The organism is Pseudomonas fuscovaginae SE-1, from assembly GCF_000364705.1.
GTDB lineage: Bacteria > Pseudomonadota > Gammaproteobacteria > Pseudomonadales > Pseudomonadaceae > Aquipseudomonas > Aquipseudomonas fuscovaginae_A.
The window spans coordinates 1-56,335 of the sequence record NZ_AQOH01000047.1; the positions used below are offsets into that span (position 1 = coordinate 1).

Sequence of the window (56,335 nt, forward strand, 5' to 3'; positions counted from 1 at the left end):
GCCAGCGAAGAGCCATCCCGCGACAGCTTCGACCCCATGGCGGGTGCAGCTTCGCAACAAGCGCCGGCGCGTTCGGAGCAACGCACGGTCCAGGTCGAGGGTGCGCTCAAGCACACCAGCTACCTGAACCGAACCTTCACCTTCGAGAATTTCGTCGAGGGCAAGTCCAACCAGCTGGCCCGCGCTGCGGCCTGGCAGGTGGCCGACAACCCCAAGCATGGTTACAACCCATTGTTCCTCTATGGCGGCGTCGGCCTGGGTAAGACCCACTTGATGCACGCTGTGGGTAACCATCTGCTGAAGAAGAACCCGAATGCCAAGGTGGTCTACCTGCATTCGGAGCGTTTTGTCGCGGACATGGTCAAGGCGCTGCAGTTGAACGCCATCAACGAGTTCAAGCGCTTCTACCGTTCGGTGGATGCCCTGCTGATCGACGACATTCAATTCTTCGCCCGCAAGGAACGTTCCCAGGAAGAGTTTTTCCACACCTTCAACGCCCTGCTCGAAGGCGGCCAACAGGTGATTCTCACCAGTGACCGCTATCCGAAGGAAATCGAAGGCCTGGAAGAACGCCTGAAGTCGCGTTTCGGCTGGGGCCTGACGGTTGCAGTCGAGCCGCCCGAGCTGGAAACCCGCGTGGCGATCCTTATGAAGAAGGCCGACCAGGCCAAGGTCGAATTGCCTCATGACGCGGCGTTCTTCATCGCCCAGCGTATCCGTTCCAACGTTCGTGAACTGGAAGGCGCGCTGAAACGGGTAATCGCCCACTCGCACTTCATGGGGCGCGAGATCACCATCGAACTGATCCGCGAATCGCTGAAGGACCTGCTGGCTCTACAGGACAAGCTGGTGTCTGTGGATAACATCCAGCGGACCGTGGCCGAGTACTACAAGATCAAGATCTCCGATCTGCTGTCCAAGCGCCGTTCTCGCTCGGTCGCTCGTCCACGGCAGGTCGCCATGGCCCTGTCCAAGGAACTGACCAACCACAGCCTGCCGGAAATCGGCGACGTGTTTGGCGGGCGCGACCACACCACGGTCTTGCATGCATGCCGCAAGATCAATGAACTAAAGGAATCCGACGCGGACATCCGCGAGGACTACAAGAACCTGCTGCGTACACTGACCACTTGAGAATTGCAGCGCAGCTTATTAAGGCAAGGGACTAGACCATGCATTTCACCATTCAACGCGAAGCCCTGTTGAAACCCCTGCAACTGGTCGCGGGCGTCGTCGAACGCCGTCAGACCTTGCCGGTGCTCTCCAATGTGCTGCTGGTCGTCGAAGGCCAGCAACTGTCGCTGACCGGTACCGACCTCGAAGTCGAACTGGTTGGCCGCGTCCAGCTCGAAGAGCCTGCCGAACCCGGTGAGATCACCGTGCCGGCGCGCAAGCTGATGGACATCTGCAAGAGCCTGCCGAACGATGTGCTGATCGACATCAAGGTCGACGAGCAGAAACTGGTGGTCAAGGCTGGCCGTAGCCGTTTCACCCTGTCGACACTGCCGGCCAACGACTTCCCGACTGTGGAAGAGGGCCCGGGTTCGCTGACCTGCAGCCTGGAACAAAGCAAGCTGCGCCGCCTGATCGAGCGCACCAGCTTCGCCATGGCCCAGCAGGACGTACGTTACTACCTCAACGGCATGCTGCTGGAAGTCTCCGCTGGCGTGATCCGCGCCGTTGCCACCGATGGCCACCGTCTGGCGATGTGCTCGATGCAGGCCGACATCGGCCAGCCGGATCGCCACCAGGTGATCGTGCCACGTAAAGGCATCCTGGAACTGGCCCGTCTGCTGACCGAGCCGGAAGGCAATGTCGCCATCGTGCTTGGCCAGCACCACATCCGTGCTACCACGGGTGAATTCACCTTCACCTCCAAGCTGGTTGACGGCAAGTTCCCCGACTACGAGCGCGTGCTGCCGAAAGGTGGTGACAAGCTGGTGCTGGGCGACCGCCAGGCCCTGCGCGAAGCCTTCAGCCGTACCGCTATCCTGTCCAACGAGAAGTACCGCGGCATTCGTCTGCAACTGGCCAGCGGCCAGTTGAAGATCCAGGCCAACAACCCCGAGCAGGAAGAAGCGGAAGAAGAAGTGGGCGTCGACTATAACGGCGGCTCCCTGGAAATCGGCTTCAACGTCAGCTACCTGTTGGACGTACTGGGCGTGATGACCACCGAGCAGGTGCGCCTGATCCTGTCCGACTCCAACAGCAGTGCGCTGTTGCAGGAATCGGACAACGATGACTCGGCCTATGTCGTTATGCCGATGCGCCTGTGATCGTGCCTTACCTTCATATGTTCAGCACACGCTAGATGTCCCTCAGTCGTGTTTCGGTCACCGCGGTGCGCAACCTGCACCCGGTGACCTTCTCCCCCTCCCCGCGTATCAACATCCTCTACGGCGCCAACGGCAGTGGCAAAACCAGCGTGCTGGAAGCTATCCATCTGCTGGGGTTGGCCCGATCGTTCCGCAGCACCCGCCTGCTGCCGGTGATCCAGTACGAACAACTGGCCTGCACCGTGTTCGGTCAGGTCGAGCTGGCGGAGGGTGGACACAGTGCGCTGGGGATATCCCGTGATCGCCAGGGGGAGTTCCAGATTCGCATCGACGGGCAGAACGCCAGGAGTGCTGCCCAGTTGGCGGAAATCCTGCCGCTGCAGTTGATCAACCCCGACAGTTTCCGGCTGTTGGAAGGTGCGCCGAAGATTCGCCGCCAGTTCCTCGATTGGGGGGTGTTCCACGTGGAACCCCGCTTCATGGCAACCTGGCAACGTCTGCAGAAGGCCCTGCGGCAGCGGAACTCATGGCTGCGGCATGGTACACTTGACGCCGCTTCGCAAGCGGCCTGGGACCGGGAACTGTGCCTGGCCAGTGCCGAAATCGATGAATACCGCCGCGCCTATATCAAAGCCTTGAAACCGGTCTTTGAGCAGACCTTGAGCGAACTGGTCGAACTCGAGGGGCTGACGCTGAGCTATTACCGTGGCTGGGACAAGGAAAAAGAGCTGAGCGCCGTGCTCGCCTCCTCCCTGCAGCGGGACCAGCAAATGGGTCATACCCAGGCCGGGCCACAGCGAGCTGACTTGCGCCTTCGATTGGGGGCACACAACGCCGCGGACATTCTGTCGCGGGGGCAGCAGAAACTGGTGGTCTGCGCGCTGCGCATTGCCCAGGGGCATCTGGTGAGCCAGGCCCGGCGTGGACAGTGTATTTATCTGGTGGATGACCTGCCGTCCGAATTGGACGACCAGCATCGCCGCGCACTATGTCGTTTGCTTGAAGAATTACGCTGCCAGGTGTTCATCACCTGTGTAGACCACGAATTACTGAGGGAAGGCTGGCGGACGGAAACGCCAGTTGCGCTGTTCCACGTGGAACAGGGCTGTATCACCCAGACCCACGACCATCGGGAGTGAAGGCATGAGCGAAGAAAATACGTACGACTCGAACAGCATCAAGGTGCTGAAAGGTTTGGATGCCGTACGCAAACGTCCCGGTATGTACATTGGCGACACCGATGATGGCAGCGGTCTGCACCACATGGTGTTCGAGGTGCTCGACAACTCTATCGACGAAGCGCTGGCTGGCTACTGCGACGATATCTGCGTCACTATCCATCCGGACGAGTCGATCTCCGTTCGCGACAACGGCCGCGGTATTCCGGTCGATGTGCACAAGGAAGAAGGCGTCTCCGCAGCCGAGGTCATCATGACCGTGCTGCACGCCGGCGGTAAGTTCGACGACAACTCCTACAAGGTATCCGGCGGCCTGCACGGCGTGGGTGTGTCGGTGGTGAACGCCTTGTCCGAAGAGCTGGTACTGACCGTTCGTCGTAGCGGCAAGATCTGGGAACAGACCTATGTCCATGGCGTACCCCAGGCACCGATGGCGATCGTGGGCGACAGCGAGACCACCGGTACCCAGATCCACTTCAAGGCTTCCGCCGAAACCTTCAAGAACATCCACTTCAGCTGGGACATCCTGGCCAAGCGGATTCGTGAACTGTCCTTCCTCAACTCCGGCGTCGGCATCCTGCTGCGTGACGAGCGCACCGGCAAGGAAGAGATGTTCAAGTACGAGGGTGGCCTGCGTGCCTTCGTTGAATACCTGAACACCAACAAGACCACGGTCAACCAGGTGTTCCACTTCAACATCCAGCGTGAAGACGGCATCGGCGTGGAAATCGCCCTGCAGTGGAACGACAGCTTCAACGAAAACCTGCTGTGCTTCACCAACAACATTCCCCAGCGCGACGGCGGTACCCACCTGGTGGGCTTCCGTTCCGCACTGACCCGCAACCTGAACAACTACATCGAGCAGGAAGGTCTGGCGAAGAAGCACAAGGTCGCCACCACCGGTGACGATGCCCGTGAAGGCCTGACCGCGATCATTTCGGTGAAGGTGCCAGATCCGAAGTTCAGCTCCCAGACCAAGGACAAGCTGGTGTCGTCCGAGGTCAAGGGCGCGGTCGAACAGGAAATGGGCAAGTACTTCTCCGACTTCCTGCTGGAGAACCCCAACGAAGCCAAGCTGGTGGTCGGCAAGATGATCGACGCCGCCCGTGCCCGTGAAGCGGCGCGCAAGGCCCGTGAGATGACCCGTCGCAAGGGGGCTCTGGATATCGCCGGCCTGCCGGGGAAACTGGCTGACTGCCAGGAGAAGGACCCTGCCCTTTCCGAACTGTATCTGGTCGAGGGTGACTCCGCAGGCGGTTCCGCCAAGCAGGGGCGCAACCGTCGTACCCAGGCGATCCTGCCGCTCAAGGGCAAGATCCTCAACGTCGAGAAGGCCCGTTTCGACAAGATGATCTCGTCCCAGGAAGTGGGCACGCTGATCACTGCGCTCGGCTGTGGCATCGGCCGCGAAGAGTACAACATCGAGAAGCTGCGTTATCACAACATCATCATCATGACCGATGCTGACGTCGACGGTTCGCACATCCGTACCCTGCTGCTGACCTTCTTCTTCCGTCAGTTGCCGGAGCTGATCGAGCGCGGCTACATCTACATTGCCCAGCCACCGCTGTACAAGGTGAAGAAAGGCAAGCAGGAGCAGTACATCAAGGACGACGACGCCATGGAAGAATACATGACGCAGTCGGCCCTCGAAGACGCCAGCCTACATCTGAATGAAGACGCACCGGGCGTTTCCGGCGAGGCGCTGGAGCGCCTGGTCAACGACTTCCGCATGGTGATGAAGACCCTCAAGCGCCTGTCGCGACTCTATCCACAGGAGTTGACCGAGCACTTCATCTACCTGCCGGCGGTCAGCCTCGAGCAACTGGCTGATCATTCGGCGATGCAGGAATGGCTGGCCAAGTACGACGCCCGCCTGCGCCTGAGCGAGAAGTCCGGCCTGGTCTACAAGACCAGCCTGCGCGAAGACCGTGAGCGTAACGTCTGGCTGCCGGAGGTCGAGCTGATCTCCCATGGCCTGTCGAGCTACGTCACTTTCAACCGCGACTTCTTCGGCAGCAACGACTACAAGACCGTGGTCACCCTGGGGGCTCAGTTGAGCTCGTTGCTCGACGAAGGTGCCTACATCCAGCGTGGTGAACGCAAGAAGGCCGTGAGTGAGTTCAAGGAAGCCCTGGACTGGTTGATGGCCGAAAGCACCAAGCGCCACACCATCCAGCGCTACAAAGGTCTGGGTGAGATGAACCCGGATCAACTGTGGGAAACCACCATGGATCCGACCGTTCGCCGCATGCTGAAAGTGACGATCGAAGACGCCATCGCCGCGGACCAGATCTTCAACACGCTGATGGGCGATGCGGTCGAACCTCGCCGCGACTTCATCGAGAGCAACGCCCTGTCGGTGGCCAACCTGGACTTCTGAGTCCTGGTGGTCCGCTGCTCAAGATAAGCCCGCGCAAGCGGGCTTTCTTATTTGTCTCACTCGATCCAAACCACCGCGATTCAGGGCATTGCAGTATAGCGTTATGCAGTAGGCTTCCTGAGCAAGGCGAACAACTCGGATTGCAGCCTCACATCGAGCTTCTGGTAAATATTTCGCTTATGTACTTTTACGGTGTCGGCCGATATGCACAGCCTACCTGCAATCTCTTTATTTGAAAATCCGATACGGATGTAACGTAAAACCTCATTCTCTCTAGATGTTAGCCTGTCCGTTATTTCCGGGAATTCGTCTGGCCAATACGTTGGGGTAGAAAAGTTAAGATTGGTATCAATGCCCAATTTCACTCGCTGATGTATTAGAGCATTCATCCAGGGTTGAATTATTTCAAGAACTACTATCTGTTCTGTTCCATACTTCATGCGGCTCCCGAAAGAAATACAGAGCGTTTGATCGTTACTCAGCTTGATGTTGTACTGTACTTCATCGGTCGATATATATTGGGAGAAGTACTGAGTATAATATTCCGTTTGATGGAAATGCTCCGGTGCAATATCCTGGAGATGAAAGAAGCCACTTTGAGGGTCTTCCCTGTTGGCAATATAGAAAGGATCTAATCTAAAAAGTCCTTTTATATAAAGCTGGTGGAAGGCATCCAGTTCCTCTGTGTCTGCTTTCTCTGGCAAACTCACGATCTGGGCCCCATTGTGGCTGAAGACGAGAACCGCCCAATTGTCGATGTTGATGTACTCACGCATGGTTTTCACCAGCGATTCCCAGAAATCGGGTCGATCGAGGTGCATGATGAGCTTGGCGATGGTGCGATGCCACGACAGGCTTTGCGGGGAGGCGGTCATTTTCTACCCCTGCTGGGGTAGGTAGACGGCATAGGCTAACCCGAATCGGGTATGTGCCATGGAACTAAAAGCTGTATATTTTCTATCCTTTAGAAGATTCCACACGTTGAATTCCTTTCTGGCAGGGACTGCTTCCATGAAAACACACAGGATGTTAACAAGCTTGCTCGCCCCTCTGCTAGCCGGCGTTTTAACGTCGGCTCAGGCGGAAACGCAGACGCTCAATCTATATAATTGGTTTGGCTTGCTTGCCCCCGAGACACCTGCGGATTTTAAGAAGGCCACGGGCGTTTCTCTCCATATAGATTCGTTCGACAGCGGCGAAGTCATGCAAGGCAAATTGCTGGCAGGGCGTACAGGCTATGATGTCGTGGTTGCAACTTCCAACCTTCTGCCTGCCCTGATCAAGGCCGGTGTATTGGAACCACTCGACAGGAGTAAGCTGAAAAATTATTCGCATATCGATCCTGAGCTCCTGTCGAAGCTCGCGGCAAATGATCCAGGTAACAAGTTCGCCATTCCTTATCTGTGGGGGACCACTGGATTGGGTTATGACGTCGATAAAGTCAAAGCGGCCTTGGGTGAGTCTGCTCCCGTTGACAGTTGGGACCTGGTCTTCAAGGAAGAAAATATCAAGAAATTGAAAAGCTGCGGCGTCGCGATGCTGGACTCTCCGAGCGAGATAGTGTCGATTGCCTTGCACTATCTTGGGCTCCCCTACAACAGTCAGAATCCTGAGGACTACAAAAAAGCGGAGGCCCTGCTTCGCAAGATTCAGCCTTATGTAGCGTATTTTGATTCATCCAAGGTCGACGCTGATCTGGCGAATGGAAACATATGCGTGGTAGTTGCTTGGGCAAACACTGCCCTGGCGGCCAAGGACGTAAACGAAAAGACCCATTCCGGCAGACGGATCGCCTACAGTCTCCCGCGCGAGGGCGCTCTGGTTTGGTCTGAGAATTTTGTCCTGTTGAAAGATGCACCGCACCCCCACCAGGGTTTGAGCTTTATCGATTACATGATGGAGCCTGAGGTGATCGCCAAAACCTCGAATTACAGCTTATACCCTAATGGCAACAAAGATTCGCTTCCATTCATCGACACAAAGCTTAAAAACGACAGCTTTGTATATCCGACCACTCAGGAAATGGCCCGACTTTTCCCGCTTGAGCCTCTTCCGCTGAAATACGAAAGGATCCGTACACGAGTTTGGGTGTCTGTCAAAAGTGGCGTCTAGCCGGCACTCAGGAAACCTTCGGCCAAACGAATTCTTATTCCAACGGGGCTCCATTCCGTTTTTCTGCATCGCCGACTTCGCGAGTGGCCGAATGGATTGGAGCCAGCTCAATCGCTGCACCTGATCGAGCAAGACATCTCCAGTGTCATGCAGGACCTTGTCCTTCGGAAGTTGCTGCGCGCCACGGGCACGGAGAGAGGATCGAAGCCAAGTAAGGATGCAATCATGCGTAAAAGTGATTTCAGCGCCGATGAATTGGATACCTACGTCAACATCATGGCTGTCATCGGAGACATGTCACCAGGCCGCGTGCGGGCTATGTACATGGTTTCCAGCGGTATTGTGCGCGAGTTGATTGCCATGGCCATCAAGGACTCAATTTCCGCTGGCAACAGGGAACTGAAACTTGAGTTTCCCCTGGTAGATTGATCAATAGGCGGCGTTTCAGCCGCTCCGGGGAAGCAGGTCACTCATGGCTGATTCCATGAGGTGGAGAGCCTCAATCCGCCAGCAACACTTCCTGCTCTTTCGCACAGAGCTCCAGCAGAAAATCCCACACCACCCGCAACCGCACCGACTTGTGCAACTCGCGACGGGTACTGATCCAGTAGCTGCGCTGGATCGTCTCCTGCGGCAGCACCCGAACCAGCTCTGGATCATCCTTGGCCATGTAGTTGGGCAGCACCGCGATTCCCAATCCGGCCCGGGCGGCAATCTGCTGGGCGACCACGCTGGTGCTGCGCAGGGTCACGTTCGGCGAGCGGCAGAAGTCGTCGAGGAACAGCAGCTCCTGGCTGAACAGCAGGTCGTCCACATAGCCGATCCACTGATGTTCCGAAAGATCCTCACGGGTCGCCAGGCGCGGAGCCTTGGCCAGGTAGGCCGGGCTGGCGTAGAGCGCCAGTCGGTAATCGGTGAGCTTGCGAGTGATCAGCATGTCGGCGTGAGGACGGTCGAGGTGGATGCTGATCTCGGCCTCGCGGTTGAGGATGCTGACGAAGCGCGGTACCGCCACCAGCTCCACCTCCAGCCCCGGATAGCGTTCGAACAAGCCCCCCAGGCGTGAAGTGAGGAACATGATGCCGATGCCTTCGGTGACCCCCAGGCGGATCTTGCCCAGTGGTGCGATGGCCTGGGTGATCTCTTCCTGCGCCAGCAGCGCGACGTTCTCCATGGCCTCGGCGTGCTTGAGCAGCGCCTGGCCGGCCGGCGTCAACTCGTAACCCTGGGCATGCTGGATGAAGAGTGCGGTACCAAGGCTCTGCTCGATGGTCTCGATATGCCGGGCGACGGTGCTATGGGTGGTGTTCAGGCGCTTGGCCGCAGTCAGCAGGCGCCCGCTGCGTTGCAGCTCGAGAAAGAACCGCAGATCGTTCCAGTCGAACATGGAGCTTCCTTGTGCCTCGTGGGCTCACCTGCCCTGTTTGAAAACGCACAGCACGTGCGCAAAAACGAAGGTTTTCATCGCGAAAGTAATCAATAACATGGGCTTATACAAGAACAATAAAGGCGAGGTCCTCGATGGCATCTGCCCATTTACCCTATGACTATGTGATCGTTGGCGCCGGGCCGGCCGGTTGCGTACTGGCCAATCGGCTGTCCGCCGACCCGAGCAACAACGTGCTGCTGCTCGAAGCCGGTGGTCGCGACAACTACCCGTGGATCCACATTCCCGTCGGCTACCTGTTCTGCATTGGCAATCCGCGCACCGACTGGTGCTTCAAGACTGAATCGCAACCCGGTCTGCAAGGCCGCAGCCTGAGTTATCCACGGGGCAAGGTGCTTGGTGGCTGCTCCTCCATCAACGGCATGATCTACATGCGTGGCCAGGCCGGCGACTATGACCGCTGGGCCGAGCAGGGCAATCCGGGCTGGGCCTGGAAAGACCTGTTACCGCTGTTCAAGCGCAGCGAAAATCACTTCGGCGGTAGCGGAGAATTCCACGGTGATGCGGGTGAGTGGCGGGTGGAACAGCAGCGCTATTCCTGGCCGATTCTCGATGCCTTCCGTGAGGCGGCTGCAGAAAATGACATCGCCAGCGTCGATGATTTCAACACTGGGGATAACCAGGGCTGTGGATACTTCCAGGTCAACCAGCGATCCGGCGTGCGCTGGAATTCGGCCAAGGCATTCCTGCGCCCCGTGCTCAAGCGCCCTAACCTGACCATCCTCACCGGTGTGCAGGTCGATCGAGTCAACCTGGCCAACGGACGGGCTACGGCGGTGCAGGCGCACTGGCAAGGCGAAGAGCATCTGTTTTCGGCTCGTCGGGAAATCATTCTGTGCGCCGGCTCGGTCGGCTCACCGGGCATTCTGCAACGCTCGGGGATCGGCCCGCGCCCGTTGCTGGAGAGCCTGGGCATCGGCGTGCGCCACGAACTGCCCGGTGTGGGGGGCAACCTGCAGGATCACCTGCAACTGCGACTGATCTACAAACTCAGCAACGCCCGCACCCTGAACCAGATGGCCAACAGCCTATGGGGCAAGGCTGGCATGGGCCTGCGCTATCTTTATGATCGCAGTGGCCCGTTGGCGATGGCCCCGAGCCAGTTGGGGGCATTCGTGAAATCGAATCCCGAACAGACCTCGGCGAACCTGCAGTACCACGTGCAGCCGCTGTCGCTGGAGCGTTTCGGCGAGCCGCTGCATCGTTTCCCGGCGTTCACTGCTTCGGTGTGCAACCTGCGGCCGCAGAGCCGTGGACGGATCGATATCCGTTCGGCCGACCCGGGAACCGCGCCGCTGATCGACCCCAATTATCTCAGCGACCCCGAGGACCTGAAGGTGGCCGCCGAGGCCATCCGCCTGACCCGGCGTATCGTCGCCTCCCCTGCCCTGCGCCGCTTTGCCCCCGAGGAATACCTGCCCGGTCCGTCGCTGCAAAGCGAGGAGCAGTTGCACGAAGCGGCGGCGAAGATCGGTACCACCATCTTTCACCCGGTGGGTACCTGCCGCATGGGCAACGGTGTGCAGGACGTCGTTGATGCCCGCCTGCGGGTACACGGCGTACCGGGCCTGCGGGTGGCCGATGCCTCGATCATGCCGCAGATCACTTCGGGCAATACCTGTTCGCCCACGGTGATGATTGCCGAGAAGGCGGCGCAGATGATCCTGGCGGACGTCCGGACACCCACAGCGGAGTTATCCACAGCCCTGTAGGAGCCGCCTTGGTGGCGATGACGTCCGAATGAGCGATCAGGGCTTGTCGGGCGGATGGCAGTGTCCACACCGATGAAGGGGGCACAAGGAAGATCAGTAACAAGGCAAGACACGGATCCCGGTGACAGTCAGCCGGAATCCACAGTGGAACAACAACAATAATCACTGTGGCCCACGAGGCCGAGGACATCACTCATGTCGGACTACATCCAGCAACAGTCAGCGTCAGCCTCCGCCAGCAGCGGCAAGGAAGAGCGCAAGATCATTTTCGCGTCATCCCTCGGGACGGTTTTCGAGTGGTATGACTTTTTTCTCTATGGCGCCCTGGCGGCCGTCATCAGCAAGCAGTTCTTCGCCGGGGTCAACGACACCACCGCGTTCATCTTCGCCCTGATGGCCTTCGCCGCCGGCTTCCTGGTGCGACCGTTCGGCGCGCTGGTGTTCGGTCGGCTGGGGGACATGATCGGCCGCAAGTACACCTTTCTCATGACCATCATCCTCATGGGCCTGTCGACCTTCGCCGTCGGCCTGCTGCCGACCTACGCCAGCATCGGCATCGCCGCGCCGATCATCCTGGTGTTGTTGCGCATGCTCCAGGGTCTGGCGCTGGGTGGCGAGTACGGTGGCGCCGCGACCTACGTGGCCGAGCACGCGCCGCCCGGCAAGCGCGGTTTCCACACGGGCTGGATCCAGTCCACGGCGACCCTCGGCCTGCTGTTGTCGCTGCTGGTGGTCCTGGCCAGCCGCTACATCAGCGGCGACCAGTTCGAAACCTGGGGCTGGCGCTTGCCGTTCCTGTTGTCGATCGTGCTGCTGGGAATCTCCACCTGGATCCGCATGAGCATGCACGAGTCGCCGGCCTTCGTGAAAATGAAGGCCCAGGGCAAGGCCAGTCGTTCGCCGATCCGTGAGTCCTTCGGCTCCTGGGAGAACCTGAAGATCGTCTTCACCGCCCTCTTCAGCATCAACGCCGGGCAGGCGGTGACCTTCTATACCGCACAGTTCTACGTGCTGTTCTTCATGACCCAGATGCTGAAGATGGACCCGGGCCAGGCCAACACCTTGCTGATCATCAGCGTGGTGATCGGTGCGCCGTTCTTCGTGCTGTTCGGCTGGCTCTCGGACAAGGTCGGGCGCAAGCCGATTCTGATGATCGGCCTGCTGCTGGCGACCGTCTGCTATTTCCCGCTGTTCAAGGCCCTGAGCCATTACGCCAACCCACAGATCGATGCCGCCAGCCGGCAGGCGCCGATCGTGGTGACGGCGGACCCGGCAGGCTGCACCTTCCAGTTCGACCCCGTGGGCAAGGCGCGTTTCGACAGCCCCTGCGACAAGGTCAAGACCTTCCTGGTCAAGCAGGGCCTGCCCTACAGCTCCCAGTCCGCCGCTTCGGGCACCGAAGTGACCGTCATGGTGGGCGAGCAGAAAATCAGCGGCTTTGACGAAGCGGCCATGCGCGCGGCAATCACCCAGGCCGGTTATCCGGCCAAGGCCGAGGCGGCGGCGGTGAACGAGCCGATGGTGGTGTTCCTGATCGTCCTGCTGATCCTGATCGCGACGATGACCTACGGTCCGCTGGCGGCGGTCATGGTCGAATTGTTCCCGACCCGGATCCGCTACACCTCCATGTCCCTGCCCTACCACATCGGCAACGGCTGGTTCGGTGGCTTCCTGCCCACCGTGTCGTTTGCGCTGGTGGTCTACACCGGGGATATCTTCTACGGCCTTTGGTACCCGGTGCTGATCACCGGCATCAGCCTGGTGGTCGGGCTGTTCTGCCTGAAAGAAACCCGGGATGTGGACATCGACAAGGTCTGACATGAAAACCTGCATCTTCATGCTCGTTATTCTGAGTGGCTTAGTATCAAGCCTCGATCAGGTCGGTGCCGCTACCCTGCGTTGCGGCAAGGTCCTGATCAGTGAGGGAGATAGCTCAATCGAGGTGTTGAACCTGTCAGCCGCCAGGTCGTCGATTAGCGGCAAAACAAGCTCTTGGGAAATACGGCAGTGACCACCTGGCTGGTGTACTTCGCAGAACCGTGGGAGCCGGCGGTCCGGCGTCCCGGTTCATCCGCGAAGAACGATAACGCCGTCATTCAGGAAAACCGCGCCGTTTTGTTCGCGGATAAATCCGGCTCCCACGTATACGGCGTATGCCGTACTTTCTGAGAGCCTGTTCATGGGCTAAAGACAGTTGGCTCCCACAGGATCGGTGCATGGCACAAATCCGTGGGCCTCTGGAGGGTATCAGCGGTGGATTTTTTATCGCCCGAAAAACTTATGCACGATTTTCATCAGAAAGTCATACAAAGAAATAAGTAGATAAATCATCTACTTACGTAAATTTCCAGTAAAAAATCCAAATCTTGTACACAAGTTATCCACAGTTCGGTCAAGCAGCACTGGGGGTCTGTTCCGTCGTTGCCGGAGGCAGCGAACCCATCTCTCGCTGGGCGTTTTCATTCCAGGCCTGGGCCCTTTCGTTGAGGTCGGCAATGGCTCGTGGGCCGGTGCCTTCAGCGAACATCGGAGCGCCAATCACCACGGTGATGATGCCGGGCTTTTTCGCCCAACCGGTCTTCGGCCAGTACTTGCCGGCGTTGTGGGCGATCGGCAGTACCGGCAGACCGGCATTTACTGCCAGGGCCGTGCCGCCACGGGAAAACTTGCCGACAGTGCCATAGGGCACGCGGGTGCCCTCCGGGAAGATCAGTACCCAGGTATTGTCCTTGAGCAGCTCATCGCCCTTCTTCGCCACGTGCTTGAGCGCTTCCTTCGGATTGTCCCGGTCGATGGCGATCGGCCGCAGCATGGCCATGGCCCAGCCGAAGAACGGCACGTAGAGCAATTCACGCTTGAGCACCTGGCTCAGTGGCGAGAAGTAGGCCGACAGGAAGAACGTTTCCCAAGTGCTCTGGTGGTTCGACAGAATCACGCAGGGCCGTTCGGGAACGTTGTGCGCACCTTTCACCTCGACCCGGATATTCAAAAATACCTGGGTCAGCCACAGCGCGCAGCGGCACCAGTACACGTTGATGAAGCGATAGCGCGCCTTGAACGGCAGGAACGGCGCGACGAAAAAGCTCAGGGTGCACCACAGCAGCGAACTGGTGCCCAGCAGCAGGTAAAAGAAAAAGGTTCTGATGGCCTGCAGGATCGACATAGCGACATTTACCGTTGCGGGCATTGCCCGCCTGTTAATAAGTGAACCCCTGAACAATCCTTGATCAGGAAGTCAGAAAGGCGCTAGTTGTGGATAAGTTCGGCAGCGACGGCCGCCAGATCGTCAAAGATCAGGGTGCCTACCGGAAGGGTTTTGCCCAGGGTCTTCTCGCCCTTGCCGGTCTTTACCAGAACGGGTTGGCAATCGACGGCGCTGGCGGCTTCCAGGTCACCCAGGCTGTCGCCGACAAACCATAGCCTAGACAGTTCAACGCCGTAATGCGTGGCGATGGTCCTGAGCATGCCCGGCTTGGGCTTGCGGCAATCGCAGCCCTCGTCCGGCCCATGGGGGCAATACACCACCAGCCCGAGCTCGCCACCTTGTTGCGCCACCAGCGCGCGCAGGCGCTCGTGCATGGACTCCAGGGTCGCGAGGTCGTAGTAGCCACGAGCGATGCCGGACTGGTTGGTGGCCACGGCCACCGTCCAGCCCGCCCTGCTCAACTGCGCGATGGCTTCGATCGATCCGGGGATCGGAATCCACTCCTCCAACGACTTGATGTAGGCGTCGGAGTCCTGGTTGATCACGCCATCGCGATCGAGTATCAGCAGCTTCAAGTCGCGTCCTCAGCCCAGCAGCGAAATGTCGGCGACACCCAGGAACAGGCCACGCAGGCGTGCCAGCAGCGCGTAGCGGTTGGCCCGCACGTTGGCGTCCTCGGCATTGACCATCACCGCTTCGAAGAACGCGTCGACCGGCTCGCGCAGCGCGGCCAGGCGTGCCAGCGTCTCGTTGTACTGACGGGCGGCGGCCATAGGCTGGACCGCCTGGTCCGCCTGCTGGATCGCCGAGTACAGCGAGAACTCGTTGGCGTTGTCGAAGTACTTCGCCTCGACCGTGGCGGCGATACCGCCCTCGGCCTTGCTCAGCAGGTTCGAGACGCGCTTGTTCACCGCGGCCAGGGCGGCGGCTTCCGGCAACTGGCGGAACTTCTGCACCGCCTGTACACGCTGGTCGAAGTCCAGGGCCGAGCCCGGCTTCAGGGCCCGCACCGACAGGTAGGTGGCGACGTCCACGCCTTCGTCTTCATAACGGGCCCGCAGGCGGTCGAAGATGAACTCCAGAACCTGCTCGGCGAGGCCGGCGGCCTTGACCTTGGCACCGAACGCGCTGACCGCGAAGGCGACGGTCTCGATCAGGTCGAGGTCGAGCTTCTTGTCGATCAGGATGCGCAGCACGCCCAGGGCGGCACGACGCAGCGCATAGGGGTCCTTGCTGCCGGTGGGCAGCATGCCGATGCCGAAGATGCCGACCAGGGTGTCGAGCTTGTCGGCGATCGCCACCGCGGCACCGGTCAGGGTGCTCGGCAGTTCGGCGGCGCCGGCGCCACGCGGCATGTACTGCTCGTTCAGCGCCAGGGCAACGTCTTCCGGCTCGCCATCATTGAGGGCGTAGTAGTAGCCGGCGATACCTTGCATCTCCGGGAACTCGCCGACCATCTCGGTCGCCAGGTCGCACTTGGACAGGATGCCGGCACGGGCCGCGCGCTGGGCGTCGCCGCCGATGCGTGGCGCGATGAACGCGGCCAGCTTCGACACGCGCTCGGCCTTGTCGTAGACGCTGCCCAGCTTCTCCTGGAACACCACGTTCTGCAGGCGCTGGTTGAAGTCGGCCAGTGGCTGCTTCTTGTCCTGCTTGAAGAAGAACTCGGCGTCGGTCAGGCGTGGGCGCACGACCTTCTCGTTACCGGCGATGATCTGCCTGGGATCCTTGCTCTCGATGTTGGCCACGGTGATGAAGCGCGGCAGCAGCTTGCCATCGACGTCCAGCAGGCAGAAATACTTCTGGTTGTCCTGCATGGTGGTGATCAGGGCTTCCTGTGGCACGTCGAGGAAACGTTCCTCGAACGAGCACACCAGCGGCACTGGCCATTCGACCAGCGCGGTCACTTCGTCGAGCAGGTCCGCCGGCATGATCGCGGTGCCTTCCTGCATCGTCGCCAGCTCGGTGGTGCGCTTGCTGATCAGCTCGCGACGCTCGTTGGCGTCGGCCAGCACGTAGGCGGCACGCAGGTCGTCGAGGTAGCTGGCCGGCGAACCGATGCGGACGTTTTCCGGGTGGTGGAAACGGTGGCCACGGGATTCGCGACCGGCCTTCTGGGCGAGGATGGTGCAGTCGATGACCTGGTCACCGAACAGCATCACCAGCCACTGGGTCGGACGCACGAATTCTTCCTTGCGTGCGGCCCAGCGCATGCGCTTGGGAATCGGCAGGTCGTTCAGCGAGTCTTCGACGATGGTCGGCAGCAGGCTGGCGGTCGGCTTGCCCGGAATGTTCTGGCTGTAGCGCAGTTTCGGACCGCTCTGGTCGATTTCGCTCAGTTCGACACCGCACTTCTTGGCGAAGCCCAGCGCGGCCTGGGTCGGGTTGCCCTCGGCATCGAAGGCGGCCTGGCGTGGCGGGCCGTCGAGGTTGATGCTGCGGTCCGGCTGTTGGGTCTGCAGTTGCTTGAGCACCACCGCCAGGCGGCGTGGCGCGGCGTAGACCTGCTTGGCTTCGAAGCTCAGGCCGGCGGCCTGCAGGCCTTTCTCGATACCGGCGAGGAAGGCCTCGGCCAGGGTATTGAGGGCCTTGGGTGGCAGTTCTTCAGTGCCCAGTTCTACCAGAAAATCTTGCGCACTCATTGTGCCGCCTCCAACTTAGCCAACACTTCATCACGCAGGTCCGGGGTTGCCATCGGGAAGCCCAGCTTGGCACGTGCCATCAGGTAGGCTTGGGCGACGGAACGCGCCAGGGTGCGCACACGCAGGATGTACTGCTGGCGCGCGGTCACCGAGATGGCCCGGCGTGCGTCCAGCAGGTTGAAGGTGTGCGAGGCCTTGAGGACCATTTCATAGCTCGGCAACGGCAGCGGCTCATCCAGCTCGATCAGGCGCTTGGCTTCGCTTTCATAGAAATCGAACAGCTCGAACAGCTTCTCGACGTTGGCGTGTTCGAAGTTGTAGGTCGACTGCTCCACTTCGTTCTGGTGGAACACGTCGCCGTAGGTCACCTTGCCGAACGGGCCGTCGGCCCAGACCAGGTCGTAGACCGAATCCACGCCCTGCAGGTACATCGCCAGGCGCTCGAGGCCGTAGGTGATTTCGCCGGTGACCGGGTAGCACTCGATGCCACCGGCCTGCTGGAAGTAGGTGAACTGGGTGACTTCCATGCCGTTGAGCCAGACTTCCCAGCCCAGGCCCCAGGCGCCGAGGGTCGGCGATTCCCAGTTGTCCTCGACGAAACGGATGTCGTGCACCAGCGGGTCGAGGCCGACGGCCTTGAGCGAGCCCAGGTACAGCTCCTGGAAGTTGTCCGGGTTCGGCTTGAGCACGACCTGGAACTGGTAGTAGTGCTGCAGGCGGTTCGGGTTCTCGCCGTAGCGGCCGTCGGTCGGACGGCGGCTTGGCTGCACGTAGGCGGCGTTCCAGGTTTCCGGGCCGATGGCACGCAGGAACGTGGCGGTATGGAAAGTCCCGGCGCCTACTTCCATATCGTAGGGCTGAAGTACCACACAACCTTGCTCGGCCCAGTATTGCTGGAGGGCGAGAATCAAGTCTTGGAAGGTACGCACGGCTGGCGTAGGCTGGCTCACGAAATTCACCTGTTACTTGGGCTGCGATTCAAAAGGCGGGAGTATACCCGATTCGGTCGCGCCTCCGCCTCCCTGGAGCCTTATGCCACGCTGCTTTTGGTGCAACGATGATCCCCTGTACAAGGACTATCACGATCGGGAGTGGGGCGTACCGCTGCGCGATGGGCAGCGACTGTTCGAGTTGCTTTTGCTCGAAGGGTTCCAGGCCGGGCTTTCGTGGATCACGATCCTGAAAAAACGCGAGCACTACCGCAAGGTCCTGTTCGGTTTCGATGTGCGCAAAGTCGCCGAAATGAGCGATCAATACCTGGAAAACCTGCTGCTCGACCCGGGGATCGTGCGCAATCGCCTGAAGCTCGAGGCGGCCCGGCGCAATGCCCGCGTCTGGCTGACCCTGGAAGACCCGGTCAGCCTGCTCTGGTCCTTCGTCGGCGGCACGCCGCAGATCCATCACTTCAAGGACCGCAGCGAAGTCCCGGCCGTCACGCCCGAGGCGCAGGCGATGAGCAAGGCGCTGAAGAAGCTCGGCTTCGGTTTCGTCGGCCCGACCATCTGCTACGCCTTCATGCAGGCTTCGGGCATGGTCATGGATCACACCACCGATTGTGATAGCTATGCCGCGCTGGCCGCGCCACGGCTACAATAGCCGGCTGACGATTAGCCAAGCACACCGGGAGTGACCTGTGGAAAAGTTTAAAGGCGCCATGCTGGTGGGGGCGTTGCGGTTGTTCGCGATGCTGCCCTGGCGTGCCGTGCAGCGTGTCGGCTCGGCCATCGGCTGGGTGATGTGGAAGCTGCCCAACCGTTCCCGTGACGTGGTGCGGATCAACCTGGCCAAGTGCTTTCCCGAACTCGACCCGGTGGCCCGTGAAGAACTGGTCGGGCAAAGCCTCAAGGACATCGGCAAGTCCCTGACCGAAAGTGCCTGCGCCTGGATCTGGCCGGCCGAGCGCTCGATCGCGCTGGTGCGCGAGGTCGAGGGCCTCGACGTGCTCAAGGACGCCCTGGCCTCGGGCAAGGGCGTGGTCGGCATCACCAGCCACCTGGGCAACTGGGAAGTGCTCAACCACTTCTACTGCAGCCAGTGCAAACCGATCATTTTCTACCGTCCGCCCAAGCTCAAGGCGGTCGACGAACTGCTGCGCAAGCAGCGGGTGCAGTTGGGCAACCGCGTGGCGGCCTCGACCAAGGAAGGCATCCTCAGCGTCATCAAGGAAGTGCGCAAGGGCGGCTCGGTCGGCATTCCCGCCGACCCGGAACCGGCCGAATCCGCCGGGGTGTTCGTGCCGTTCCTCGGCACCCAGGCGCTGACCAGCAAGTTCGTGCCGAACATGCTCGCCGGCGGCAAGGCGGTCGGAGTGTTCCTGCATGCGCTGCGCCTGCCCGACGGTTCGGGCTTCAAGGTGATCCTCGAAGCGGCGCCGCAAGAGATGTACAGCACCGACGCCGAGGTCTCGGCCGCGGCCATGAGCAAGGTGGTCGAGCGATACGTACGGGCCTATCCGAGCCAGTACATGTGGAGCATGAAACGCTTCAAGAAGCGTCCGGCGGGCGAGCAGCGCTGGTACTGAAGCAACTTATCGGCAGGGTCTGTGGATAACATCACGGCGATGTTATCCACAGCGATCTATCCAAGGGCGCAAAGATGTCCGAAAACAAGAATTACCTGCGTATCAAGATCCAGCACCCGAGCATCGGCGAATGCCTGGGGCGTACACGCAATCTGTCCAGCCAGGGTGTGGACGTGCAGCATCCGGGGTTGTCGCGGCTGCCCACCGGGGCGGTGGTCTACGGCCAGGTGCAGGACCTGCCGGTGGCCGCGCCGCGCATTCGCATGGAGGTGATCCGGGTCGACGCCGAAGGCATCGGCCTGCGCTTCATCGATCTTTGAGCGCGGCCTTTTCCAGCTTCTTCAGGAACACCGTCATTTCCTTTTCCGCCTGCTTGTCGCCCTGGCCGCGGGCGGCCTCCAGGCCCTGTTCCCAGGCCAGCCTTGCCGCAGCCAGGTCACCAGCGCCCTGCTGGGCCTTGCCCAGCAGTTTCCAGGCGGCCGAATACTTGGGGTCGAGGACGACACAGCGTTGCAGGTGCTCGGCAGCCCTGGCGTGGTCGCCGAGGTCCAGGTAACCCTTGCCCAGGCCGAAGCGCAGCAGCGGGTTATCCACACCCTTGGCGAGCATCTTTTCCAGTGATTCGAGCATGGCGATCCTCCTGTTAACGATGACTGAGGGCGAAAGAGCTTTTGTGGCGAGCGGGCTTGCCCGCGCCCGGCTGCAAGGCAGCCGCAAATCCAGCTTACGCGGTTTAACTGAAAGACCGTGTAGCCTGGGTTTGGGGCCGCTTTGCGGCCCAGCGCGGGCGAGCCCGCTCGCCACAAATTGGGGGCGGCTTATCATAAGGTTGTCAGAAAAAGCTCAAGCCCACGTGGAACAGTTTCTCCACATCGCGGATATGCTTTTTATCCACAAGGAACAGGATCACATGGTCGCCGGCCTGGATCACCGTGTCGTCGTGGGCGATCAGCACTTCCTCGTCGCGGATGATCGCGCCGATGGTGGTGCCCGGCGGCAGTGCGATGTCCTCGATGGCCCGGCCGATCACCTTGCTCGACTTCATGTCGCCGTGGGCGATCGCCTCGATGGCCTCCGCCGCGCCCCGGCGCAGCGAGTGCACGCTGACGATATCGCCGCGACGCACGTGGGCCAGCAGGGTGCCGATGGTCGCCAGTTGCGGACTGATGGCGATGTCGATGTCGCCACCCTGGATCAGGTCGACATAGGCCGGGTTGTTGATGATGGTCATGACCTTCTTCGCGCCCATCCGCTTGGCCAGCAGCGAGGACATGATGTTGGCCTCGTCGTCGTTGGTCAGCGCCAGGAACAGGTCGGCATCGTTGATGTTCTCTTCCATCAGCAGGTCGCGGTCCGAGGCACTGCCCTGCAGCACCACGGTGCTGTCGAGGGTGTCGGACAGGTGCCGGCAACGGGCGGCGCTCATCTCGATGATCTTCACCTGGTAGCGGCTTTCGATCGCTTCGGCCAGGCGCTCGCCGATCTGTCCGCCGCCGGCGATGACGATGCGTTTGTTGCTCTCGTCGAGCCGGCGCATCTCGCTCATCACCGCGCGGATGTGTGCCTTGGCGGCGATGAAGAACACTTCGTCGTCGGCCTCGATCACCGTGTCGCCGCGGGGCATGATCGGCCGGTCGCGGCGAAAGATCGCCGCCACGCGGGTGTCGGCGTTGGGCATGTGCTCGCGCAACTGGCGCAGTTGCTGGCCCACCAGCGGGCCGCCGTAGTAGGCGCGGATCGCCACCAGCTGGGCCTTGCCCTCGGCGAAGTCGATCACCTGCAGGGCACCGGGGGTTTCGATCAGGCGCTTGATGTAGTTGGTGACCACTTGCTCCGGGCTGATCAGAACGTCCACCGGGATCGCGTCGTTGTCGAACAGCTCGGCGCGGGTCAGGTAAGCCGACTCGCGCACGCGGGCGATCTTGGTCGGGGTGTGGAACAGGGTATGGGCGACCTGGCAGGCGACCATGTTGGTCTCGTCGCTGTTGGTCACCGCCACCAGCATGTCGGCGTCATCCGCGCCGGCCTGGCGCAGGATCGTCGGGAACGAGGCACGGCCCTGCACGGTGCGGATGTCCAGGCGGTCGCCGAGGTCGCGCAGGCGCTCGCCATCGGTGTCGACCACGGTGATGTCGTTGGCCTCGCTGGCCAGGTGTTCGGCCAGCGTCCCGCCGACCTGTCCGGCGCCGAGAATGATGATTTTCATCGGGTGGCTTTCATCCCTGTGGCTCCGTTCGACCCGCTCAGCCGCGTGCGGCGGCGATCTTGATCAGTTTGGCGTAGTAGAAACCGTCGTGGCCACCTTCCTGTGCCAGCAGTTGCCGGCCATGGGGCTGCCTGACGCCGAAGCTGCCCGCAATGTCCAGTTCGCGAGCACCGGAGGTGCGGGCCAGGAATGCCTCGATCACTTCGGTGTTTTCCGTCGGCAGGGTCGAGCAGGTGGCGTAGAGCAGGATGCCGCCGACTTCCAGGGTCGCCCACATCGCGTCCAGCAATTCACCCTGCAGGCTGGCCAGGGCGGCGATGTCGTCGGCCTGGCGGGTCAGCTTGATGTCCGGATGGCGGCGGATGACGCCAGTGGCCGAGCAGGGTGCGTCGAGCAGGATGCGCTGGAACGGCTTGCCGTCCCACCAACTGGCGGTGTCGCGACCATCGGCGGCGATCAGTTCGGCCTCCAGCCCCAGGCGGTCGAGGTTTTCGCGTACCCGCAGCAGGCGCTTGGCCTCCAGGTCGACGGCGACCACCCCGGCCAGTTGCGGCTGGGCTTCGAGGATATGGCAGGTCTTGCCGCCCGGCGCGCAGCAGGCGTCCAGCACCCGTTGGCCGGGAGCCAGATCGAGCAGGTCGGCGGCCAGTTGCGCGGCTTCGTCCTGCACGCTGATCCAACCCTCGGCAAAGCCTGGCAGGTTGCGCACGTCGCAGGCTTCGTCGAGGACGATACCATCGCGGCTGTAGTCGCAAGGCCGGGCCGCGACCGCGGCGTCACCCAGCAGCTTGAGGTAGGTGTCGCGGCTGTGGTGGCGGCGGTTGACCCGCAGGATCATCGGCGGGTGGGCGTTGTTCGCCGCGCAGATGGTTTCCCACTGCTCGGGCCAGAACGCCTTCAGCGCCTTCTGCAGCCAGCGCGGGTGGGCGGTACGCACCACCGGGTCGCGTTCCAGCTCGGCCAGCAGCTCGGTGCTTTCGCGCTGTGCGCGGCGCAGCACGGCATTGAGCAGGCCCTTGGCCCAGGGTTTCTTCAGTTTGTCGGCGCAACCGACGGTCTCGCCGATGGCGGCGTGGGCCGGGATGCGGGTGTAGAGCAGTTGATAGAGGCCAACCAGCAGCAGCGCCTCGACATCGGCATCGGCGGCCTTGAAAGGCTTCTGCAGCAGCTTGGCCGCCAGCGCCGACAGCCGTGGCTGCCAACGGGCGGCGCCGAACGCAAGGTCCTGGGTCAGGCCACGATCGCGGGCCTCGACCTTGTCCAACTGCGCCGGCAGGGAGCTGTTGAGCGAGGCCTTGCCGCCGAGGACGGCGGCCAGTGCCTTGGCGGCGGCCAGGCGCGGGTTCATTGGCCGAGTACCGTACCGAGGGCGAATTTCTCGCGGCGGCTGTTGAACAGGTCACTGAAGTTCAGCGCCTTGCCGCCGGGCAGTTGCAGGCGGGTCAGGCACAGCGCGCCCTGGCCGGTGGCGACGATCAGGCCATCCTTGCTCGCGGCGAGGATTTCGCCCGGCTGGCCCTGGCCTTCGGCGGTGCTGGCGGCCAGCACTTTCAGGGCTTCGCCGTCGAGGCTGCTATGGCAGATCGGCCATGGGTTGAAGGCACGGATCAGCCGCTCCAGCTCGACGGCCGGGCGCTGCCAGTCGATGCGCGCCTCATCCTTGTTCAGCTTGTGGGCGTAGGTGGCCAGGCTGTCGTCCTGCACGTCGCCGACCAGCGTGCCGGCGGCCAGGCCGGCGATGGCCTCGATGACTGCCGGTGGGCCGAGTTCGGCCAGGCGGTCATGCAGGGTGCCACCGGTGTCCTCGGCACTGATCGGGGTGACGGTCTTGAGCAGCATCGGCCCGGTGTCGAGGCCGGCTTCCATGCGCATCACGGTCACGCCACTTTCCGCGTCGCCGGCTTCCACCGCGCGCTGGATCGGCGCCGCACCGCGCCAGCGCGGCAGCAGCGAGGCGTGGCTGTTGATGCAACCCAGGCGCGGGATATCCAGCACCACCTGCGGCAGGATCAGGCCATAGGCGACTACCACCATCAGGTCCGGCTGGAGCGCCGCCAGATCGGCCTGGGCGTCTTCGTTGCGCAGGGTTGGCGGTTGCAGGACGGTGATGCCGTGTTCCAGCGCCAGTTGCTTGACCGGGCTGGGCATCAGCTTCTGCCCGCGCCCTGCCGGGCGGTCCGGCTGGGTGTAGACGGCGACGATCTCATGGGGGCTGTCGAGCAGGGCCTTGAGGTGTTCGGCGGCGAATTCGGGGGTGCCGGCGAAGACGATGCGCAGTGGCTCAGTCATGGATAGGGCTCGCTTGAGAGAGGACGGGACATTGTCATAATGTCGCTTTCTGTAGGAGGTGGCGGTGCGGCGATCCGACTTGCCCGCGAATGGGCCCTTGAGAGCGCTAAAAGCTTCGCGGGCAAGCCACGCTCCTACACAGGATGGGGTCGGGGGATCAGGCGTTCTGGCGGTGCTGCTTTTCCAGCTTCTTCTTGATCCGGTCGCGCTTGAGCGTCGACAGGTAATCGACGAACAGCTTGCCGTTGAGGTGGTCGCATTCGTGCTGGATGCACACCGCCAGCAGACCATCGGCTTCCAGTTCGAACGGCTTGCCGTCGCGGTCCAGCGCCTTGATGCGCACGCGGGTCGGGCGATCGACGTTCTCGTAGAAGCCCGGCACCGACAGGCAGCCTTCCTGGTACTGGTCCTTCTCTTCGGTCAGCGCTTCGAACTCGGGGTTGATGAACACCCGTGGCTCGCTGCGATCCTCGCTCAGGTCCATGACCACGATACGCTGGTGCACGTTGACCTGGGTCGCGGCGAGGCCGATGCCCGGGGCCTCATACATGGTTTCAAACATGTCATCGATCAGTTGCCGAACCTTGTCGTCCACCTCGGCCACGGGTTTGGCGATGGTGCGCAGGCGCGGGTCTGGAAATTCGAGGATGTTTAAAATGGCCATAGGCGTATTTGCTGCACATGTGAGGTAAAGTCAGAGACGGCTGCCGAAACGTCACGGCGGGATCGGCTACCGTTGTAAAACGTTCTCCCTGGGAGCGAGCCGCGGGGGCTCTGGCGTTTCACGCGAAGACACATGATAAAGGGATTCACCGCATGAGGAAAACACTACTCGCCCTGCTGCTGGCCTTTACCGGTGTCGCGCAGGCGCAAGTGCAACTCAAGGATGGTTATCCACAGCGCTACACCGTGGTGCGCGGCGACACGCTGTGGGACATTTCCGGGAAGTTTCTCCGCGAACCGTGGAAGTGGCCGCAGATCTGGCACGCCAATCCGCAGATCGCCAACCCCGACCTGATCTACCCCGGCGACACCCTGATCCTGCAGTTCGTCGATGGCCAGCCACGGCTGGTGGTCGAGCGTGGCGCCTCCCGCGGCACCATCAAGCTGTCGCCGCAGGTGCGCCGCTCGCCGGTGGCCGAGGCGATTCCGAGCATTCCGCTGGAGAAGATCAACGCCTTCCTGCTGAGCAACCGCATCGTCGACAGCGTCGAGGAATTCAAGCGCGCCCCATACATTCTGGCCGGCAGCAACGAGCGGGTGCTCAGCGGCATGGGCGACCGGATCTACGCGCGCGGCGCCTTCGACCCGACCCACAACGTGTACGGCCTGTTCCGCCAGGGCAAGGTCTACACCGACCCGCAGACCAAGGAATTTCTCGGTATCAACGCCGACGACATCGGTACCGGCGAGCTGCTGGCCACCGAGGGCGATGTCGGCACCCTGACGCTGCGTCGCACCACCGAGGAAGTGCGCCTCGGCGATCGGCTGTTCGTCAGCGAGGAGCGGCCGATCACCTCGACCTTCATGCCGAGTGCGCCCCAGTCTCAGGTCAACGGCGTGATCATAGATGTGCCACGAGGTGTTACACAGATCGGCGTCATGGACGTGGTCACGATCGACAAGGGACGCCGCGACGGATTGGCCGAAGGCAATGTTCTCGCGGTGTTCAAGACCGGCGAGACGGTTCGCGACCGGGTCACCGGGCAGCCGGTGAAGATTCCCGACGAGCGTTCCGGCCTGCTGATGGTGTTCCGCACCTACGAAAAGCTCAGCTATGGTTTGGTACTCAATGCCACGCGGTCGCTGGCGGTGCAGGACAAGGTACGCAATCCGTAACGGCTGTCGCAGTGCCCGCGACCGCTTGCTGAACAGGTTACTCACAGAGTTATCCACAGCTCGTCCTGCTTGATCACGACTGCCACGGATCAAGGATGAGCTGATGTCACAGTCTGTGTGCAACACCCTGTCGCCGGCGGAGCTGGAAGCCCGCCTGCGTCTGCATCGCCTGCCGGAAATCGGCCCCAGGCGCTTTCGCCAACTGATCGAAACCTTTGGTTCGGCCTCTTCCGCCCTGAGCGCGCCAGCTGCGGCCTGGCGCTCGCTGGGGCTGCCGGCGAGCAGCGCCGAGGCGCGCCGCAGCCCCGCCGTACGCGACGGCGCCAGCGCTGCATTGGCCTGGCTGGAGCGGCCGGGCCAGCATTTGCTGATGTGGGACCAGGCCGCCTACCCGGCCCTGCTGGCTGAACTGGATGACGCCCCGCCACTGCTGTTCGTCGCCGGTGATCCGACCATTCTGGACAAGCCGCAACTGGCGCTGGTTGGTAGCCGGCGGGCTTCCCGACCGGGCATGGACACCGCCGCGGCCTTCTCACGCAGCCTCGCCGCGGCCGGTTTCGTCATCACCAGCGGCCTGGCCCTGGGCATCGATGGTGCCGCCCATCAGGCCGCGCTGGACGTTGGCGGGCTGACGGTGGGTGTGCTCGGCACCGGCCTGGAAAATTTTTATCCACAGCGGCACCGCAGCCTGGCGCAGGCCATGATTGCCCAGGGCAGCGCCGTGGTGTCCGAGTTTCCCCTGGACACCGTGCCGCAGCCGGGCAACTTTCCACGGCGCAACCGGATCATCAGCGGCTTGTCCCTCGGCGTGCTGGTGGTCGAGGCCAGCGTCGCCAGTGGCTCGCTGATCACCGCCCGGCTGGCGGCGGAACAGGGGCGCGAGGTCTATGCCATCCCCGGTTCCATCCACCATCCCGGCGCGCGCGGTTGCCACCAGTTGATCCGCGATGGCGCGGTGCTGGTGGAAACGGTCGATGACATCCTGCAGAACCTGCGCGGCTGGCAGCGCATGCCGGCCAGCGTGCTGCCCGAGGCCCCGATCCATCCGCTGCTGGCCCTGCTGCACGCCGCGCCGCAGACCAGCGAAGCGCTGGCCCGGGCCTGTGGCTGGAGCCTGGCGCGGGTGCTGGCGGGCCTGACCGAACTGGAGCTGGAGGGCCGGGTGGCCAATGATGGTGGACGCTGGTTAGCTCGCAGCCCGACCTGAGGTAAACTGCGGGCAGCGTTGAATCCGGAGAGCAAGCAATGGTCAAGAGTTGGCGTGTGCAAGAAGCCGCACGAGAAGTTCGCGCAGGAGCGGTGATTGCCTATCCAACCGAAGCGGTCTGGGGGCTGGGGTGCGATCCCTGGAACGAAGAGGCGGTGGATCGGTTGCTGGCGCTCAAGAATCGTTCGGTGGACAAGGGTCTGATCCTGGTGGCGGACAACATCCGCCAGTTCGACTTCCTGTTCGAGGATTTCCCCGAGGAGTGGATCGATCGCATGGCCAGTACCTGGCCGGGGCCCAACACCTGGCTGGTGCCGCACCAAGACCTGCTGCCGGAGTGGGTCACTGGTCGCCATGACACCGTGGCCGTGCGGGTCAGCGATCACCCGCTGGTGCGTGACCTGTGCTCGCTGGTCGGGCCGTTGATCTCCACCTCCGCCAACCCCCAGGGGCGGCCGGCGGCCAGGACCCGGTTGCGGGTGGAGCAGTATTTCCGTGGGCAGCTGGACCTGGTGCTGGGCGGTCACTTGGGTGGGCGCAAGAACCCGAGCCTGATCCGCGACCTGGCGACGGGGAAGGTCGTACGCCCTTCGTAGCATGTGTACACGCAGTCAGCGGTGAGCCCGCTTTTGTGGTGAGCGGGCTTGCCCGCGCTGGGGCGCGAAGCGGCCCTAAAACCTGTCGCCCCGGTTTTCCTGACACACCGTGTACCCAGGCTTTGGGGGCGCCTTGCGCCCCAGCGCGGCGGTGCGGCGTTCCGACGAGCCCGCTCGCCACAAAGCGCGCTTGCTACAGGGCTCGCCTGCCTGCTCCCCACAGCGCCTCTATCTCAGGGGAGCAACACCGTCGAGCCGGTCGTCCGCCGTCCCGCCAGCTCGATCTGCGCTTTCGCCGCCTCGGCCAACCCATACCGCGCACCGATCTCGATCTTCAACTGCCCACCGATCACCAGCCCGAACAACTCGTCAGCCATCGCCTGCAACTGCTGCGGGTTGCTGGCATAGGTGCCCAGGGTCGGCCGGGTCACGTACAGCGAACCCTTGGCCGACAGAATCCCCAGGTTGACCCCTTCCACCGCGCCCGAGGCGTTGCCGAAGCTCACCAGCAGGCCGCGTGGCGACAGGCAGTCGAGCGAGGTCAGCCAGGTGTCCTTGCCGACCCCGTCGTAGACCACCGGGACCTTCTTGCCGTCGGTCAGCTCCAGTACCCGCTTGACCACGTCCTCATGGCTGTAGTCGATGGTCTCCCAGGCCCCCAGGGACTTGGCATAGGCGGCCTTCTGCGGCGAACTCACGGTGCCGATCAGCTTGGCGCCGATGGCCTTGGCCCACTGGCAGGCCAGCGCCCCGACCCCGCCGGCGGCGGCGTGGAACAGCACGGTTTCACCCGCCTTGAGTTCGTGGGTCTGGCGCAGCAGGTATTGCACGGTCAGGCCCTTGAGCATCACCGCGGCGGCCTGCTCGAAGCCGATCTGCTCCGGCAGCTTGATCAGGTGCGCTTGCGGCAGCACGTGGAACTCGCTGTAGGCGCCCAGCGGCCCGGTGCCGTAGGCGACCCGGTCGCCGACCTTGAAGCGGGTCACTTCGCTGCCCACCGCATCGACGATCCCGGCGCCTTCGCCGCCCAGCCCGGAGGGCAGGCCCGGCGGGGCGTACAGGCCGCTGCGCCAGTAGGTGTCGATGAAGTTCAGGCCGATGGCCTTGTTCTTTACCCTCACCTGCTGCGGTCCCGGCTCGGCGGGGGTGTAGTCCACATACTCGAGGACTTCGGGGCCGCCATGGGCACGGAACTGGATTCGCTTGGCCATCGATACGCTCCTTGAACAGATTTCTTGCAAGCCTGACGATCCCCTATCGGACTCCTTCGCTTGACCTTCGTCAACTGCGACTGTCATGGGCACGGTGTTATGCTACGGGCCCTTTGCCGCCGGCACGTCAGAACTGCCGCGCAGCCTTGCCCGATTCAAGGTGATGCCATGACTACCCGCACCGAAGCCGTTAAAGCCTATCTGCTCGACCTGCAAGACCGTATCTGCGCTGCGCTGGAGGCCGAAGATGGCGGTGCGCGTTTCGCCGAGGACGCCTGGACCCGCCCTGCCGGTGGTGGCGGACGGACCCGGGTGATCGCCGACGGCCAGGTCATCGAGAAAGGTGGCGTGAACTTCTCCCACGTCTTCGGTGCCGGCCTGCCGCCTTCGGCCAGCGCCCACCGGCCGGAGCTGGCCGGGCGCGGCTTCGAGGCGCTGGGGGTGTCCCTGGTGATTCATCCGCACAACCCGCATGTGCCGACCTCCCATGCCAACGTGCGTTTCTTCATCGCCGAGAAGGAAGGCGAAGAGCCAGTCTGGTGGTTCGGCGGCGGTTTCGACCTGACGCCCTACTACGGCAACGAGGAAGACTGCGTGCACTGGCACCGCGTTGCCGAGCAGGCCTGCGCGCCGTTCGGGGCGGACGTCTACCCACGCTACAAGGCCTGGTGCGACAGCTACTTCCACCTCAAGCACCGCAACGAACCACGCGGCATCGGTGGCCTGTTCTTCGACGACCTGAACGAATGGGGCTTCGACACCTGCTTCGCCTTCATCCGGGCGATCGGCGATGCCTACATCGAGGCCTATCTGCCGATCGTGCAGCGCCGCAAGGCGCAGGCCTGGACCGAGCGGCAGCGCGAGTTCCAGGAATATCGCCGGGGGCGCTACGTGGAGTTCAACCTGGTGTACGACCGTGGCACGCTGTTCGGCCTGCAGTCGGGCGGGCGTACCGAGTCGATCCTGATGTCGCTGCCGCCGCAGGTGCGCTGGGGCTATGACTGGAAGGCCGAGCCGGGCAGCGAAGAGGCGCGGTTGACCGAGTACTTCCTGCAGGATCGTGATTGGCTGGCGCTCTAGCCGGTATCCTGCGGTGCGGGTGAGAAGGCTATTGCCCGCAAGCCGGCTCCTGCGGAGATCGCGCCTGGCTCGTGTCTTGTGGGAGCCGGTGTCCCGGTTCATCCGCGAACCGGGCCTTCAAGCCTTGTCTGCAACGATGGAATCTCCACCCCATTGATCTGACCGCTGGCCCGCCAGCCCCTACGGGAACCCTGTTTGATGGATCGTTACGTTGTCTTCGGCAATCCCATTGGCCACAGCAAGTCGCCGTTGATTCACCGCCTGTTCGCCGAGCAGACCGGCCAGCAACTGGACTACAGCACGCTGCTGGCGCCGCTCGACGATTTTTCCGGTTGTGCCCGGGCGTTTTTCCAGGAAGGCCGTGGCGCCAACGTCACCGTACCGTTCAAGGAAGAGGCGTTCCGCCTCGCCGACAGCCTGACCGATCGGGCGCGGCGGGCCGGGGCGGTGAACACCCTGAGCAAGCTGGCCGATGGCAGCCTGCTGGGTGACAACACCGACGGTGCCGGCCTGGTGCGTGACCTGGAGGTCAACGCCGGCTTCAGCCTGCAGGGCAAGCGTGTCCTGCTGCTCGGCGCCGGTGGCGCGGTACGCGGGGCGCTGGAGCCGCTGCTGGCGCAGCAGCCGGCCTCGCTGGTGATCGCCAACCGTACCGTCGAGAAGGCCGAGTTGCTGGCCGAGCTGTTCGCTGACCTGGGGCCGGTGTCCGCCAGCGGTTTCGACTGGTTGCAGGAGCCGGTGGACCTGATCATCAACGCCACCTCGGCCAGCCTGTCCGGCGATGTGCCGCCGATTGCGCCGAGCCTGGTCGAGCCCGGCAAGACCGTCTGCTACGACATGATGTACGGCAAGGAGCCGACCGCGTTCTGCCGCTGGGCCAGCGCACAATCGGCGGCGGTGGCCCTGGATGGCCTGGGCATGCTCGCCGAGCAGGCGGCGGTGGCCTTCGAGCTGTGGCGTGGCGTGCGCCCGGATACGGCGCCGGTGCTGGCCGAGCTGCGGCGCCTGCTGGCCGCCTAGGCTATGTATGAAATCGCTTGAAACTTGGTTATGCGGCGTTAAAAACCGGCTCGGAATGCTCATTGACAACCAGTCAAGTCGGGCGCGACCCCGGCCGTTCCTCGCCGGTTTTTGCCTTGCCTAACCTAATTTCATACACAGCCTAAGGCCCTCCAGGGCGGAGAAACCTCGGGTGAGTAGGCTCTTTTTGTGAATGGGCTTTTGTGGCGAGCGGGCAAGCCCGCTCGCCACAGGACTGCGTCCGCCATACAGTCTCGTTAATTGCCCGACTCGTTAGTGGAAGGGCTCAATCCTCGAAGCGGATCGGGCACTTATCCACACCCTCGAGCTTGACCAGTTCCTCGATCACCTGGGCCCGCGCCTTGCGCAACGTCAGGCTGCGTCCCTCGCGGGCCAGCCGGCGTGCTTCCTGGTGCAGCATCTCGACCCCGGAATAGTCGATGAAGTTGATCTGCTGCGCCTCGATCACCACTCGCGGACCTTTGAGCCGCTGCAGGCGCACCTGCAGGTAATGGCTGGCGCCGAAGAAGATCGACCCGCCGACCCGCAGCACTTCCTCGTCGCCCTCGCGCCAATGCTGCACCCGTGGTTGCGAGGTGCGCTTGAGGTAGAAGAACAGCGAGGCCAGCACCCCGGCATAGATCGCCGTCTGCAGCTCCAGCAGCAGGGTCGCCACGCAGGTCAGCGCCATCACCACGAATTCCGCATGGCTGACCCGCAGCAGCGCGCGGATGCCGCGATGATCCACCAGCCCCCAACTGATCAGCAGGATGCTGCCGGCCATGGCCGGAATCGGGATGTGGGCGATCAGCGCCGAGCCGCACACCGCGAACAGCGCCACCCACAGCGCCGAGAACACCCCGGCCAGCGGTGAACAGGCACCTGCCTCGTAGCTGAGGGCGGCGCGGGTGAACGAACCGGCGGACAGGTAGCCGGAAAACAGGCTGCCGACGATATTCGACAGGCCCTGGGCGCGGACTTCCTGGTTGGCGTCGAGCAACTGCTGCGAACGTGCGGACAACGAGCGGGCGATCGACAGGCTCGTCACCAGCCCGAGCATGCCCACGGCAACGGCACTGGGCAGCAGTCGCAGCACCGCTTCCAGGTCCAGCGGCAGCGGGCTGAACGGTGGCAGGCGCCCGGCGAAGCCCTTGACCCGTTGCACGTGGCCGAACATTTCCGGCCACAGCCAGACCAGCAGGCTGGCGAGTACCAGGGTGATCAGCAGGGTTGGCCAGCGCGGCAGCAGCGACTTGAGCAGCAGGCCCATCAGCAGCGTTCCCAACCCGAGAACCAGCGACGGTCGGTCGACCTCGCCGATATGCTGCATGAGGGCCAGCAGGCTGTTGAGCGCGGTGGCCTGGTTCGCCACGTCGATGCCCAGCAGGTTGGGCAATTGCCCCAGGGCGATGACCACGGCGGCGCCGAGGGTGAACCCGAGCACCACCGAGTGCGAAACGAAGTTCACCAGGGCGCCGAAGCGCAGCAGGCCCAGCAGCCACTGGAACACTCCGGCGATGAAGGTCAGCAGCAGGATCAGGGTGATGTAGTCCTGGCTGCCGGGGACGGCCAGCGGGCTGACGCTGGCGAACAGGACGATGGAGATCGCCGCGGTGGGGCCGCAGATCAGGTGCCAGGACGAGCCCCAGAGGCAGGCGATCAGCACCGGGACGATCGCCGCGTAGAGGCCGTATTCCGGCGGCAGGCCGGCGATCAGGGCATAGGCGACCGATTGCGGCAAGGCGAGGATGGCGCCACTCAGGCCGACGATCAGGTCTCGGCTGACGCTGGCGCGGGTCTGCCTGGGCAGCCAGCTGAGAAATGGCAGGAATGCGTGGCGGTTGGTCCAGCCCATGGGTCTCTCGGTTGGATGAGTCAAAATCGGCGGCAGTGTGCCAGCAGCGCTGGCACCGTCCCTTGTAGTAGCCGGCTGGCTGGCGATAGCGGTGTATCAGTCAACAACGATGTCGACTGCCAAACTGCTATCGCCAGCCAGCCGGCTCCTACGAAGAGTACGTGAATGATCGTTCCCACGCTCCGCGTGGGAATGCAGTCCGTGACGCTCTGCGTCACAAGAGCGGACGCCGAGCGTCCAGGGAGCCATTCCCACGCCGAGCGTGGGAACGATCGGTGCACTTGAATGAAGCTCAGAGCCTGGCCTTCACCGCGGCCAGGCCGTCCTGGCCGTCGGCGGTCTTCACCCCGTCCAGCCATTTGTCCAGCACCGCCGGGTTGGCCTTGATCCAGGCCTTGGCCGCATCGGCGTTGCTCAGCTTCTTGTTGGCGACGTCAGCCATGATGCTGTTTTCCATGTCGAGGGTGAAGCGCAGGTTGGAAAACAGCTTGCCGACGTTCGGACAGGCCTGTGCATAACCCTTGCGGGTCACGGTGTAGACGCTGCCGCTGTCGCCGAAGTACTTCTCGCCGCCCTTGAGGTAGTGCATCTTGATCTGCACGTTCATCGGGTGCGGTGTCCAGCCGAGGAACACCACGAACTTTTGTTTCTTGATCGACCGGCCGACCTCGGCCAGCATCGCCTGTTCGCTGGATTCCACCAGTTTCCACTGGCCCAGCCCGAACTCGTCGTGCTTGATGATCTGCGCCAGCGAGGCATTGGCGGGCGCGCCGGAACCGATGCCGTAGAGCTTCTTGTCGAACTTGTCGGCGAATTTTTGCAAGTCGGCGAAATCATGCACGCCAGCGTCCCACACATAATCCGGGACCGCCAGGGTGAACTCGGTGCCTTCGAGGTTCTTCGCCAGTTGGGTGACATCACCGCTGCCGATGAACTTGTCGTAGAAGCCCTGCTGCGCCGGCATCCAGTTGCCGAGGAACACGTCGACCTGGCCGTCCTTGAGCCCGCCGTAGGTGATCGGCACCGCCAGGGTGTCGACCTTGGCCTTGTAGCCCAGGCCCTCCAGCAGCAGCCCGGCGATGGCATTGGTCGCGGCGATATCGCTCCAGCCCGGGTCGGCCATCTTCACCGTGTCGCAGGTCTGGTCGGCGTAGGCGCCCAGGCTGCTCGCGGCCAGCAGTCCGGCACAGAGGATTGTGGATAACTTCTTCATGGCTTCCCCTTCTGTTCGTTATTGGTTTTGGCAGGGTTGTGGATAACGAGCCTTGCGCTCCAGATCGTCGAGGTCGATGTGGTTGCGCATGTATTGCTGACTGGCGTCTACCATCGGCTGGTGGTCCCAGCTCTTCAGCTTTCCGAGGGTCAGGGCGTCGGCGACGAAGCGCCGGCGTCGCTGGCTGGCGAGCACCTGTTGGTGGATCGCCGGGATATTCCATTTCGCCCGGGCTTCGGCCAGGAAGTCGTTGAACAGTTGCTGGTGGTCCGGTGACTGGCTGAGTTCTTCCTCTTCGCGTGGATCGTTGTGGATATCGTAGAGCAGGCACGGATCGTCTTCGCTGTAGATGAACTTGTAGGCGCCGCGGCGGATCATCATCAACGGGCTCACGGTGCCTTCGGCCATGTATTCGCCGAACACCTCGTCATGCCCGCCCTCGCCTGTCAGGTGCGGCAGCAGCGAGCGACCGTCGAGCGGCAGATCGGCCTGCACGCTGCCGCCGGCCAGTTCCACCAGGGTAGGCAGCAGGTCGGCGGTGGACACGGCGGCGCCGACCCGGTGGGCGGCGAACTGCCCCGGTGCGCTGATCAGCAGCGGTACCCGGGCGGACATCTCGAACCAGTGCATCTTGTACCAGAGCCCGCGCTCGCCGAGCATGTCGCCGTGGTCGCCGGAGAACACGATGATGGTGTCGTCGGCCAGGCCGATGTCTTCCAGGGTCTGCAGCAGCTTGCCGACGTTGCTGTCGATGTAGCTGCAGGCGCCGAAGTAGGCACGGCGGGCGTCGCGGATCTTATCCACAGGCAGGGGCTTGTCCCACAGGTCGTAGACCTTGAGCAGGCGCTGCGAGTGCGGGTCGAGGCTGTCCTGGGCCGGCGTGTGCGGCAGCGGGATGTCCTCGTCGCGGTACAAATCCCAGAACGCCTTGGGGATGGTGTACGGGTCGTGGGGGTGGGTCATCGACACGGTCAGGCAGAACGGCCGGTCGCCGTCTTCGCGCACATGGTCGAACAGGTACTGCTGGGCCTTGAACACCACCTCTTCATCGAAGTCGAGCTGGTTGGTGCGCACGCAGGGGCCGGCCTGCAGCACCGAGGACATGTTGTGGTACCAACTGGGGCGTACGTCGGGTTCGTCCCAGTTCACCGCCCAGCCGTAGTCGGCCGGGTAGATATCGCTGGTCAGGCGCTCCTCGTAGCCGTGGAGCTGGTCGGGGCCGCAGAAGTGCATCTTGCCCGACAGCGCGGTGCGATAACCCAGGCGGCGCAGGTAGTGGGCATAGGTCGGGACGTCGGCGGGGAAATCGGCGGCGTTGTCGTAGGCGCCGATCCTGCTCGGCAACTGGCCGCTGACCAGGGTGAAGCGCGAGGGTGCACACAGCGGGCTGTTGCAGTAGGCGGCGTCGAAGACCACGCCCTGGGCCGCCAGCCGGCTCAGGTTCGGCAGCTTGATCGGCGACGGGCTGTAGAGTGGCAACAGCGGGGCGGCCATCTGGTCGGCCATGATGAAGAGAATGTTCTTGCGCTTCATGGTATCGCGGCGTTCCATAGTCAATTGTTATGCGATAGTGCTGCGATCGAGGATGTGGCCGTTGCCTATTGCCGGTAAAGCCCATGCCACACAATGACTAGGATAAGTACAGCTTATGTTTGATGCGCTGGGTGACCTGTCTCTCGACCTGCTGCGGGTGTTCGAAGCGGCGGCCCGTCATCGCAGCTTCACGGCGGCGGCGGTGGAACTGGGCACCACTCAGCCGGCGATCAGCCAGCAGATCAAGCGTCTGGAGGAGCAGTTGGCGACTCGGCTGTTCGACCGTATCTATCGTGGTATCGAACTGACCGAGGCGGGTTCACTGCTGTTCGAGCAGGTCCAGGCGGGACTGGAGAGCATCGACAGTGGGCTGAGCGCGGTGACCGCCCACAGCCGGCATGAGGTGCTGCAGGTCGCCACCGACTTCGCCTTTGCCGCCTACTGGCTGATGCCGCGCCTGCATCGCTTCCACGCGGCCAATCCGCTGGTGGACGTCAGCCTGGTGACCAGCGAGCGCAGCCACAACATGCTGCGCACCGATATCGACGTGGCCGTGCTGTTCGGCCAGGGCCGCTTCAAGCAGGGCGAAAGCCATTGGCTGTTCAGCGAGGAAGTGTTCCCGGTGTGCGGCCCGCAATTGCTCCACGGGCGCGAACGGCCGCTGGCGACCGAAGCCTTGCTGGAACTGCCGCTGCTGCACCTCAAGGGTGAGAGCAGCAGCCACTGGTTCGACTGGAGCGGGGTATTTCGCGAGCTGGGCCTGACCAGCGCACCGGCGCCGGGGCAATTGCGCTTCGACAACTACACCCTGCTGATCCAGGCGGCGATCGGTGGCCAGGGCGTGGCCATCGGCTGGCGCCACCTTGTGGATAACCTGCTGGAACAGGGCCTGTTGTGCCGGCCGATCAACCAGACGGTGCTGTCGACCTTCGGCTACTACGTCGTGCTGCCACCGCGTAAACGGCGCGGAGTGCTGATCCAGCGGTTTTTCGACTGGCTGATGGCCGAGCAGGCCAACAGTGCGCAGTCACTGGTTGGGCTGGGCTTGCCGTCGATTGCGGTGTAGCGTGGGCGATCATCAGGATTGTTGAAAGAGAGTGGTATGCAAGCAATCAAGGGTTACCACGCCCATGTCTACTTCGATGCCTCGACCCTCGACCAGGCCCGGGAGCTGTGCGAGCGGGCGGCGGCGACGTTTGCACTGAAGATGGGGCGGGTGCATGAGCGGCTGGTGGGGCCGCATCCGGACTGGAGCTGCCAGTTGGCGTTCGAGGCGGAGCAGTTTGGCGCCGTCGTGCCATGGCTGGCGCTCAATCGTCAGGGGCTGGTGGTGTTCACCCATCCGCTGACGGGCGACGACCTGGCGGATCACCGCGACCATGCCATCTGGATGGGCGCGGTGCGGCCGTTGGATCTGTCGATCTTCTGATCGGCAGGAATGGCCGCCTTCGGCGGATTCGCCAGCAAGCCGGCTTGCTGGCGATAGCGACTCTGTCGTCGCCGCCAATCCGCAGGACCAGTACAGCACGTTGCTCAATACTTCATAGACGATCCCGGTGCCGAGGCCTCTCTGGACGCTCGGCGTCCGCTCTTGTGACGCAGAGCGGCACGGGCGGCATTCCCACGCGGAGCGTGGGAACGATCGGTAACTTCAAATGCCCGGGGTCTTGCTGGTTAGTCTGTGTGAGAGGGCATAGATTCCTTTGTAGCAGGAACTTTACTCTTGGCCGAGAGTGCCTTTTGCCGATTCCTGCTGAAGCCTGTAAAGCACCTTCAATTCATCAAGGCTGGTTTTCTTTATGGCTTCTGGCAGGTTCTTTGGTCGTGATCCTCGGTCGCTCAGGTAGTTGGTGAATTCCTTATTGGCAAGCAACCCCTCGATGGCAGCCATTTTCTCTTCGGCCTTTTTCGCTGATTCGGCTATTTTTTCAATCTTGTTGTCTACATCCGACAACTGTTTTTTATAAACCTCCAGGTTTTCCTTGAGGTTTCCTATGTTTTCATTGGCAAAGCCGACATTCATTGCTTGCCTCAAATCAGTCAGGGTTACCTTGCGTTTGGTGCTGGTGATATCTGCGCCCATGTTTTCATTGTGTAGCGCTATGCGCTGCCCTGCGCCGAGAAAGTTTCGACTCCATCGTGATTCGTTGGTCAGATAGTTTTTTCCCTTGAGTTTGTCGTGGTAAATTTCCAGGGCTTTGATGACGAAGCCTTTCTTGTGTTCCAGACGGAATGTTTTTGTGGCCTCATCGTAGGTTGGATAGGCGCTTGTGATAGGCCTGGAGCGGAATCCGTGCTTGATGCAGCGATGTGTAGCCTTCTTCGATAGATCAAGGATCTGTTTGTCTACTTGTTCTTTGAAATCTATGTTTTCGGCAAGGAGCTTTTTTCTTGTTTCAATTCTCTGCATACTATTGGAAATGTATTCGATTTTTTCGGATATTTTTATTCTCTCATTGCCGAGTTCTTTTGTTCTTTTGAAGTCTGAGATTGCATTTTTATTGCTTTCATAGGTGATTCCGGCTCTGGCGAACATGTTGCTTTTTATATCAAGTGTCATAAGTCGGCTCTATGTTGAAATGGTGGTCTGAAGGAGCGCCATATCGGGTGGCCACTCCTTCTGATTTTTCGGAGTTCAGTAAGTCATGCGTCTGGGGTTTTCCGGGATTTCAGGAAAGCCAGTTCGGTTCTATGCCTTTCGATTGACTCACCCAAAGAGTCGATGTGCGCTCTTTGCTTGCTCAAAAATTGATCAATTCTGGCGCTGACCTCTTTTTTATTCGTCGCTTGCCCAACTCCAAGATCGAGCCCTGGAATCCTTTCCTTGAGCTTCGAGGCGCCTCCGTCATGCTTTTTGAACGCATCGCCGCTACCGGAATCAGTGCTGAGATAGAGGCCTTTTTCATTGGAAAATCTCAGGTAGCGCTCGTTTGGCTCGTACTGAGCACTATCGAATTGTTTTTTTAGACGATATAGATTGTTCTCAAATTTTTCCGCGTCCAACTTTTCGCACTGCATTTTCAGTATGTTTTCAAATATCTCTGATTTAGAGCTTGTCCCGATCTTTGTGCGTAAAGCATCTAAATGCTCATGATCGGTTCGCCGGGTCGGAATTGGGCTACCGTCTTCTCGTTTCGTTCTTGGCGCCGGTTTTGGTGAGGTATTACCGTCCGGGATTGAATCATCTTGTTCATCTATTGTTTCGAGTGATGGAGGTCTTATGGTTTGAAGTCGCTCTTGCGTCTGTGCGTGATCGGGTTCTCGAATATCATTTGCTATTATTTGATCTTCATGCAGTTCTTTTTGCTCTTCCTGTGTCGCTGGCAATTTTTCCTTTTCCCGCCTTATGATTTCCTTATTTAGTTTTATCTCGTTATCGTTTTGTTGCTTCATGTCTTCAAGGTTAGAAATGACATCTTTTTTACTTGTAAATTTCCCGAACTTCAGGTTTGTATAAAGTTCGCTTGTCTTTTCTGGTATTTGGGGTTCCTTGAGGTGCAGTCTTATCATCAACGTGCCTATCGTCAGCTCCTTTTTAAGATAGGGCATTAATTTGGCATCCAGCCTTAGATAGCCATTTTCGTTGGTTGTATTTCTCACATGGCTGATCGTGTTTTCCAGCGATTTGTTACTTTCTTTACAGGACTCGATGAGCTTGTTGCAGCGGTCTATTTTTGCGTTGATAAAAGCAGCGCTCGAGCTGTCGATCCTTCCACTTCCACTCATGTATAACTTCCTGTTTTCATTTGATATTTCATATCGCGAGCCGATCTGAGTTGAAAGTCTGGAATAGTCGGATGCTTGTGCTGCGCGGTACTTTCAGCAATCGCTCGTCCGCGGCGAATCAGCGATGACTTCCGCGTTTCAAGTAGGCAAGGGGTTATTGCGCCCATGAAAAAGGGCCTCAGCGCCGTAGCACTGAAGCCCTTGGATGCAGCGATTTTTCGGTGAATCAGTTGCGTGCGCTACGCACTCCTTCAGCCAGCGCTGCACACAGGCTCAGCACGCCATCGACGGCCTGCTCGCCGGTTTCGGCCTTGGCGATCTGGTCGATCAGCGCCGAGCCGACCACCACGCCGTCCGCCAGGCGGGCGATGGACGCGGCCTGCTCCGGTGTGCGGATACCGAAGCCGATGCTGATCGGCAGGTCGGTGTGGCGGCGCAGGCGGGTGACCGCCTCCTCGACGTGTTCCAGGGTGGCCGAACCGGCACCGGTCACGCCCGCGACCGAGACGTAGTAGACGAAGCCGGAGCTGCCGTTCAGCACGGTCGGAAGGCGGCTGTCGTCGGTGGTCGGAGTGGTCAGGCGGATAAAGTCCAGGCCGGCGGCCTGGGCCGGGTCGCACAGTTCGCCGTTATGCTCCGGCGGCAGGTCGACCACGATCAGGCCATCGACACCGGCGGCCTTGGCCTCGTCGATGAAGCGTGCCACGCCGTAGTAGTGGATCGGGTTGAAGTAACCCATCAGCACCAGCGGGGTGTCATTGTTGTCGGCGCGGAACTCGCGAACCATCCGCAGGGTTTTCGCCAGGTTCTGTTTGGCGGCCAGGGCGCGGATGTTCGCCAGCTGGATCGCCGGGCCGTCGGCCATCGGATCGGTGAAGGGCATGCCCAGCTCGATCACGTCGGCACCGGCCTTGGGCAGCCCCTTGAGGATCGCCAGGGAGGTGTCGTAGCCCGGGTCGCCGGCGGTGACGAAGGTCACCAGGGCGGCGCGGTTCTGTTGTTTCAGCTCGGCAAAGCGGGCTTGCAGGCGGCTCATCAGTGTTTCTCCTGCTGGGACTGTTGCATGTGGTGCATGACGGTTTGCATGTCCTTGTCACCGCGACCGGACAGGTTGACCACCATCAGGTGATCCTTGGGCAGGTTCGGCGCGCGCTTGAAGACTTCGGCCAGGGCGTGGGAGCTTTCCAGGGCCGGGATGATGCCTTCGAGGCGGCAGCACTGGTGGAACGCGGCCAGGGCTTCGTCATCGGTGATCGAGGTGTACTGGACGCGGCCGATGTCGTGCAACCAGGCGTGTTCCGGGCCGATGCCGGGGTAGTCCAGGCCGGCGGAGATCGAGTGGGCGTCGATGATCTGGCCGTCGTCGTCCTGCAGCAGGAAGGTCCGGTTGCCGTGCAGCACGCCCGGTACCCCGCCGTTGAGGCTGGCGGCGTGCTTGCCGGTCTCGATGCCGTGGCCGGCGGCCTCGACGCCAATGATCTCGACGCTGGTGTCATCGAGGAACGGGTGGAACAGGCCCATGGCGTTGGAACCGCCGCCGATGCAGGCCACCAGGCTGTCGGGCAGGCGCCCTTCCTTCGCTTGCAGCTGCTCGCGGGTCTCCTTGCCGATCACCGCCTGGAAGTCGCGGACCATGGCCGGGTACGGGTGTGGGCCGGCGACGGTGCCGATCAGGTAGAAGGTGCTGTCGACGTTGGTCACCCAGTCACGCAGCGCTTCGTTCATCGCGTCCTTCAGCGTGCCGGTGCCGGCGACCACCGGGATCACCTCGGCGCCCAGCAGTTTCATGCGGAACACGTTGGCCTGCTGGCGCTCGATGTCGGTGGTGCCCATGTAGATCACGCACTGCAGGCCGAAACGCGCGGCCACGGTGGCGGTGGCCACACCGTGCATGCCGGCGCCGGTCTCGGCGATGATGCGCTTCTTGCCCATGCGTCGCGCCAACAGGATCTGGCCGATGCAGTTGTTGATCTTGTGCGCGCCGGTGTGGTTCAGCTCTTCGCGCTTGAGGTAGATCTTCGCGCCGCCGCAGTGTTCGGTCAGGCGTTCGGCGAAATACAGTGGGCTCGGACGGCCGACGTAGTCGCGCTGGAAGTAGGCCAGTTCCTCGATGAACGCCGGGTCGGCCTTGGCGGCCTCGTACTCTCGGTTCAGGTCGAGGATCAGTGGCATCAGGGTTTCAGCCACATAGCGGCCGCCGAATGCGCCGAACAGGCCATTGGCATCGGGGCCGCTGCGCAGGGTGGACTGGGTCATGGGAGGCTCCAGGTGGTGAGGTAATGGGCAATGGGTTCACTCTAACCACGACAGGCGCGGATGAAAACCGATAAGATCGCCATAACCTGTCAGGAAAACTCACAGATATCATGAGCCGCGACCTGCCCCCGCTCAATGCCTTGCGCGCCTTCGAGGCCACCGCCCGCCTGAACAGCGTTAGTCAGGCTGCCGAACAGTTGCACGTGACCCATGGCGCGGTCAGCCGGCAGTTGAAGGTGCTTGAGGAACATTTGGGGCTGAGCCTGTTCGTCAAGGATGGGCGTGGCCTGAAACTCACAGATGCCGGTATCCGTCTGCGCGATGCCAGCGCCGAGGCCTTCGAGCGGCTGCGCACCGTCTGTGCCGAGCTGACCCGCGATTCGAGCGATGCGCCTTTCGTCCTCGGTTGTTCCGGCAGCCTGCTGGCGCGCTGGTTCATCCCGCGGCTCGGGCGGCTGAACGCCGACCTGCCGGACCTGCGCCTGCACCTGTCGGCCGGTGAAGGTGACCTGGATCCGCGCAAGCCGGGTCTGGATGCCCTGCTGCTGTTCGCCGAGCCGCCATGGCCGGCGGACATGCAGGTGCACGAGCTGGCCCGCGAGCGGATCGGCCCGGTGATGAGCCCGCACTTTTCCCGTTATGAGGCGTTGCGCACGGCGCCGGCCCGCGCGTTGGTGGGCGAGCCGCTGCTGCATACCACTTCACGGCCGCAGGCGTGGCCAAGTTGGGCGCAAGGCAAGGGTATCGACGTGGCCGAATTGAAGTACGGGCAGGGTTTCGAGCACCTGTACTACCTGCTGGAAGCGGCAGTGGCCGGGCTTGGCGTGGCGATCGCGCCACAGGCGCTGGTAGCGGATGACCTGCGGGCGGGTCGGCTGGTCGCACCGTGGGGCTTCAATGAAACCCCCGGGCGACTCGCCTTGTGGCTGCCGGGGCGCGCCGTGGACGGGCGCGCCCTGCAATTGGCGCAGTGGCTCAGGGCCGAATTGGCAGCGGGTTCATGACCCGCACGGTCTGCGCGCCGTGCACGATTACCTGTAGGAGCCGGCTTGCTGGCGATGGCAGTGGATCAGCCAGAGAGATGTCGACTGACCCGCCGCCATCGCCAGCAAGCCGGCTACAGGGTTTTGTGTGGTTAGGACTTTTGCGTCATCGGCTCAGTCGCCGCGTTTGCATAGCAGGTAGGCCGCCAGCAGCCCCAGCGCACCGACGGCCACGCCGGCGGTGGTCCATGGATGCTCCTGGGCGTAATCGCGGGTGGCGATCCCGGTTTCGCGGGTCTTGACCTTGACCTCCTCGTAGGCGTCGCTGAGCAGATGGCGCGAATGGCGCAGGGCGCTTTCGGCGTTGCTCCTGAGGGCCTTGAGGGTCTTGCGCGATTCGTCCGAAGCGTCGTCCTTCAGGCTTTCCAGGGACTTGAGCAGGCTCTCGATCTCCGCTTCCATGCTTTGCAGTGCAGCTTTTCGCAACGATGAACTGGCCATATCGGCTCTCCTCTCAGTGATGGATGGCGTCTGTGAAGTCCGACTGCACCGGTTGGCGAAAGTGCAGAAAATCTGCAATCCGCTGTGCCGTACCCCGTTCGGGTTCCCTGGGAAATCACTGCTAGGCTGTCCCTGAAAGCCCGCAGCCCAAGGAGAGCAGCATGAGTGACCATCACACCTACAAGAAAATCGAACTGGTCGGTTCGTCGCCCAACAGCATCGAGGAAGCGATCAACAACGCCCTGGCCGAGGCCGGCAAGAGTCTCAAGCACCTGGAGTGGTTCGAGGTGGTGGATACCCGCGGCCATATCCGCGACAACAAGGCGGCACATTTCCAGGTGACCCTCAAGGTCGGGTTCAAGATCGCCAACAGTTGAATGAATAATGGCACTTGTGAACTAGTGCACTGGCCGACGGCCATATAGCTTGCTATACAGGAGTCTCCAATCGAGCCTCATGTGCGTCGCCCAGAAGCCGACGCACTTTTTTTGATATGACCAGGGAATGTGACCGATGAAGAAGCTGATTTTGGCGCTGGGTTTGTTGAGTATCGCGGGAACGGCCCTTGCGGCAGGCAAGCCATGCGACGAGATGGAAAGGGAGATCAAGGACAAGCTGGAGGCCAAGGGCGTGCACGGCTATTCGCTGCAGATCCTTGACCGCGCCACCGGCGAGAAAGGCGCCGATGGCAAGGTGGTGGCGACCTGCGAAGCCGGTACCAAGGTCATTACCTACAAGCGCAAGTAAGCGCGTGCAGGATCAGGGCCGGCGCAAGGCGCCGGCTTTTTCATGGGCGCCGATCAGGCTTCGCCCTTCATCACTTGCGACAGCAGCTCGTAGGAGTGCAGGCGGTCGGCGTGCTCGTACAGATCGCAGGTGAAGATCAGCTCGTCGGCCTGGGTCTGTTCGACCAGTACTTCCAGGCGGGCACGGATCTTCTGCGGGCTGCCGACCATCGCCAGGCCGAGGAAACTGGCCACGGCTTCTTTCTCATGGGGCAACCACAGGCCGTCCATGCTCTGCACCGGAGGTCGTTGCACCAGGCTCTGACCACGCATCAGCGCGAGGATGCGCTGGTAGACCGAGGTCGCCAGGTAGTCGGCCTGTTCGTCGGTGTCGGCTGCCACCAGCGGTACGCCGAGCATCACGTAGGGCTTGTCGAGGACGTCCGAGGGCTTGAAGTGGTTGCGATAGACGCGGATCGCCTCATGCATGTAGCGCGGGGCGAAATGCGAGGCGAAGGCGTACGGCAGGCCGCGCTCGCCGGCCAGTTGCGCACTGAACAGGCTCGAACCGAGCAGCCAGACCGGGACCTGGGTGCCGGTACCGGGAACGGCGATCACACGCTGGTCGGGGGTGCGCGGGCCGAGGTACTTCATCAGCTCGGCGACGTCGTCCGGGAAGTCGTCGGAACTGCCCGAACGCTCGCGGCGCAGGGCGTGGGCGGTCATCTGGTCGGAACCGGGCGCGCGGCCCAGGCCGAGGTCGATCCGGCCGGGATAGAGGCTCTCCAGGGTGCCGAACTGCTCGGCGATCACCAGCGGCGCGTGGTTGGGCAGCATCACCCCGCCGGAGCCGACGCGGATGCTCGAGGTGCCGCCGGCCAGATAGGCCAGCAGCACCGAGGTGGCCGAACTGGCGATGCCGTCCATGTTGTGGTGTTCGGCCACCCAGAAGCGGGTGAAGCCGCATTTCTCCACGTGCCGGGCCAGGTCCAGCGAGTTGCGCAGCGACTGTGCGGGGCCGCCGTCCTGGCGTACGGGCACCAGGTCGAGGGTGGAAAACTTGACGTCGGACAAGCGCTTCATAAGCCTGTTGCTCCTGTTTGAGGGACAGGCTTGCGAGGCGCGGCAAGGAACCTGTCGATGTTCTGGGGCAATATGGGCATATACCCGAGTTTCAAGAGCAGTCTGAATTCTTGGCTCACAGAAATCAAAGACAACTCCTACAAGATGAACTTTGAGACGCCGACTATTCTCAAAATTTCGTCTGGCGCGAACCCGCGTCGGCCCTTTAGGAGGCTGTCATGAGTATCAAGAAGAAAGCATCGGCTCACTGGGAAGGCGACCTGAAAACCGGCATTGGTTCCATTTCCACCGAAACCGGCGTGCTGCGCGAGGCGCCCTACGGCTTTACGGCGCGTTTCGAAGGCGGCCGCGGTACCAATCCCGAGGAACTGATCGGTGCGGCCCATGCCGGCTGTTTCTCCATGGCCTTTTCGATGATTCTCGGCGAGGCCGGACTCAAGGCCGACAGTATCGACACCAACGCCGAAGTGACGCTGGACCAGGTGGACGGTGGCTTTGCCATCACCGCGGTGCACCTGATCCTCAAGGCCAGGATTCCGGGCGCCAGCCAGCAGCAGTTCGATGAGTTGAGCAAAAAGGCCAAGGAAGGGTGCCCGGTGTCCAAGGTGCTGAACGCGAAGATCAGCCTGGAGGCGACGCTGCTGGGCTGATCCGTAGCCCCGCGGTGCCGGTCCGGATGCACCGAGTCCTGTAGGCGCCGGCTTGCTGGCGATAGCGGTGAGGCAGTCGACACAGTGCCTGGCTGACACAGCGCTGTCGCCAGCAAGCCGGCTCCCACAATGTGGACGGCCTCTGTTTCAGGTTGTGAGGCGAGTCAGAACTTGGTTCTCCCGTTTGTGGTCGAATCAGTGGGCAGCAACTGATTGCGTACGCCCTTGCGACGCGTTGCCGCCAGAAGGAGTCTGATCATGAAACGCATTGCCCTTGGAGTTTTCTGTTGTGCGCTGACGGCGCAGGCTTTGGCAGCCCCGAAGGACTGCCAGGAATTGAAGAGTGAAATCGAGGTGAAGATCCAGGCGAATGCCGTGCCCTCCTATACCCTGGAGATCGTTTCCAGGGAAGAAGCCGAGAAGCATGATGTGGCCATGGTGGTCGGCACCTGCGAAAACGGCACCAAGGCGATCATCTACCAGAAGAACGACACCTGAGGCCGCCTGATGAGGTCCTGCAGCCAGTCGTGCCGCCGTGAACGGCGGGCGACGCTCGAAAGCCTTTCTCGCCTTGCCTAGGGGATGCAGATCACCCGTTCATCCGAGGCGATCTGCACACCCTTGTCGTCATACAGCCGGGCACTGGCCTGGAAGCCGAGGGCTACGCCCTCCAGATGGTAACGGCGTCCCGCCTCGAAATTCGGGTAGCTCACGCTGAGGTAGCAGATCCGCTGCATCGGATCGGTGTTCATCGCCATGCCGCCGACATACACGTCGTAGTCGAAACGCACGGTCAATTCGTGGGCCCCTGGCGTGATCTGGAATAAACGCCCGTCGTCCAGGCGTTTCCTGTCCACGCTTTCGGCCATGACCAGCTTGCCGGTGCGGGTGCCCAGGTCGACCCAGGCCATGTTCGGATCGACCGCGGGCAAGGGGCCGGCGCAGCCGCCGAGGCTGGCGAGGGCGAGGCAGGAAAGTAGCTTGCGCATGTTCGGTTTTCGCTCGGTGATGGGGGGCCAGCATACCCGTGATCGCTGACCCGAGTCGCCTGGGCTGTGCCTGGCGTGGAGAATCTTCATGGAACAGGGTTCGTTCCACGCGATAGTCTTGGCGCACCCCTCGACTGGATGATCCCCATGCCGCACAGGCCGCTTTTTTCCATTCTACGCCTCTGGCTGGTCGGCCTCTCGCTGCTGCTCGCCAGTGGTTGCAGCAGCCTGGACTACTACAGCCAGTTGGCCACCGGGCAACTGAACCTGTTGCGCGCCCGTGAGCCGGTGGCCGAGGTGATCGCCGACCCCAGCCGGCCCCAGGCGTTGCGCGAACACCTGATCCACGCCCAGCAGGCGCGGGCCTTTGCCAGCGAACACCTGCACCTGCCGGACAACCGCAGCTACCGGCTATACGCCGACATCCAGCGACCCTATGTGGTGTGGAATGTCTTTGCCACGCCGGAGTTTTCCCTGACGCCGCAAAGCCACTGCTTCCCCATCGCCGGCTGTGTCGCCTATCGCGGCTACTACAGCCAGGGTGCGGCTCGCGGCGAGGCCGCCGTGCAGCGCCAGCAGGGCCTGGACGTTTACATCGGTGGGGTCGAGGCCTACTCGACGTTGGGCTGGTTCGACGACCCGATCCTCAGTTCGATGATGAACTGGGGCGACGAGCGCCTGGCGACGCTGATTTTCCATGAACTGGCGCACCAGCGTTTCTATGTGAAGGACGACACCGAGTTCAATGAGTCTTACGCCAACTTCGTCGAACAGGAAGGTACCCGGCAATGGCGGGCGGCGCGCGGGTTGCCGGCGGCTCGGGGCAACGAGACGCAGCAGAAGGACCAGTTCATCGCGCTGGTGCTGGAAACCCGCAAGCGCTTGCAGGCGCTCTATGCGCTGCCGCTGCCGGCCGAGCAGATGCGCGCGCGCAAGGCCGCCGAGTTCGAGCGGCTGCGCCAGGAATACCGGCGCTTGCAGGCAACACAATGGGCCGGCGACAAGCGCTACGACGGCTGGATCAATACGCCGCTGAACAATGCCAAGCTGCTGCCGTTCGGGCTGTATGACCAGTGGGTGCCGGCGTTTGCGGCGTTGTTCAAACAGGTCAACGGCGATTGGCCGGCGTTTTTCCAGGCAGTCGAGAAGCTGGGCGGTTTGCCGGTGGGCGAGCGCAAGGTGGCATTGCAGAAGTTGATGGATGGCCGCCAGCACGCTCGATTGAGATGAGCGGGCATGTGTGGCGAGCGGGCTTGTCGGGACGCCGCACCGCCGCGCTGGGGCGCAAGGCGCCCCCAAACCTGGTAACCAAGACTTGCCTGACACACCGAATGCCCTGGATTCAGGGCCGCTCCGCAGCCCAACGCGGGCAAGCCCGCTCGCCACAGGAATCTGCAAGAGCCACGGTGCCGTGGCGTTACAGGAACGCCCGATGCAGCTCCTCCAGCGTCTGGAAGTGATACTCCGGTTGCTCGGCACTCAGCTCCTCGAAGCTGCCGAACCCATACCCCACCGCCGCCGCCGCCAGGCCATTGCGGCGGGCGCCGATCAGGTCGTGCTTGCGATCGCCGATCATCAGCGTATTGCCCGGCTCCAGGCCTTCCTCGGCGACCAGGTGGGCGATCAGCTCGACCTTGTCGGTCCGCGTACCGTCCAGTTCGCTGCCATAGATCACCTTGAAATGCCGGGCGAAGTCGAAATGCCGGGCGATCTCGCGGGCGAATACCCAGGGCTTGGAGGTCGCGATATACAGCGTGCGCCCTTGCCCGCCGAGGGTTTCCAGCAGCGGCACGACGCCGTCGAACACGCGGTTTTCATAGAGACCGGTGACCTTGAAGCGTTCGCGGTAGAAGTTCACCGCTTCCCAGGCCTTGGCCTCGTCGAAACCGTAGAACTGCATGAACGCCTGCAGCAGCGGCGGGCCGATGAAGTGTTCCAGCTTGCCCAGGTCCGGCTCGTCGATGCCCAGTTTGGCCAGGGCGAACTGGATCGAGCGGGTGATGCCCTCGCGCGGGTCGGTCAGGGTGCCGTCGAGGTCGAACAGAATCGTCTGGTAGTGCATGCAATGTCCCAATTCGTACAAAAAATGATCAGTCGGCGCGGTCGTAGCCTTCGGCGATGTGTTGGTCCTTGAGCTTCACGTAGTTGGAGGCGCTGTAGGTGAAGAAGGCCTTTTCCTTGTCCGTCAGCGGCCGCACCTGCTTCACCGGGCTGCCGACGTAGAGGAAGCCGCTGGCCAGCCGCTTGCCCGGCGGGACCAGGCTGCCGGCGCCGACGATCACCTCGTCCTCGATCACCGCGCCATCCATGACGATGCTGCCCATGCCGATCAGGATCCGGCTGCCGATGCTGCAGCCGTGCAGCATGACCTTGTGGGCGATGGTCACGTCATCGCCGATCAGCAACGGGAAACCCTCGGGGTTGAAGGGGCCGGCATGGGTGATGTGCAACACGCAACCGTCCTGCACGCTGGTGCGCGCGCCGATGCGGATGCGGTGCATGTCGCCACGGATCACGGTCAATGGCCAGATCGAACTGTCGGCGCCGATCTCGACATCGCCGATCACCACCGCCGACCGGTCGACAAAAGCCCCGGATCCCAGGGACGGCGTGTGGTTCTGGTAGGTGCGAAGACTCACGATAGGCACTCTCTCTGTTGCTGATAGCTGCGGTCGGCATTGATTGTAATTAAGATGACCCCATCTTTGTTCCTACATGTTTTTTCAGCCAAGGTGTCCACCGTGAGCGCGAACAACCCGCTTCTGCAGTCCTACGACCTGCCGCCGTTCTCGGCGATCCGTGCCGAGCACGTGCAACCGGCCATCGAGCAGATCCTCGCCGACAACCGCAAGGCCATCGAAGGCATCCTGCAAAGCCAGGGGAAAAATCCGAGCTGGGCCGGCCTGGTGCTGGCCATGGACGAACTCAATGACCGCCTGGGTGCCGCCTGGAGCCCGGTGAGCCACCTCAACGCGGTGTGCAACAGTCAGGAGCTGCGCGAGGCCTACGAGGCCTGCCTGCCGGCACTGAGCGCCTACTCCACCGAGCTGGGCCAGAACCGCGAGCTGTTCCAGGCCTTCGAAGCCCTGGCCAACAGTCCCGAGGCCGCCGGCTTCGACGTGGCGCAGAAAACCATCCTCGAACACTCGTTGCGCGATTTCCGCCTGTCCGGTATCGACCTGCCGGAGGCCGAGCAGAAGCGCTATGCCGAGGTGCAGAGCAAGCTGTCCGAGCTGGGCAGCCGTTTCTCCAACCAGTTGCTCGACGCCACCCAGGCCTGGACCAAGCACATCACCGACGAGGCGGGCCTCGCCGGCCTCAGCGCCTCGGCCAAGGCGCAGATGGCTGCCGCGGCCCAGGCCAAGGGCCTCGACGGCTGGCTGATCACCCTGGAATTCCCCAGCTACTACGCGGTGATGACCTACGCCGAAGACCGTGCCCTGCGCGAAGAGGTCTACGCCGCCTACTGCACCCGTGCCTCGGACCAGGGCCCGAATGCCGGCCAGTTCGACAACGGCCCGGTGATGGCCGAAATCCTCGACCTGCGCCAGGAACTGGCCCGACTGCTGGGCTTTGCCAGCTTCGCCGAGCTGAGCCTGGCGACCAAGATGGCCGATTCCAGCGACCAGGTGCTGACCTTCCTGCGCGACCTGGCCAAGCGCAGCAAGCCGTTCGCCGTCCAGGACCTGCAACAGCTCAAGGCCTATGCCGCCGAGCAGGGCTGCGCCGAACTGCAGAGCTGGGACAGCGGCTTCTACGGCGAGAAGCTCCGTGAGCAGCGCTACAGCGTGTCCCAGGAAGCCCTGCGCGCCTACTTCCCGATCGACAAGGTGCTCGCTGGCCTGTTCGCCATCGTGCAGAAACTCTACGGCATCGAGATCACCGAGCAGACCGGTTTCGACACCTGGCACCCGGATGTCCGCCTGTTCGAGATCAAGGAGAACGGTCAGCACGTCGGCCGTTTCTTCTTCGACCTGTATGCCCGCGCGAACAAGCGTGGCGGTGCCTGGATGGATGGCGCCCGTGACCGCCGGCGCACCGCCGATGGCGTACTGCAGAGCCCGGTGGCCAATCTGGTGTGCAACTTCGCCCCGGCCGACAGCGGCAAGCCGGCACTGCTGACCCACGACGAAGTGACCACCCTGTTCCACGAGTTCGGCCACGGCCTGCACCACCTGCTGACCCGCGTCGAGCACGCCGGCGTTTCCGGCATCAACGGCGTGGCCTGGGACGCGGTGGAACTGCCGAGCCAATTCATGGAGAACTGGTGCTGGGAGCCGGAAGGCCTGGCACTGATTTCCGGTCACTACGAAACGGGCGAGCCGTTGCCCCAGGACCTGCTGGAAAAAATGCTCGCGGCGAAGAACTTCCAGTCCGGCCTGATGATGGTGCGCCAACTGGAGTTCTCGCTGTTCGACTTCGAGCTGCACGCCACCCACGGCGACGGTCGCAGCGTCGCGCAGGTGCTGGAGGCGGTACGCGACGAGGTGTCGGTGATGCGTCCGCCGGCCTACAACCGTTTCCCCAACAGCTTTGCGCACATCTTCGCCGGTGGCTACGCGGCCGGCTACTACAGTTACAAGTGGGCCGAGGTGCTGTCGGCGGATGCCTTCTCGCGGTTCGAGGAGGAAGGCGTGCTCAATGCCCGGACCGGTCGCGCGTTCCGCGAAGCGATCCTGGCCCGTGGTGGCTCCCAGGCGCCGATGGTGCTGTTCGTCGACTTCCGTGGCCGCGAGCCTTCGATTGACGCACTGTTGCGCCACAGCGGCCTGAGCGAGGACGCGGCGGCATGAGTGAGGTAGTCGTGACCAGGACCAAGAAACGCTTCATCGCCGGGGCGGTCTGCCCGGCGTGCAGCGAGCAGGACAAGCTGATGATGTGGAGCGAGGATGACGTTCCGCACCGCGAGTGCGTGGCGTGCGGCTATGCCGACACGCTCAACGAACAGGGCCTGTCGGTACCGAAGGAACTCAGCACGCGGGTCAACACGCCGGCGGCGAAGGTCGCCGACAAGACGGTCCAGACCGTGCAGTTCTTCCCCAATCCCAAGCTGAAAAAGCCGAGCGAGTAATCCGCGCTGCCGGGCCTATCTATGTAGGTCCAGCGCCAGGCTCGTGCCACATAGGCTCGCTCCTTGAGTGGCCCCGTCCCGGGGCCATGTTTTCAAGGAGTGAACCATGGGGACCTACAACCCGCTGCTGCATCACTGCGGCGAGCTGCCGCCCTACTCGTCCATACAGGCCCGTCATCTGGTGCCGGCGATGTTGCAGGTGCGCAACGAGGCCCGCAGCACGATCGAGGCGATCCTCATCAGTCAGCGCGATATGCCCACCTGGGACGATTTCGTCGTGCCGCTCGACGTGCTCGGCGCCCGCATGGCCTGGTTCGTCGGCACCCTCCTGGCCCTGACCAGGGCGCGCACCGGAGCGGACTGGAACAAGGCGTTCATACGCTGCGCCCGCATCGAGGCGCGGTTCGACCGCATGCTCTGGGCCAACCACCACCTGCATGCCCTGTACAGGAAACTCGCCGCCAGTCCGCAGGCCCGGCAGTTCGATCGGCCACGTCAGGTGCTGCTCGAAAGAATTCTGCAGCGCTTGCGTCTGGCGGGCATGGAGTTGCCGTCCGGCCAGCGTCGGCGTTTCAGGGAACTGGGCGAGACGATCGAGGAGCTTCGCGTGCGCTTTCTTGCCAACGCCGCCGCTGCGGCCAGATGCTCCAGTTGGCGGATCGGCGTGGCGGATGAGGCGCAGCTGGACGGACTGTCGGTCCATGACAAGGCCGCCATGGCCCGCTACCAGGGCAAGGAGCTGTTGGGTTGGGAAGTGGACATGAGCAACCTGGAACGGGTCCGGACGATCATGACCGATGCCCGGTCCCGGAGCCTGCGCCAGCAGCTCTACCAGCGTCGTGGCACCCTGGCGTCCGACCAGGGCCTGCCGGCGTGCAAGAGCTTCGATAACAGCACCGTGCTTGAACAACTGCTCCGGTTGCGCCTGGAGCAGGCCCGCATGCTCGGTGCCGGCAGTTCCGCCGACTTGGCCCTGCAACGTCTTTCGGTGCGCGAGACGTCCCATGTCCTGTGGTTCCTCCATCAGCAGATCGCGACAAAGGCGCCCGACTGGCTCAGGCAGCGCGGGGAACTGATCGCATTGGCACCCGACCCGGACGTGCAGCCCCTGGAGCCCTGGGACTATCTGTTCTATGGGCAGCAGGCGCGCAGGAACAGCGGCGCCCTGGACGAGGACGAGTTTCGCGTGCATTTCGAACTCGAACGGGTGCTGGAAAAAATGCTGGACCTGCCCCGGCGCCTGTTCGGCATCGAGTTCGTCGAGCGCCCGGAGCTCGATACCTGGCACGCCAGCATCCGCTCCTTCGAGGTCCGGGAGGCCGGGCAGGCGATCGGCTATCTGTTCCTCGACCTGTTCGCCCGCGACGAGAAATTGTTCAAGACCGGCTCGATGTACTCCCTTGGACATCGCCTGCTGTCGGTCGAGGGGCGCAAGGTGACGCTGCCGGTGGCGGTGTTGTCCTGTGCCCTGAGCGCCAATGGGGCCGGCGACCCCCTGCTGTTGAAACACGGGCAACTGCGCACCCTGTTCCACGAGCTCGGGCATTGCCTGCATCAATTGCTCGACAGCTCGCCCACCTGGCAACTGTCGTGCATCGAGCATTCGGGCCTGGATGTGCGGGAGTTCTTTTCCGGGTTGATGGAGCGCTGGTGCTGCAATGTCGAGTTCCTGGTCGACATGAGCCGTCACTACCGGACCGGGGTCGGCCTGTCCGAAGACCAGGCCCGGCGCTTGCGCATCTTCCTGGAAAGCCAGACCTGGCTGCAGGACAGCACGCAACTGATGTTCTCGGGCATGGACTTCTTCCTGCATCTGCTCCAGCCCGTCGATACTCAACAGATCCATGCGTTGGCGAAGGAGAACCTGGCCCATTGGCCCAGGCCCATGCACGAGCGTTTCATCTACGCCTTCACGCACCTGGCCACGGGCTACGAAGCCCGCTATTTCACCTATCTGTGGGGGCTGGAACTGGCCCGTGAGGTGTTTGCCCGTTTCGTGGAGAAGGGGCTGTTCGATGCCGTGGAGGGGCGTCGCCTGCGTGTCGAGCTCTTCGCCTCGGCGGCCACCCGATCCCTGCCGGAGTCCATCGAGGCCTTCCTCGGACGGCCACCGCAGGCCGCGATGCGCGCCTCGCAAGACCCGCAGTTCAATATGCTGATGGGGCAGTTGGCCATGGTGCAGGCCGGTGGCACGAACGACGAGGCAACCGGTACCGGGGGCGATACGACCCGGCCGCTCCTGCCCGGCTCGGTATCGGCCTGGGCCGCGCAACTGTTCGGTACCGCGCTGCGGCAGCCGCTCGGCAGTGTCGGCCTGGCACCGACCTCAGCGGACGTCGGCCGAAGCTGACTTGAACCAGTTCTGCACATTGCAGGTGGCGAACGGGCGGGTGCTGCAATCGCCATTGGCCAGGGCTGTGCGCAACTTGTCGATATCAGCCTTCATCATGTAGCGAATGCCGTCCTTGTGGTGGGAGCTTTCGCCAAACCCACCCTGGGTCATTTCCGCCAGGGCGTCCTCCTTGTTCCAGCCCTGCACGACCACCCGGTACATGGCGGCCATCAGGCCGGTGCGATCGGAGCCGTGCTTGCAGTGCATCAGCACCGGGCCATTGCCTTCGGCGTCCCTGATCGCCCGCAGGGCCGCCAGCACGTCGGCGTCGTCGACGTGGTTGGTACGGTAGGGCAACTGCACCTTCTTCACGTTGGGAGTGGCCAGCCAGCTTGAATCCGACTCCGGCAGGAAGTTGATCACCGTGCCGATCTTCAGCCGTTCCAGCAGCGGCAGGGCATCGGCATCCGGCAGGGCGCTGCGGTAGAGCGTCGGGCTCATCTGGTTCAGGTTGTATTGGTCGCCGACCGGCTGGGCCCACTGGGGCGGGCGGACAAAAGCGGCGTCGGCCTGGACCCGGGCCACCATGAACAGGCTGCTCAGGGCGATGCACAGGATCGAGAGTGCGCGAGGGATGGACATGTCAGGGTGACCCGTGAGAGAGGGGAGACTGGCACGCAGCTTGGCCCGCGGGGGATCAAAAGCCTGTGAGGCGCATGTCAAGGATTTGTAGGTGTGGCGCCCGCAGGTCGGCTGGCCCTAGGCAGATCCGTCGGACTCGATTACTGTATATAAATACAGTAAAGGGTTTTCGCCGATGTCCACCCCTCTCCCGCCACGCGGTCGCGGTACCGCGAGCAACCCGCACAACCGCTTCGCGCCGAACCGCTCGGTGGTCGAGGATGACGGCTGGTACCAGGAGGTGCCACCGACCCAGGGCACCGAAGTGCGCATCGAGACGGCGAAGACCCTCATCACCCGCAATACCTCGCCCGACCTGCCCTTCGACCGCTCCATCAACCCTTATCGCGGCTGCGAGCACGGTTGTATCTACTGCTACGCGCGGCCCAGCCACGCCTACTGGGACATGTCGCCGGGCCTGGATTTCGAGACCCGCCTGATCGCCAAGAGCAACGCGGCGACGGTACTCGAGCAGCAACTGTCGAAGCCGGGCTACCGCTGCGCGCCGATCAACCTGGGTTCCAACACGGACCCCTACCAGCCGATCGAGCGCGAGCACCGGCTCACCCGGCAGACCCTCGAAGTGCTGTTGCGCTACCGGCATCCGGTGACGATCGTGACCAAGGGGGCGCTGATCCTGCGCGATCTCGACCTGTTGGTGGAACTGGCCCGGCAGCGGCTGGTGGCGGTGATGATCAGCCTGACCACGCTGGATGACGAGCTCAAGCGTATCCTCGAACCCCGTGCCGCCGCACCCAAGGCGCGCCTGCGGGCGATCCGGGTGATGCGCGAGGCGGGCATTCCGGTCGGTGTGTTGTGCTCGCCGATGATTCCGATGATCAATGACAGTGAACTCGAAAGCCTGCTTGCCCAAGCGCATGCCGCAGGGGCCCGGAGTGCGGCGTACATGATGCTGCGCCTGCCGCTGGAGGTGGCGCCGCTGTTCGAGGAGTGGTTGGCGGCGCATTACCCGCAACGGGCGACGCATGTCCTGAGCCTGATTCGCCAGAGCCGTGGCGGCGAACTCTACGACAGCCGCTTTGGTGCGCGGATGCGTGGCGAAGGGCCGTTCGCCGACCTGCTGGCCCAGCGTTTCGCCAGGGCCCTCAAGCGCCTGGGCCTGGACCGCCGGGAAGGTTTCAACCTCGATTGCAGCCTTTTCTGCCCGCCGGGGGCGCAAATGTCGCTGCTCTGACGTAAGCTTTGGATGAGGCATGCCATATGATGCCTCTTCGTGGCGGCGGGCGTCGGCGATGTCCCCCCGGAACGATGTGGAACGCGCGTCCTAGAGCCTCTGATTCAGTTTGAGTTAAGTTTCCACGGTTATGGTGTCCAGGCCTGTGTTTTTGCAGGTAGTGTTCAAGGAATCGGGCGTGCTGACCCGAAGAACGCTGGCCCTGAGCAAGCCAAATCAGGAAAATCCCCTTAAATCCGCCAGTAAAGAGGATGAATCATGAGTGACAGGGATAAACAGCCTTTGGCTGCGTCGGCTTCAGTGCTCCCCGAGACCGAAAGCGCCGATGCAGCATTGCAACATATCGTCGATGGTTTTCTGCGTTTTCACCATGAAGTCTTTCCGCAACAGGAAGAACTTTTCAAGAAACTCGCCACGGCCCAGGCTCCCCGGGCCATGTTCATCACCTGCGCCGACTCGCGCATCGTTCCCGAACTGATCACCCAGACCGGCCCCGGCGACCTGTTCGTCACCCGCAACGTCGGCAACGTGGTGCCACCCTACGGCCAGATGAACGGTGGTGTATCCACCGCCATCGAGTACGCCGTGCTGGCTCTTGGTGTGCAGCACATCATCATC

The 56,335-nt window shown here is 62.4% G+C and carries 54 protein-coding genes (1 of these 54 cut by a window edge); 29 read left to right on the plus strand and 25 right to left on the minus strand.

Translation table 11 applies throughout. From position 1 onward, the window contains the following. The 4 genes from dnaA to gyrB all read left to right on the plus strand — a co-directional run. The coding region (dnaA, locus tag K675_RS0105430; RefSeq protein WP_017902496.1) for a chromosomal replication initiator protein DnaA at positions 1-1,134 on the plus strand (1,134 nt) is incomplete at its 5' end. A gap of 38 nt (positions 1,135-1,172) precedes the next feature. Then, positions 1,173-2,276 (plus strand): DNA polymerase III subunit beta, encoded by a 1,104-nt coding sequence (gene dnaN, locus K675_RS0105435; RefSeq protein ID WP_017902497.1) that lies wholly within the window; start codon positions 1,173-1,175, stop codon positions 2,274-2,276. 35 nt (positions 2,277-2,311) lie between these two features. Beyond that, entirely contained in the window at positions 2,312-3,415 is a 1,104-nt protein-coding gene (gene recF, locus K675_RS0105440) for a DNA replication/repair protein RecF (protein ID WP_017902498.1), read from the plus strand. Positions 3,416-3,419: 4 nt separating this feature from the next. Then, positions 3,420-5,837, plus strand: coding sequence for a DNA topoisomerase (ATP-hydrolyzing) subunit B (gyrB, locus tag K675_RS0105445; RefSeq protein ID WP_017902499.1), 2,418 nt, complete (start codon positions 3,420-3,422; stop codon positions 5,835-5,837). A gap of 101 nt (positions 5,838-5,938) precedes the next feature. Here gyrB and K675_RS0105450 read toward each other — a convergent pair whose 3' ends face one another. Further along, on the minus strand, positions 5,939-6,712 hold the full coding sequence (locus tag K675_RS0105450; protein WP_017902500.1) for a helix-turn-helix domain-containing protein: 774 nt from the start codon (positions 6,710-6,712) through the stop codon (positions 5,939-5,941). Between the two features lie 136 nt (positions 6,713-6,848). On the opposite strand from K675_RS0105450, the gene K675_RS0105455 reads away from it, so the two are divergent. Both K675_RS0105455 and K675_RS32880 read left to right on the plus strand, forming a co-directional pair. Beyond that, a complete protein-coding gene (locus K675_RS0105455) occupies positions 6,849-7,949 on the plus strand; it encodes a polyamine ABC transporter substrate-binding protein (RefSeq protein WP_026144956.1) in 1,101 nt (366 codons plus the stop codon). 225 nt (positions 7,950-8,174) lie between these two features. After that, the gene (locus K675_RS32880; RefSeq protein WP_157383909.1) at positions 8,175-8,378 is read left to right on the plus strand and encodes a hypothetical protein; all 204 of its coding nucleotides are present in this window, start codon (positions 8,175-8,177) and stop codon (positions 8,376-8,378) included. A 70-nt stretch (positions 8,379-8,448) separates the two neighbouring features. On the opposite strand, the gene K675_RS0105465 is transcribed toward K675_RS32880, so the two are convergent. Further along, entirely contained in the window at positions 8,449-9,336 is an 888-nt protein-coding gene (locus K675_RS0105465; RefSeq protein WP_017902503.1) for a LysR family transcriptional regulator, read from the minus strand. 134 nt (positions 9,337-9,470) lie between these two features. Between K675_RS0105465 and K675_RS0105470 the strand changes: the two genes are divergently transcribed. Continuing rightward, on the plus strand, positions 9,471-11,108 hold the full coding sequence (locus K675_RS0105470) for a GMC family oxidoreductase (protein ID WP_017902504.1): 1,638 nt from the start codon (positions 9,471-9,473) through the stop codon (positions 11,106-11,108). A gap of 195 nt (positions 11,109-11,303) precedes the next feature. Further along, positions 11,304-12,926, plus strand: coding sequence for an MFS transporter (locus tag K675_RS0105475; RefSeq protein ID WP_017902505.1), 1,623 nt, complete (start codon positions 11,304-11,306; stop codon positions 12,924-12,926). A 574-nt stretch (positions 12,927-13,500) separates the two neighbouring features. Here K675_RS0105475 and K675_RS0105485 read toward each other — a convergent pair. The 4 genes from K675_RS0105485 to glyQ form a co-directional block, all read right to left on the minus strand. Beyond that, the gene (locus K675_RS0105485; protein WP_017902507.1) at positions 13,501-14,271 is read right to left on the minus strand and encodes a lysophospholipid acyltransferase family protein; all 771 of its coding nucleotides are present in this window, start codon (positions 14,269-14,271) and stop codon (positions 13,501-13,503) included. 83 nt (positions 14,272-14,354) lie between these two features. Further along, a complete protein-coding gene (gene gmhB, locus K675_RS0105490; RefSeq protein WP_017902508.1) occupies positions 14,355-14,888 on the minus strand; it encodes a D-glycero-beta-D-manno-heptose 1,7-bisphosphate 7-phosphatase in 534 nt (177 codons plus the stop codon). A gap of 9 nt (positions 14,889-14,897) precedes the next feature. Further along, positions 14,898-16,955, minus strand: coding sequence for a glycine--tRNA ligase subunit beta (gene glyS, locus K675_RS0105495; protein ID WP_017902509.1), 2,058 nt, complete (start codon positions 16,953-16,955; stop codon positions 14,898-14,900). Next, a complete protein-coding gene (gene glyQ / locus K675_RS0105500; protein ID WP_026144957.1) occupies positions 16,952-17,905 on the minus strand; it encodes a glycine--tRNA ligase subunit alpha in 954 nt (317 codons plus the stop codon). The genes glyS and glyQ overlap by 4 nt, the downstream gene beginning before the upstream one ends. Before the next feature lie 82 nt (positions 17,906-17,987). Here glyQ and K675_RS0105505 point away from each other — a divergent pair, with 82 nt between their 5' ends. The 3 genes from K675_RS0105505 to K675_RS0105515 all read left to right on the plus strand — a co-directional run bounded on the left by K675_RS0105505 (position 17,988) and on the right by K675_RS0105515 (position 19,796). Then, the gene (locus K675_RS0105505) at positions 17,988-18,551 is read left to right on the plus strand and encodes a DNA-3-methyladenine glycosylase I (protein ID WP_017902511.1); all 564 of its coding nucleotides are present in this window, start codon (positions 17,988-17,990) and stop codon (positions 18,549-18,551) included. A gap of 37 nt (positions 18,552-18,588) precedes the next feature. Beyond that, a complete protein-coding gene (locus K675_RS0105510) occupies positions 18,589-19,476 on the plus strand; it encodes a lysophospholipid acyltransferase (RefSeq protein WP_026144958.1) in 888 nt (295 codons plus the stop codon). A 74-nt stretch (positions 19,477-19,550) separates the two neighbouring features. Beyond that, a complete protein-coding gene (locus K675_RS0105515; RefSeq protein ID WP_017902513.1) occupies positions 19,551-19,796 on the plus strand; it encodes a PilZ domain-containing protein in 246 nt (81 codons plus the stop codon). Here the strand turns inward: K675_RS0105515 and K675_RS0105520 are convergent. The 5 genes from K675_RS0105520 to def form a co-directional block, all read right to left on the minus strand. Then, positions 19,783-20,106 (minus strand): tetratricopeptide repeat protein, encoded by a 324-nt coding sequence (locus K675_RS0105520; RefSeq protein ID WP_017902514.1) that lies wholly within the window; start codon positions 20,104-20,106, stop codon positions 19,783-19,785. The two genes, K675_RS0105515 and K675_RS0105520, sit on opposite strands and share 14 nt — an antisense overlap. 202 nt (positions 20,107-20,308) lie before the next feature. Continuing rightward, positions 20,309-21,682, minus strand: a complete 1,374-nt coding sequence (gene trkA / locus K675_RS0105525; RefSeq protein ID WP_017902515.1) for a Trk system potassium transporter TrkA — start codon at positions 21,680-21,682, stop codon at positions 20,309-20,311. 37 nt (positions 21,683-21,719) lie between these two features. Then, entirely contained in the window at positions 21,720-23,030 is a 1,311-nt protein-coding gene (gene rsmB, locus K675_RS0105530; protein WP_017902516.1) for a 16S rRNA (cytosine(967)-C(5))-methyltransferase RsmB, read from the minus strand. After that, complete coding sequence (gene fmt, locus K675_RS0105535) at positions 23,027-23,971, minus strand: methionyl-tRNA formyltransferase (RefSeq protein ID WP_017902517.1); 945 nt, start codon at positions 23,969-23,971, stop codon at positions 23,027-23,029. Before fmt ends, rsmB begins: the two co-directional genes overlap by 4 nt. 157 nt (positions 23,972-24,128) lie before the next feature. Then, positions 24,129-24,635: a peptide deformylase gene (gene def, locus K675_RS0105540; RefSeq protein WP_017902518.1), complete on the minus strand. Its 507-nt coding sequence runs from the start codon at positions 24,633-24,635 to the stop codon at positions 24,129-24,131. A gap of 152 nt (positions 24,636-24,787) precedes the next feature. On the opposite strand from def, the gene K675_RS0105545 reads away from it, so the two are divergent. The 3 genes from K675_RS0105545 to K675_RS0105555 all read left to right on the plus strand — a co-directional run bounded on the left by K675_RS0105545 (position 24,788) and on the right by K675_RS0105555 (position 27,613). Next, the gene (locus K675_RS0105545; protein ID WP_017902519.1) at positions 24,788-25,810 is read left to right on the plus strand and encodes a LysM peptidoglycan-binding domain-containing protein; all 1,023 of its coding nucleotides are present in this window, start codon (positions 24,788-24,790) and stop codon (positions 25,808-25,810) included. Between the two features lie 103 nt (positions 25,811-25,913). Further along, positions 25,914-27,017: a DNA-processing protein DprA gene (gene dprA, locus K675_RS0105550; RefSeq protein WP_017902520.1), complete on the plus strand. Its 1,104-nt coding sequence runs from the start codon at positions 25,914-25,916 to the stop codon at positions 27,015-27,017. Between the two features lie 38 nt (positions 27,018-27,055). Continuing rightward, the gene (locus K675_RS0105555) at positions 27,056-27,613 is read left to right on the plus strand and encodes an L-threonylcarbamoyladenylate synthase (RefSeq protein ID WP_026144959.1); all 558 of its coding nucleotides are present in this window, start codon (positions 27,056-27,058) and stop codon (positions 27,611-27,613) included. A gap of 233 nt (positions 27,614-27,846) precedes the next feature. Here the strand turns inward: K675_RS0105555 and K675_RS0105560 are convergent, their stop codons facing one another. Then, positions 27,847-28,824, minus strand: a complete 978-nt coding sequence (locus K675_RS0105560) for an NADPH:quinone reductase (RefSeq protein ID WP_017902522.1) — start codon at positions 28,822-28,824, stop codon at positions 27,847-27,849. Positions 28,825-28,992: 168 nt separating this feature from the next. Between K675_RS0105560 and hemF the strand changes: the two genes are divergently transcribed. Both hemF and aroE read left to right on the plus strand, forming a co-directional pair. Then, positions 28,993-29,904, plus strand: a complete 912-nt coding sequence (gene hemF, locus K675_RS0105565; RefSeq protein WP_017902523.1) for an oxygen-dependent coproporphyrinogen oxidase — start codon at positions 28,993-28,995, stop codon at positions 29,902-29,904. Between the two features lie 198 nt (positions 29,905-30,102). Further along, positions 30,103-30,924, plus strand: a complete 822-nt coding sequence (gene aroE, locus K675_RS0105570; protein ID WP_017902524.1) for a shikimate dehydrogenase — start codon at positions 30,103-30,105, stop codon at positions 30,922-30,924. 286 nt (positions 30,925-31,210) lie between these two features. Here aroE and K675_RS0105575 read toward each other — a convergent pair whose 3' ends face one another. From K675_RS0105575 to betC, 3 genes are all read right to left on the minus strand, one after another. Beyond that, a complete protein-coding gene (locus tag K675_RS0105575; RefSeq protein ID WP_017902525.1) occupies positions 31,211-32,779 on the minus strand; it encodes a SulP family inorganic anion transporter in 1,569 nt (522 codons plus the stop codon). 292 nt (positions 32,780-33,071) lie between these two features. Next, positions 33,072-33,992, minus strand: coding sequence for a choline ABC transporter substrate-binding protein (locus K675_RS0105580; protein WP_017902526.1), 921 nt, complete (start codon positions 33,990-33,992; stop codon positions 33,072-33,074). An 18-nt stretch (positions 33,993-34,010) separates the two neighbouring features. Further along, positions 34,011-35,525: a choline-sulfatase gene (gene betC, locus K675_RS0105585; RefSeq protein WP_017902527.1), complete on the minus strand. Its 1,515-nt coding sequence runs from the start codon at positions 35,523-35,525 to the stop codon at positions 34,011-34,013. A gap of 115 nt (positions 35,526-35,640) precedes the next feature. Between betC and K675_RS0105590 the strand changes: the two genes are divergently transcribed. After that, a complete protein-coding gene (locus tag K675_RS0105590) occupies positions 35,641-36,591 on the plus strand; it encodes a choline sulfate utilization transcriptional regulator (protein ID WP_017902528.1) in 951 nt (316 codons plus the stop codon). Between the two features lie 36 nt (positions 36,592-36,627). Next, the gene (locus K675_RS0105595; protein ID WP_017902529.1) at positions 36,628-36,954 is read left to right on the plus strand and encodes a DOPA 4,5-dioxygenase family protein; all 327 of its coding nucleotides are present in this window, start codon (positions 36,628-36,630) and stop codon (positions 36,952-36,954) included. 288 nt (positions 36,955-37,242) lie between these two features. On the opposite strand, the gene K675_RS0105600 is transcribed toward K675_RS0105595, so the two are convergent. From K675_RS0105600 to trpB, 4 genes are all read right to left on the minus strand, one after another. Beyond that, the gene (locus tag K675_RS0105600) at positions 37,243-38,085 is read right to left on the minus strand and encodes a hypothetical protein (protein WP_017902530.1); all 843 of its coding nucleotides are present in this window, start codon (positions 38,083-38,085) and stop codon (positions 37,243-37,245) included. A gap of 83 nt (positions 38,086-38,168) precedes the next feature. Then, positions 38,169-39,251: a hypothetical protein gene (locus K675_RS32890; protein WP_157383910.1), complete on the minus strand. Its 1,083-nt coding sequence runs from the start codon at positions 39,249-39,251 to the stop codon at positions 38,169-38,171. Positions 39,252-39,477: 226 nt separating this feature from the next. After that, positions 39,478-40,287 carry a tryptophan synthase subunit alpha gene (gene trpA, locus K675_RS0105615; protein ID WP_017902533.1) on the minus strand — a complete coding sequence of 270 codons (810 nt, stop codon included), beginning with the start codon at positions 40,285-40,287 and terminating at the stop codon, positions 39,478-39,480. Then, positions 40,287-41,507 (minus strand): tryptophan synthase subunit beta, encoded by a 1,221-nt coding sequence (trpB, locus tag K675_RS0105620; RefSeq protein WP_017902534.1) that lies wholly within the window; start codon positions 41,505-41,507, stop codon positions 40,287-40,289. The genes trpA and trpB overlap by 1 nt, the downstream gene beginning before the upstream one ends. 110 nt (positions 41,508-41,617) lie before the next feature. Here trpB and K675_RS0105625 point away from each other — a divergent pair, with 110 nt between their 5' ends. Beyond that, a complete protein-coding gene (locus K675_RS0105625) occupies positions 41,618-42,511 on the plus strand; it encodes a LysR family transcriptional regulator (protein ID WP_017902535.1) in 894 nt (297 codons plus the stop codon). 153 nt (positions 42,512-42,664) lie between these two features. On the opposite strand, the gene K675_RS0105630 is transcribed toward K675_RS0105625, so the two are convergent. Continuing rightward, positions 42,665-42,991, minus strand: a complete 327-nt coding sequence (locus K675_RS0105630) for a DUF883 family protein (RefSeq protein ID WP_017902536.1) — start codon at positions 42,989-42,991, stop codon at positions 42,665-42,667. Positions 42,992-43,152: 161 nt separating this feature from the next. Here K675_RS0105630 and K675_RS0105635 point away from each other — a divergent pair, with 161 nt between their 5' ends. Next, positions 43,153-43,368, plus strand: coding sequence for a dodecin (locus K675_RS0105635; RefSeq protein WP_017902537.1), 216 nt, complete (start codon positions 43,153-43,155; stop codon positions 43,366-43,368). 136 nt (positions 43,369-43,504) lie between these two features. Then, positions 43,505-43,738 (plus strand): DUF1161 domain-containing protein, encoded by a 234-nt coding sequence (locus K675_RS0105640; RefSeq protein WP_017902538.1) that lies wholly within the window; start codon positions 43,505-43,507, stop codon positions 43,736-43,738. Between the two features lie 53 nt (positions 43,739-43,791). Here the strand turns inward: K675_RS0105640 and K675_RS0105645 are convergent, their stop codons facing one another. Further along, positions 43,792-44,799 carry an LLM class flavin-dependent oxidoreductase gene (locus K675_RS0105645; protein ID WP_017902539.1) on the minus strand — a complete coding sequence of 336 codons (1,008 nt, stop codon included), beginning with the start codon at positions 44,797-44,799 and terminating at the stop codon, positions 43,792-43,794. Positions 44,800-45,017: 218 nt separating this feature from the next. Between K675_RS0105645 and K675_RS0105655 the strand changes: the two genes are divergently transcribed. Together K675_RS0105655 and K675_RS0105660 are read left to right on the plus strand one after the other, a co-directional pair. Then, positions 45,018-45,449 carry an OsmC family protein gene (locus K675_RS0105655; protein WP_017902541.1) on the plus strand — a complete coding sequence of 144 codons (432 nt, stop codon included), beginning with the start codon at positions 45,018-45,020 and terminating at the stop codon, positions 45,447-45,449. A gap of 258 nt (positions 45,450-45,707) precedes the next feature. Next, entirely contained in the window at positions 45,708-45,947 is a 240-nt protein-coding gene (locus tag K675_RS0105660) for a DUF1161 domain-containing protein (RefSeq protein ID WP_017902542.1), read from the plus strand. Between the two features lie 77 nt (positions 45,948-46,024). Here the strand turns inward: K675_RS0105660 and K675_RS0105665 are convergent, their stop codons facing one another. Next, on the minus strand, positions 46,025-46,438 hold the full coding sequence (locus tag K675_RS0105665) for a hypothetical protein (protein ID WP_017902543.1): 414 nt from the start codon (positions 46,436-46,438) through the stop codon (positions 46,025-46,027). Positions 46,439-46,585: 147 nt separating this feature from the next. Here K675_RS0105665 and K675_RS0105670 point away from each other — a divergent pair, with 147 nt between their 5' ends. Then, entirely contained in the window at positions 46,586-47,668 is a 1,083-nt protein-coding gene (locus tag K675_RS0105670) for an aminopeptidase (RefSeq protein ID WP_017902544.1), read from the plus strand. 187 nt (positions 47,669-47,855) lie between these two features. Here K675_RS0105670 and K675_RS0105675 read toward each other — a convergent pair whose 3' ends face one another. Together K675_RS0105675 and K675_RS0105680 are read right to left on the minus strand one after the other, a co-directional pair. Next, positions 47,856-48,500 carry an HAD family hydrolase gene (locus K675_RS0105675; RefSeq protein WP_017902545.1) on the minus strand — a complete coding sequence of 215 codons (645 nt, stop codon included), beginning with the start codon at positions 48,498-48,500 and terminating at the stop codon, positions 47,856-47,858. Between the two features lie 28 nt (positions 48,501-48,528). Then, complete coding sequence (locus K675_RS0105680) at positions 48,529-49,077, minus strand: gamma carbonic anhydrase family protein (protein WP_017902546.1); 549 nt, start codon at positions 49,075-49,077, stop codon at positions 48,529-48,531. Between the two features lie 54 nt (positions 49,078-49,131). Here K675_RS0105680 and prlC point away from each other — a divergent pair, with 54 nt between their 5' ends. The 3 genes from prlC to K675_RS0105695 all read left to right on the plus strand — a co-directional run bounded on the left by prlC (position 49,132) and on the right by K675_RS0105695 (position 53,859). After that, entirely contained in the window at positions 49,132-51,231 is a 2,100-nt protein-coding gene (prlC, locus tag K675_RS0105685) for an oligopeptidase A (protein ID WP_198291616.1), read from the plus strand. Then, positions 51,228-51,509, plus strand: coding sequence for a YheV family putative zinc ribbon protein (locus tag K675_RS0105690; protein ID WP_017902548.1), 282 nt, complete (start codon positions 51,228-51,230; stop codon positions 51,507-51,509). The genes prlC and K675_RS0105690 overlap by 4 nt, the downstream gene beginning before the upstream one ends. A gap of 106 nt (positions 51,510-51,615) precedes the next feature. Continuing rightward, positions 51,616-53,859, plus strand: a complete 2,244-nt coding sequence (locus K675_RS0105695; RefSeq protein ID WP_017902549.1) for a M3 family metallopeptidase — start codon at positions 51,616-51,618, stop codon at positions 53,857-53,859. Here K675_RS0105695 and K675_RS0105700 read toward each other — a convergent pair. After that, positions 53,836-54,483 (minus strand): tyrosine-protein phosphatase, encoded by a 648-nt coding sequence (locus K675_RS0105700; protein ID WP_017902550.1) that lies wholly within the window; start codon positions 54,481-54,483, stop codon positions 53,836-53,838. The genes K675_RS0105695 and K675_RS0105700 overlap by 24 nt on opposite strands. A 175-nt stretch (positions 54,484-54,658) precedes the next feature. Here K675_RS0105700 and K675_RS0105705 point away from each other — a divergent pair, with 175 nt between their 5' ends. Continuing rightward, positions 54,659-55,717, plus strand: a complete 1,059-nt coding sequence (locus tag K675_RS0105705; protein WP_017902551.1) for a PA0069 family radical SAM protein — start codon at positions 54,659-54,661, stop codon at positions 55,715-55,717. Between the two features lie 258 nt (positions 55,718-55,975). Continuing rightward, a protein-coding gene (locus K675_RS0105710; protein WP_026144961.1) for a carbonic anhydrase crosses the window boundary here: on the plus strand, positions 55,976-56,335 show its 5' portion. The gene runs 372 nt beyond the window's last position; the window shows 360 of its 732 coding nt (coding positions 1-360); the start codon lies at positions 55,976-55,978; its stop codon lies off the right edge, out of view.

Coding starts and splice junctions, on each gene's coding strand:
- K675_RS0105665 (WP_017902543.1), bottom strand. CDS start 46,438: ATGCGCAAGCTACTTTCCTGCCTCGCCCTCGCCAGCCTCGGCGGCTGC.
- K675_RS0105450 (WP_017902500.1), bottom strand. CDS start 6,712: ATGACCGCCTCCCCGCAAAGCCTGTCGTGGCATCGCACCATCGCCAAG.
- trpA (WP_017902533.1), bottom strand. CDS start 40,287: ATGAGCCGCCTGCAAGCCCGCTTTGCCGAGCTGAAACAACAGAACCGC.
- K675_RS0105475 (WP_017902505.1), top strand. CDS start 11,304: ATGTCGGACTACATCCAGCAACAGTCAGCGTCAGCCTCCGCCAGCAGC.
- fmt (WP_017902517.1), bottom strand. CDS start 23,971: ATGACTGAGCCACTGCGCATCGTCTTCGCCGGCACCCCCGAATTCGCC.
- K675_RS0105485 (WP_017902507.1), bottom strand. CDS start 14,271: ATGTCGATCCTGCAGGCCATCAGAACCTTTTTCTTTTACCTGCTGCTG.
- aroE (WP_017902524.1), top strand. CDS start 30,103: ATGGATCGTTACGTTGTCTTCGGCAATCCCATTGGCCACAGCAAGTCG.
- def (WP_017902518.1), bottom strand. CDS start 24,635: ATGGCCATTTTAAACATCCTCGAATTTCCAGACCCGCGCCTGCGCACC.
- hemF (WP_017902523.1), top strand. CDS start 28,993: ATGACTACCCGCACCGAAGCCGTTAAAGCCTATCTGCTCGACCTGCAA.
- K675_RS0105690 (WP_017902548.1), top strand. CDS start 51,228: ATGAGTGAGGTAGTCGTGACCAGGACCAAGAAACGCTTCATCGCCGGG.
- rsmB (WP_017902516.1), bottom strand. CDS start 23,030: ATGAACCCGCGCCTGGCCGCCGCCAAGGCACTGGCCGCCGTCCTCGGC.
- K675_RS0105635 (WP_017902537.1), top strand. CDS start 43,153: ATGAGTGACCATCACACCTACAAGAAAATCGAACTGGTCGGTTCGTCG.
- dnaN (WP_017902497.1), top strand. CDS start 1,173: ATGCATTTCACCATTCAACGCGAAGCCCTGTTGAAACCCCTGCAACTG.
- K675_RS0105655 (WP_017902541.1), top strand. CDS start 45,018: ATGAGTATCAAGAAGAAAGCATCGGCTCACTGGGAAGGCGACCTGAAA.
- betC (WP_017902527.1), bottom strand. CDS start 35,525: ATGAAGCGCAAGAACATTCTCTTCATCATGGCCGACCAGATGGCCGCC.
- K675_RS0105520 (WP_017902514.1), bottom strand. CDS start 20,106: ATGCTCGAATCACTGGAAAAGATGCTCGCCAAGGGTGTGGATAACCCG.
- K675_RS0105575 (WP_017902525.1), bottom strand. CDS start 32,779: ATGGGCTGGACCAACCGCCACGCATTCCTGCCATTTCTCAGCTGGCTG.
- glyS (WP_017902509.1), bottom strand. CDS start 16,955: ATGAGTGCGCAAGATTTTCTGGTAGAACTGGGCACTGAAGAACTGCCA.
- K675_RS0105600 (WP_017902530.1), bottom strand. CDS start 38,085: ATGACACTTGATATAAAAAGCAACATGTTCGCCAGAGCCGGAATCACC.
- K675_RS0105595 (WP_017902529.1), top strand. CDS start 36,628: ATGCAAGCAATCAAGGGTTACCACGCCCATGTCTACTTCGATGCCTCG.
- K675_RS0105700 (WP_017902550.1), bottom strand. CDS start 54,483: ATGTCCATCCCTCGCGCACTCTCGATCCTGTGCATCGCCCTGAGCAGC.
- trpB (WP_017902534.1), bottom strand. CDS start 41,507: ATGACCCAGTCCACCCTGCGCAGCGGCCCCGATGCCAATGGCCTGTTC.
- K675_RS0105560 (WP_017902522.1), bottom strand. CDS start 28,824: ATGGCCAAGCGAATCCAGTTCCGTGCCCATGGCGGCCCCGAAGTCCTC.
- K675_RS0105630 (WP_017902536.1), bottom strand. CDS start 42,991: ATGGCCAGTTCATCGTTGCGAAAAGCTGCACTGCAAAGCATGGAAGCG.
- recF (WP_017902498.1), top strand. CDS start 2,312: ATGTCCCTCAGTCGTGTTTCGGTCACCGCGGTGCGCAACCTGCACCCG.
- trkA (WP_017902515.1), bottom strand. CDS start 21,682: ATGAAAATCATCATTCTCGGCGCCGGACAGGTCGGCGGGACGCTGGCC.
- K675_RS0105590 (WP_017902528.1), top strand. CDS start 35,641: ATGTTTGATGCGCTGGGTGACCTGTCTCTCGACCTGCTGCGGGTGTTC.
- K675_RS0105645 (WP_017902539.1), bottom strand. CDS start 44,799: ATGAAGCGCTTGTCCGACGTCAAGTTTTCCACCCTCGACCTGGTGCCC.
- K675_RS0105505 (WP_017902511.1), top strand. CDS start 17,988: ATGCCACGCTGCTTTTGGTGCAACGATGATCCCCTGTACAAGGACTAT.
- K675_RS0105455 (WP_026144956.1), top strand. CDS start 6,849: ATGAAAACACACAGGATGTTAACAAGCTTGCTCGCCCCTCTGCTAGCC.
- K675_RS32880 (WP_157383909.1), top strand. CDS start 8,175: ATGCGTAAAAGTGATTTCAGCGCCGATGAATTGGATACCTACGTCAAC.
- prlC (WP_198291616.1), top strand. CDS start 49,132: ATGACCCCATCTTTGTTCCTACATGTTTTTTCAGCCAAGGTGTCCACC.
- gyrB (WP_017902499.1), top strand. CDS start 3,420: ATGAGCGAAGAAAATACGTACGACTCGAACAGCATCAAGGTGCTGAAA.
- K675_RS0105705 (WP_017902551.1), top strand. CDS start 54,659: ATGTCCACCCCTCTCCCGCCACGCGGTCGCGGTACCGCGAGCAACCCG.
- K675_RS0105670 (WP_017902544.1), top strand. CDS start 46,586: ATGCCGCACAGGCCGCTTTTTTCCATTCTACGCCTCTGGCTGGTCGGC.
- K675_RS0105555 (WP_026144959.1), top strand. CDS start 27,056: ATGGTCAAGAGTTGGCGTGTGCAAGAAGCCGCACGAGAAGTTCGCGCA.
- K675_RS0105545 (WP_017902519.1), top strand. CDS start 24,788: ATGAGGAAAACACTACTCGCCCTGCTGCTGGCCTTTACCGGTGTCGCG.
- K675_RS32890 (WP_157383910.1), bottom strand. CDS start 39,251: ATGAGTGGAAGTGGAAGGATCGACAGCTCGAGCGCTGCTTTTATCAAC.
- K675_RS0105580 (WP_017902526.1), bottom strand. CDS start 33,992: ATGAAGAAGTTATCCACAATCCTCTGTGCCGGACTGCTGGCCGCGAGC.
- dprA (WP_017902520.1), top strand. CDS start 25,914: ATGTCACAGTCTGTGTGCAACACCCTGTCGCCGGCGGAGCTGGAAGCC.
- K675_RS0105640 (WP_017902538.1), top strand. CDS start 43,505: ATGAAGAAGCTGATTTTGGCGCTGGGTTTGTTGAGTATCGCGGGAACG.
- K675_RS0105625 (WP_017902535.1), top strand. CDS start 41,618: ATGAGCCGCGACCTGCCCCCGCTCAATGCCTTGCGCGCCTTCGAGGCC.
- K675_RS0105675 (WP_017902545.1), bottom strand. CDS start 48,500: ATGCACTACCAGACGATTCTGTTCGACCTCGACGGCACCCTGACCGAC.
- K675_RS0105465 (WP_017902503.1), bottom strand. CDS start 9,336: ATGTTCGACTGGAACGATCTGCGGTTCTTTCTCGAGCTGCAACGCAGC.
- K675_RS0105470 (WP_017902504.1), top strand. CDS start 9,471: ATGGCATCTGCCCATTTACCCTATGACTATGTGATCGTTGGCGCCGGG.
- K675_RS0105515 (WP_017902513.1), top strand. CDS start 19,551: ATGTCCGAAAACAAGAATTACCTGCGTATCAAGATCCAGCACCCGAGC.
- K675_RS0105695 (WP_017902549.1), top strand. CDS start 51,616: ATGGGGACCTACAACCCGCTGCTGCATCACTGCGGCGAGCTGCCGCCC.
- K675_RS0105660 (WP_017902542.1), top strand. CDS start 45,708: ATGAAACGCATTGCCCTTGGAGTTTTCTGTTGTGCGCTGACGGCGCAG.